Source organism: Micromonospora sp. NPDC005291, from assembly GCF_040607415.1.
In the GTDB taxonomy this organism is placed as follows: domain Bacteria; phylum Actinomycetota; class Actinomycetes; order Mycobacteriales; family Micromonosporaceae; genus Micromonospora.
Genome location: NZ_JBEXGR010000014.1, coordinates 54,762 through 108,806 on the forward strand (window position 1 = coordinate 54,762; position 54,045 = coordinate 108,806).

Genomic DNA, 54,045 nt, shown 5'->3' on the forward strand with positions numbered 1-54,045 from the left:
GGATGTTGCGGTAGATGGTCATGGGGAGTGACGCCGCGTGGCCCAACCGCACCAAGAAACGAACAGCCGCGGATGTGCCGTTCGCGCCAGCAGGCTTGCTCGACCCTCCTGTAGGTGATTATCGGTTTTCCGGTAACACTAATCCGATAATCACCACCGACAAATGGTGCATACCGGCACTGCATCATAATGACAGTTATGGTGTGTAATGAATGAGGATGGCGTAGCCGTCCAGGGTGGGCCGGAGCCAGGGCCTGCCCTGGAGGCTCAAACAACCTCTCGGGGCGGCGCGGATGGCGGCTCCGACTTCAGGTAGTCCATTGCGCGGCGAGTTCATCCGGCACTTCACGTTGACCCAGTGCGGACGAGGGATTGGTGCGGAAGTTCCGGACTGTGCGCAACGTGCTTGGCGTTCCGGTTCAGTTGTGCACGTTGACGTGGCTGGGGTTCGTGCCGGACGGCGTGACGGCGGCGGCGGTGATCGCGCTGGGCCGGTTGTCGCAGCGGGTGCCGGCGCGTCGGAGCTGGAGAACAGCGACCGAGGACAGCACCAGGGCGCCGCCGGCGAGCTGCACCGGGGTCAGGGACTCGCCGAGGACGAGCGTGGCCAGTGCCGAGGTGACGACGGGCTCGAAGGTGGACAAGATGGCGGCGGTCGACGGGCCGGTGCGCTTGAGCCCGGCGAAGAAGCTCAGCATCGCCACGACGGTGGAGACCACGGCGATGCAGGCCAGCCAGAACCACCCCCGCCAACCGAAATCGAGGTCGACGCCGCCGGTGAGCAGAGCGCGGGCGCCGAGGGTGCCGGCCGCGCCGGTCATCACCAGCGCGGACAGCACCACGGGTGCCAGCCGGTGCACGACGGTGTCCGCGACCAGGATGTAGACGGTGTAGGTGATCGCGGAGGCAATGGCCAGCAGCGCCCCGACCGGGTGGAAACTCACGCCGCCGGCGCCGAGCAGGACCAGCAACGTGCCGCCCGAGGCAGCTGCCAGGGCGGCTGCGCGCGCGGGGGTGAGCCGGTCACGGCCAAGCAGCACCGCCACCACGGTGACCATGACCGGATAGGTGTAAAGGATCAACGCCAGCAGAGACGCGTCCATCAGCTGCAGCGCGGAGAAGAACAGACTCGCCTGCGTGGCGTACCCGACAGCACCCAGTCCGACGGCGATGGCCAGCACCCGGCCTCGGGTCATCGCCGTCCGACCGGGGGCCTCATCCCGCGGCGGACCGGATACGGGGCGGCGTAGTCCCGGCCGCATCAACAAGACGACCCCGAGCAGGACAGCGGCCAGGGTGAAACGTACGAGCAGCAGCGCCCCGGGCGAGACGCCGGCGTCGTAGGCGAGCTTGCCGAAGATCGCCATCGCGCCGAAGCAAGCCGCGGACACCAGACACAGTGCTGCACCCATGCACCCAAGGATCAGACAACCGACGCATCGGGTCCAGCGATGATTCCAGAGGGTGAATCGTTAGGATTCCCGCATGATCGAGCTGGACCTGCGGCGGTTGCGCTTCCTGCGCGAGTTCGAGGAACGCGGCACCCTGGCCGCGGTCGCCGCGGCTCTGGGCTACAGCCCGTCCACCGTCTCCCAACAGCTCGCCCTGCTGGAGAAGGACGTCGGCGCACGGCTGCTCGACAAAGCCGGCCGCGGCGTGCGGCTCACCGACGCCGGACACCTGCTCGCCCAGCACGCCCGGATTCTGCTGTCAGCCGCTGAAGCGGCAGAAGCCGACCTCGCCGCCCTCAGCGGCGACATCCGGGGCACCGTCCGCGCCGGCGGTCTGCAGTCGGCCGCCCGCCGCCTGCTCATCCCGGCCGTGGCCCGCATGAAAGCTGACCACCCGCAGGTCCGGGTGGAAATCTTCGAGCTGGAACTCGAACAGTCCCTGCCGGGCCTACGCCTCGGCACGGTCGACCTCGTCATCGGCGACGAGTACGACAGCCATCCCCGCCCCCGCCCGACCGGTCTGCGCTTCACGCTCCTGCTCGAAGAGCCCCTCAAGATCGTGCTTCCCGCCGCGCACCCACTCGCCCAGCCCGGCGGGCCCGTCGCGGTCACCGACCTGCGATCCGAGATCTGGACCGCCTCCGCCGAAGGCACCGGCCACCACGCCATGGTCGTCGGCACCTGCCGCGCCCTCGGCGGCTACGAACCTGACCTACGACACCGCTCCAGCGACGCCGACGTCCAACTCGAACTCGTCCGCGCCGCGACCGCCGTCGCCCTGATGCCGGCCCTGACCTTGCCCTGCAACGACCCCGCGCTGGCAATCCGAGACATTGCCGAAGCCACCCTCAAACGTCGCCTGGTCGTCGCTACCCGGGACACCCCACCCGCTCCCTCACTCACCGCCCTTCTGACAGCCGTGACGGACCAGGTGCACAAGCTCGATCCGAAGAAGCTCTCGTCAACCGCCTAGCGTTGGTGCTTGGCTGAAAGCTACGAGCGGCCGTACGTGGCGCGGGCCTGGGCTACCTCGGCGGCCTCGCGTTCACGCCACCGGCGCTGAGCCTCTCGGTTGCACGCCCGACAGACCCGGCGGTACCGGCCGGTCGCCGGGTCGAGCTCGCGGTCGTGGCCGTTGCGACACCGTGGCGGCTGTAATCGGCTGCGGCAGGCCTCGGCACGGCTGACCTGACGCAGATGTGTCGGCTCGATACAGTCGGCGGCGCCGCAGCTCTGGCCGACGTCGAGGGCGGGGTCGTACCCGCCGACGAGGACGACGTACGCGGCGATGTGCGCCCATGCGCGACCGGCAACCTTCTGGTGTACCCGGCGACGCGGCCCGTAGCCGTGGATGACCAGGCAGCCGTTCTCGGTGCGGTGCGAGCGCTCCAGCAGGTACGCACGCAGCGACTCCTCGGTGTGGACCGGGACAGACCCTTCACGGCCGAGATCACGGTGTCACCGTACCCGCGCGGTACCTGGTGGTCGGTCAGGCCGACCCGTGGGCGGTCAGGTCGAGCAGGTCACGGGCGCCCTGCCGGAGCAGGGCCGCGGCGACGGAGGTCCCGAGTGTGATCGGGTCCGCGGCCCATTCGTGCACGTCGAGCACGGTCTTGCCGTCAAGGCTGATCACCCGCGCCCGCAGGCCGAGACGCCCGTCAGGCTCGGCGCGCGCCAGCGCGGCAATGGGGGAGTGGCAGTTGCCCTGCAGGATGTGCAGCATGGTCCGCTCGGCCACGGTCTCCTGCCAGGCCTGCGGGTCGCTGAGGCTGACTGCCAGGTCACGGGTGCTGGTGTCGTCTTCCCGGCATTGCAGGACCAGGGTGCCGGAGCCGACGGCCGGGACCATCGTGTCGACGTCGATCGGCTGAGTGATGCGGGCAGCCTGCCCGATCCGCTTCAGTCCGGAGACCGCGAGCAGCAGGGCGTCGTACGTGTCGCCGGCGTCGAGCTTGGCAAGCCGGCTGTTCGCGTTGCCCCGGATGGCCACCGGCACCAGGTGCGGCCAGTGCAGGGCCAGCTGCGCGACCCGCCGGACCGCGGAGGTGCCGATGCGGGTACCGGCGGGCAGCTGCTCGATCCGTAGCCCGGCCGGGTGCACGAGGCAGTCCCGGACGTCGTCGCGGGTGAGATAGGCGGCCAGCACCGTCCCGGCTGGTGCCGGCCGGTCCCCGGGGACGTCCTTGACGCAGTGCACCACCAGGTCGACGTCCCCGGCGACCAGTGCGGCGTCCACCTCCTTGGTGAACGCCCCCTTGCCGCCCAACGCGGCCAGGTCGCCGTGCCACCGGTCCCCGCTGGTCGACATCGACATCACTTCCACGGTGACGTCGGGGTGCCGGTCGGCGAGCATCACGCGGACCCGATCGACCTGGGCCAGCGCCATCGGGGAGTTGCGGGTACCGATGCGCAGCAGGCGGGAGTCGGACATACCGGCGAGGGTAGTCCGCTAAATACGGGCGCCGACGACCAGGCCGGAGGCCCAATGCTCGCTGCTCTGCCTTACGCAGTGCCCGTGGTGACGGCGACCGTGCCGGAACCCACCCCTGGCATCTCCCTGATGGTCAGTTGCTGATGGCGGGTGCCGCGTTGTGGAACCGCTCGTCGGTGAGCTGCGCGACGGTGAAAGCGGCGATATCGGCGCGGGTCACGGTGCAGCATGGTGCGGCCCATGAACCCGACGAGTTTCTGCTGCAGGTTCGGGTTGTCGCGCTTGTCGATGATGCTGTGCGTGCCGTTGCCGATGAAACGTTCGACGCCGTGGCGCTTCATCGCCTCGATGATCAGCCGGGTGCCCTGGACGAGCGGCAGGCCGGTGGCCTTGCGGTCCATGCTGGGGCCGAGAGCGGAGATGATCGCGTCCGCGCCGGTCACGGCCTGGTCGATCGCGGTGGCGTCGGCGATGTCACCGACGATCGGGCGCAGGTCCTGCGGCCAGGTCGAGGGGAACCTTGCCGGGGTCGCGTACGTAGGCGGTGACGGTGTGCCCGGCGGTGAGTAGGTCGGCGACGACGAGCTGGCCGATAACGCCGGTGGTGCCGAAGACGGTGACGGTCACTGGCTCAGGCCTTCGACCAGGGACATGCTGGGGTGTCCGATGAGGCGGGTGCGGTCGTCGCCCACGTGAGCCATGATCCCGGCGCCCATGGGGGGCCGGTAGTCCTGGCGGAAAAACCAACGGATATGGCTGACCTGAGTAGGCCCGCCCGTAGCTTCCAGCGAAAACCAACGCCAAGCGCCGTATTTCAGAGGCACACCCGTGCTGTTCTGCCAGCGGCGAACGCCGGCCCGATCGGGCTTGACGATCACTACGCTCAGTCTCATGACGGCGATTACAACGCGCACGGTCGAGTACCCGGCCGACGGCCTAACGATGATCGGGCACCTCGCGCTCCCTGCCGGTGTCGACCGCCGGCCCGCGGTGCTGCTCGGGCCCGAGGGGCCGGGGCTCAGCGACGTCGAGCGCCGCCGGGCCGACACCCTGGCTGAGCTGGGGTACGTGGCGCTGGCCTTTGACGTCCACGGCGGGCGCTATTTGGGCGACCCCGAGGAGATGCTGGCCCGTTGCATGCCGCTACTCGCCGACCCCGACCGGATGCGGGGCATCGGCCACGCGGCGCTTGACGTGTTGCGCGCCGAGCCGCGGACCGATCCCGAGCGGATCGCCGCCGTTGGCTACGGCACCGGGGGTGCCATCGGGCTGGAACTCGGGCGTGACGGCGCCGACCTGCGCGCGATCGGGACAGTCAACGCACTGACGACGGGCCGACCTGGCGAGGCGGCGCGCATTCGCTGCCCGGTGTGGGCCGGGGTCGGGTCGGAAGACCCGATCATGCCGCCCGCGCAACGGGACGCGTTCGCCGCCGAGATGCAGGCCGCGGGCGTCGACTGGCGCCTCGTGGTCTACGGCGGCGCCTTACACGCCTTCCACCACCCGCCGGTCGACCAGCCCGTGGTCCCCGGCGTTGGCTACCACCCACGGCACGCGCAGCGAGCCTGGCGCGACGTCGTCGCTCTGCTTGCCGAGTGCCTGCCCGTGACGGAGTGATCTGGTCGGCAACTGCGATCCCGGGCCGCGAGCCAGGCCGGTCGACCGCCACCGGCTCCGGTTTGTGGGACCTCACCGCAGCTCAGAGAAACTGTGACGAGGTGCTCTGCGAGGGCGTTCCCACCGAAACCACCAGGTGCTGCCGACGCATCGTCGCCGGAATGTTCTGCACCAACTGGTCGTACTCTCTAGGATCGCCTGATGTTCCAACCGACCTACCCGATCCGCACCGCGCGGCTCACCTTGCGACCGTTTACTGTGGACGACCTCGACGACGTGCACGCGTATCAACGCCGGCCGGACGTCGTCCGCTGGATGCTCGGTGCCGAGCCGCGTACCCGGGAGCAGTCGCGGGCGTCGGTGCTGGCCATGGCTGGCGAGGACGCCCTACGCGCGGAGGGTGACTGCCTGACTTTGGCCGTGACCGGCGACACGGGGGTGATCGGGACCGTGGAGTTGGTGTGGCACAGCCAGGTAGGCCGTACTGCTGAGCTGGGGTATGTCTTCCACCCCGACCACGGCGGTCGCGGCTTGGCTACGGAAGCCGCCACGGCCTTGTTGGACTGGGGGTTCACCGAGTTCGGGCTGCACCGAATCTACGGTCGGTGCCACGCTCGAAATGAGGCGTCCGCCCGCCTGATGGCCCGACTCGGCATGCGCCAGGAGGCGCGCCATGTCGAGAGTTACCTGTTCAAGGGGGAGTGGGCTGACCAGCTCGTCTTCGCGACCCTGGCCAGGGAATGGCGGTCCCGGGCCGCGATGGCGAAAGGCCTTGACCCTCAGGCCTGACGGTCGAGCCACTCCCGGTACGCGGTGGGCGCGAGGATGGCGTCTTCCTTGGCGATGAGGACGTCACCGGGGGCGGCGGCGAACATGCCGGCGCTGTCGGCGGTGGTGACCGTGCGCTGGTCACCGCGAGCGGCGAAAGTGAACTCCGGCCCCGAGGCACTGCCCGCGGTACGCACCTGGCTCACCGGCGAGAAAGCCAGCTAGCCCGTGTGGCGTACCTCGGTGTCCCAGATCTGCGCCCACGGACGCCGCAGCCCCCGGCACACGTAGATCGGGCCACCGTTCTCGTCGTTGTCCACCTCGACCCGCTGGTCCACCCGCCCGGCGAGCGTGCACTCGTTGAACCAGGCGTTCAGCGGGTCAGGGCGTTCCCAGCCGACGACGATCACCACGTCCGCGTTGGCGGGTGGCCGGCCGAAGTCGACCATGCTGTTGTGCCCGGAGTACGCGCGGGGAAGACCACGGGCCGGGCCGTAGCGAGCCACGGCGCCGGCCTCGCCATAGTTACCGGTGAGGATGACCGCCCGTGAGCGCTCCTCGGGCGGCAGGCCACGATGGACGGCGGCGACCGAGTCGGCGAACGCCGGCCAGCCGATGGTCTCGCCGGCGTCGTAGTTGACGTCGACCACGAACCCGGGCAACCGGTCGGCCGGCAGCACCGGCAGCAGCAGCACGACGGTGGGCAGCAGGAACGGCACCGCGCCCAGCGCGAGCAGCCCCCGTCGCAACCGGACAGACCCGCGCGAGGCCCACGCGACGGTGACCACCGCGCCGGCAGCGGTGAGGACCAGCAGCAGCGGCGCGTCGTAGTAACCCTTGCCGCCGGCGATCAGCACGATGCCGACCACCACCAACCAGGCCCAAACCACCGCCCGGTACGCCCGCCACGCCGGTCGGCGCAGCAGCGCGACGAGGCCGGCGATCCAGATCGGTACGGCGTACGGGCTGATGATGACGAACTGGAGGATCAACGCGTCGAGGCGTCCACTGTAGGAGCTGTCGCCGTCGGCGATGGAGGCTGCCACGCCGAGCTGCGGGAACCCGTGCACGGCCTGCCAGATCAGGTTCGGTGCGGCCAGCAGCGCGGCGATCCCGGCGGCGGCGAGCACCCACCGGTCAGGCAGCAGCCGACGCGGCCCTGCGATGAGCACCCCGGCGATCAGGCCGACGGCCAGCAGCGCGGGCAGCACCTTGCTGAACATCCCCACGCCGAGCGCCAGCCCGATGCCGAGCGCCCAGCGGCTGTCACCGGTGCGCAGCAACCGCACCGCACACCACGCCGCGGCCAGCCAGACCAGCAGGTCGACGGTGGTGGTGCTGAGCAGGTGCCCGCCGGCGAGCACGATGCCGGACAGCGCGGCGAGCACCGCCGCGAAGGTCTGCCCACCCCGACCGGCGCCCCACTCCCGGGCGATGGCGGCGACCAGCAGCACCGCGCCGCCGGCCAGCAGTGCCGACGGCGTCCGCAGCACCACCAGGTTGCCCGGCGCGATCGTGTCCAGTAGCCGGGCCAGCGCCGGGACCAGCGGGCCCTGATCGACGTAGCCCCAGTCCAGATGTCGGCCGGCGAGCAGGAAGTACAGCTCGTCGCGGTGGTAGCCGTAACGACTGGCGAGCAGCAGCAGCGTCACGCTGGTCGCCGCGGCCACCAACCACGGCCCGCGTGTGCGCGGACCGGGCTCCGGCGGCCGTGCCGGTGGTGACGACTGGTCCGGCCGGTGAGGTCGGTCGATGGCGGTCCCGGGCTCGCTCACCCGCTCATCATGACCCTCGAAGCCGCCGCGTGGGTGCCCGTAGGCCTCCACGTGCAGGGGCTCTGACCAGGTGCGAAGATCAGCTCGTCACTCGGGACGGAAGGACAACCATGCGCTATCGCACTCTGGGTGCCACCGGAACGGTGGTCTCGACCCTGTGTCTGGGCACGATGACCTTCGGCGCGGAGACCGACGAGGCCGGCAGCTTCGCCCAACTGGACCGGTTCGTCGAGGCCGGCGGCACCTTCATCGACACGGCCGACGTCTACTCCGCCGGCGTCTCGGAGGACATCGTCGGGCGCTGGCTGCGGACGCGGCCCGACCTGCGAGACCGCCTGGTGATCGCCACCAAGGGGCGGTTCCCGATGGGCCCGGGGGCGAACGACGCCGGCCTGTCCCGGGTGCACCTCACCCGCGCACTGGACGCCAGCCTGCGGCGCCTCGGCGTCGAGGCCGTCGACCTGTACCAGGCGCACGCCTGGGACCCGCTGACCCCACTGCCGGAGACGCTGCGGTTCTTCGACGACGCGGTGAGCGCCGGCAAGATCCGCTATGCGGGGGTCAGCAACTTCACCGGTTGGCAGTTGCAGAAGGCGGCCCTGCTCACCCAGCACCTCAGCCTCACCCCGATCGTGACCCTGCAACCGCAGTACAACCTGTTGGCCCGGGAGATCGAGTTCGAGCTGGTGCCGGTCTGCGAGAACGAGGGCGTCGGCATCCTGCCGTGGTCACCACTGGGTGGCGGCTGGTTGACCGGTAAGTATCAGCGCGACAGCATGCCCACCGGCGCGACCCGGCTCGGCGAGAACCCGCAGCGGGGCGTCGAAGCGTACGCGGGTCGCAACGCCGAAGAGCGCACCTGGCGGGTGCTCGACGCGGTCCGCCGGGTCGCCGGGGAACACGGTGTGTCCATGTCGGCGGTTTCGCTGGCCTGGCTGGCGGCCCGACCGGCGGTCACCTCGGTGATCCTCGGTGCGCGTACCACCGCGCAGCTCGACGACAACCTGACCGCCGCCGACCTGGTCCTCGACGCCGAGCAGATGCGGCTGCTGGACGAGGCGAGCGCCCCACTCGTGGGTGATTACCCGTACGGCGCGGCGGGTGTGCGGCAGCGGGCCCGCGACCTGCCAGCCCCCGCTTCCGGACAATGACCGTCTTCCCGGAGCCCACCGCTCCCGCCGGCAGCCGCACCGAGGTCTTCCTGCGCTACCTGGACTATTTCCGGGAGTCCGTGGTGGCCAAGGTGTCGGCGTTGGCCGAGCCGGAGCTGCGGCGCAGCCGGCTGCCGTCGGGGTGGACTCCGCTGGAGTTGCTCAAGCACCTACGCCACGTCGAGCTGCGTTGGATCGAGTGGGGTTTCCAGGGGCGGAATGTCGCCGAGCCGTGGGGCGACCGCCACCAGGACCGTTGGTACGTCGCCCCCGACGAGACCCGCGCGGACCTAATGGTGGCGCTGCGGGGGCAGGGCGCGCACACCACCGAGGTGGTGACGGCGCACGACCTGGCGGAGGTCGGTGCGCCGGGCCCGCGCTGGAATGGCGCGGACCCGGCGTCGCTGGAGCGGGTGCTGTTCCACCTGGTCCAGGAGTACGCCCGCCACCTCGGCCATCTCGACGTGGTCACCGAACTCGCTGGCGGCCCGACCGGCGAGTGAGGCCGTCGCCCCGATAATGGGTGCATGCCGCTGCTCGTCGCGCCCGCCCTGCCCGCCGGGAGCCTCGGCACCCAAGAGCAACCCCACCTTCCGGTACGTCCCGGTCTGGCGCTGCGGCCGTGGCACGACGACGACGCCCCGGCCGTCCGGGCCGCCTTCGCCTGTCCGGCGATCCAGCGGTGGCACGTCCGCCGCTTCGACAGCGACGACGAGGCGCGGGCGTGGGCGGCACAGTGGGCGGGACGCTGGCACCACGAGACGGCCGCCAGTTGGGCCATCGTCGACGCCGACGACCGGCCGGTCGGTCAGGTGGGGTTGCGGGGCGTGCTGCTGGACGAGGCGTCGGCGCAGCTGTCGTACTGGGTGCTGCCTGCCGCCCGTGGTCGCGGGATCGCCACCGAGGCGGTGCGGGCGCTGACCCGGTGGAGCTTCACGCGGGCCGGGTTGCATCGTCTCGGCCTGGAGCACTCCACCGCCAACACGGCGTCGTGCCGGGTGGCGACGCGGGCCGGCTTCACGGCCGAGGGTGTGCTCCGCGGGTCGGTTCGCCACGCCGACGGCTGGCACGACATGCATTTGCACGCTCGGCTGGCGACGGACTCCGTGTCGCCCAGGTAGGCGCGGTCGGCGTTCGCCGCGCTCCTCAGCGCCAAGCGGGCGGCGTGGCCGTTCGTCCCCGGCATCCGGACGGACATCACTCCGACGCTCCGCGTCGCGCCGGTTGAGCTCAATGGGGAACCTACAGAATCGGGTGGCTCAGCGGGCTTCAGCCCAGCCGACGAAACGCGGGGTCAGGTCGGGAAGCGCAACGTCCGGGTTGAGCTTGGCGAGATCGGCTTCGGCTGCCTCCTGAGCCTTCGCCAGGTGAATCAACAGGCCCGGCCGATCCTCGCGGTACTCGCCGAGGAGGCGCAGCTTCGCGGCCGAGCAGGGCCACAGGATGCCGCATACCGGGCAGCGCCATGACGGCCGCACAGGGGAGTGCCTGGGTCGCTCGGGCATCAGACGACTCCCACTGGATCGGATCGCTGGATCGATGAGGGCAAGCGGGTCTCATTGGCGCGGCGAGGGGACTGAACCCGCATCTGCACGCCCGCACGCATGACGAACAACTCACGCCGTGCGATCGCGTCGCCCTTCGGGCCCAGCTCGTAGGCGTCGAGCCAGAGCCAACCGTCGTAGGTGTATCGGTCGGGCAATTCGCGGATGACCCTGACGAAGATCGGTTTCATGAATTGAACGCTCGCGGCGGTGGTCAGGAGGACCACATCACCTGCCCTGAGGGCACCGCCGGTCATCTACGCAGCTCCGGCTTGTCTTCTCCGTCTGGCACCGTTCCCCCTGGCTGGTTGAGAAGCGTCTACAGAGCACCTTGCCGGGGGTTGCCGGACAATCACACAGCGTTGTCTAATCTCCTTCGGGCAGTTGGTTTGTTCCAGGGGAGGGACGGCATGAATCACGCCTTTGTCGCGGCGCTCGCCGCTGCGGGTCACACCGCCGAAAGCCTGGCAGGTCAGATCGGTGTGCACCCGAAGACCGTCGCCAGGTGGGCAAACCCAGGGCACATTCCGCAGAGCCGCCACCGTTCGACCGTCGCAGAGCTGTTGGCAAAAGACACGGACGCTCTTTGGCCGGACGTCGTCCGTCGCCGCGAACCTGTGTGGTTCCGACCGTGGGTCGACATCGAACGCGAGGCGGTGACACTGCGCTCGTTCGAGCTGGCGTGGGTACCCGGGCTGCTGCAGACGGAGGCGTACGCGCGGGCGACCCTGGCCGGTGGCGTGCTGAAGCCAGAGGCGGTCACCGAGTTCGCCGAGGCGCGCATCAGCCGGCAGGCGATTCTCAGCCGTGAGAACGGACCCTTGCTGATCGCCGTCCTGGACGAGGGGGTGCTCAGGCGGCGCGTCGGCGACGACCGCGCCTTGATGTCGGTGCAACTCGCGGGTCTGCTGAGGTACGCCGAGATGGGCAGCGCCCAGCTCCACATCGTCCCGGCGGACGCACCCAGCTATCCCGGGCTCGACGGGCCGTTCACCATCGCCGACATGCCGGACGGCTCGCGGGTCGCCTACGTCGACGGCCCGGCACAAGCTCAGATCCTCGACCAGGCTTCGGACCTTGTTAGCCTGGAACGACGGTGGGAGCGTATTCGCGGAGAGGCACTGCCCCGAGGGCGTTCCTTGGAACTTCTCAGAGAAGCGGCAGCATCATGGACATGACCGGTGCGCGATGGCGTAAGAGCACGAAGAGCGGCGGCAACGGCGGCAACTGTGTCGAGGTTGCCGACAACCTCCCGGGCGTGGTCCTCGTTCGTGACACGAAAGATCGCGACGGCGGAACGCTCACCTTCACCCCGGAGTCGTGGCGTGGCTTCGTCGCGATGACGCGTGACGCCGGCTGACCGGTCCACATCGCACGGAGGCTCTCGGCGTGGGTCGGGAGCCTCTTGCCTGGGCTGGGCTTTGCCGTCTGGGGCGCTGCCACCGAAGCCTCCTGGTCGCCGCGCGGCTGCGCACCGACGACGCGAACTGATCAGCGGACGCCAGCGGGCTCGGCCGGTTGCGGTTGTGGGGCCGCCGGCCAGGTGAGCCGGCGTACGCCGGGGACGAGCGCGGTGCCGGCGCAGGCGGCCAGAACCAGCACGCCGGCGATCGCCAGCGGTACGGGAGCACCGAACGCCTCGGCGGCCAGCGGCGCCAGCGCGTAGCCCAGCGGCATCGCGCCCAGCGACACCAGCCAGTCGTACGAGGTGACGCGGGCGAGGACCTCCGGCGGGAAATGGTGCTGCACGACGGTCTCCCAGACCGGGTTGAGATAACCGAGGGCGGTCAGCGCTACCCCGTAGGCGACGATCACCGCCGGCGCGGGCGCGGCGACGGCGAGCAGCAGGAGTGGCGCGGCGTAGCTGGCCAGCCCGAGGTTGGCCAGCAGCACCGGCCGGTGGAGCCGGACCCGACCGGCCAGCAACGAGCCGGTGAGCATGCCGATCGCGCCGGCCTGCAGCAGCAGCACCCAGGTGGCCTCGCCGCCGAGGCGGTCGATGGCGATGGCCGGCCCGAGGGTCATCAGGACGGCGGCGGCGCCGTTCCACACGCCGTGCCCGATCAGGCTGGTCCAGAACCAGTCGCGAGCGCGTACCTCGCCGAAGCCGTGCCGTAGGTCGGCGAGGACGGAACGGCGGGGTACCGGCACGTGTCGGACCTGGACGAGCGCGAGCAGCGCGGCGCTGAGCGCGAACGACGCGCTGTCGATGATGAACGCCCAACCGGGGCCGGCAGCCCAGATCAGCAGGCCGGCCAGTGCCGGGCCGGCGAGCCGGCTGGTGTTGGCGGTGATCCCCATCAGGGCGTTCGCCCGCTGCCGGGCGGCCGGTTCGACGGTGCCGGCGACCAGCGGGGAGGCGGTCGGCATGGCGAACGCCGAGGCGGTGCCGCCGAGCGCCGAGGCCACCACGATGGTGGTCAGCGACGGGTCGCCGCCGAGCAGTTCCACGCCGACCGCGAGCTGGGTCGCGCAGCGGACCAGGTCGGCCACCAGGGCGACCCGCCGGGCGTCGAACCGGTCGGCGACGACGCCACCGAGGGGCAGCAGGAGCAGCCGGGGAACCATGGCCGCGGCGAGGACGACCGCGAGCGCGCTGGTGGAACCGGTGGCCCGCAGCACGGCCAGGGCCAGCGCGGCGGGCACCACGGCGTCACCGATCGAGGAGACGGTACGGCCCAGGAACAGCAGCCGGAAGGAGCTGACGCGCAGGGGGTTGGTCACCACCGCAAGGTACTTCGACGTCGAATATTTCGTCAACGAATATTTCGCCCGCGATAGGCTCTGCCGGTGACCACCGCCCACGACTCCGTCGACCAGCACGTCGAGCGCTGGCTGCCCGTCCTGCCCGACCTCGACGCCGACGTCGAAGGCGCCGTGACCCGGATGGGCGTGGTGACCCGGCACCTGCGCACCGTGAAGGAACGGGTCCTCGCGGACTTCGACCTGCCGGCGCACGAATACGACACGCTGCACGCGCTCGCCGGCAGGCAGGGCCGGGCCGCGCCCTCGGAACTCGCCGCGGATCTGGCGATGGCACCGGCCTCGATCACCGCGCGGGTCGACAACCTGGTCGAGCGCGGCTTCGTGCGACGGACCCCGTCCACTGTCGACCGGCGTCGGGTGGACGTGGAGCTCACCGACGCGGGCCGGGCCGCGTGGCACGGGGCGATGGACATCCGGGGCGCCGAGGAGCACCGGCTGCTCGGCGCGCTCACCCCGTCGGAGCGCCGACTGCTCTCCGACCTGCTGCGTCGGGTCCTGCTCGTCGCCGAGCAACCGGCCAAGGCAGCAGCCAGGCCGGATTCCGACTGAGGGCCGACCACCGCACAGCGGTCCACCCACGCCCATCGGCCACGCGCCCCGAAAATCGCCTGGCGGTCCGCGTACCGCCGATGGAAGGGTGACCGGCGTGACAGCGGATGCCCTGGCCGACGACGCCGAACCGGTCGTCAACCCGGTGCTGCGAACCTTCCTGCGCGCGGGTGTCCTGGTGGGCCTGCCCGCGCAGCAGGGCCGGCGGCGGGTGCTGCTGGCACACATCGCGGAACGGTCGTTCGAACCGGGAACCCGTTATCCCGAGCGGGCCGTCGATGATGCGCTCAAGCCGTGGTGCGCCTCGGGCGGGTCGGACCACGCGACGCTGCGCCGCTACCTGATCGACGAGCGGTTGCTCACCCGCGAGCACGGCATCTATCAGCGGCCCTGATCGTCCGCTCCGCCAACCGTCTGGGCGCAGACGATCTTGCTAGCCTCGGCGCATGACCTCCTGCACGCCCGCCGACGGCCCACCGGACCTGTTGTTCCTGCTCTCCTGGGCGAGTCACGCGCTCCAGACCGAGCACTCTGCGGGGCTGGCCGAGCTGGGCATCTCGCCGCGGGCGCACTACGTGCTGGCGCAGGCCCGCACCGGGGACCTGACGCAGCGGGAGATCGGCGAACGGTGCGGCGTGGACAAGACCACGATGGTCGTCACGCTCGACCAGTTGGAGCGGGCCGGGTTGGCCGAGCGTCGCCCCGCGCCGACGGATCGGCGGGCTCGCCTGGTGGCGGTGACGCCAGCGGGGGAGCAGGTTCTGGAGCGGGCGCAGGATGTCGTGCGCCGCATCCAGGCCGATCTGCTCGCAACGCTGCCTGAGCAGGACCGGGAGGTGTTCCTGCGCGCCCTCCTCGCACTGGTGGGCGGCCCGTTGGCCAACACCTCCCCGTACGCGCCCGGCGGCCGTTCCGGATGTTAGTTCCGTAGAAGATAGTCTTGATCGGGACTATCTGTTACGGTCGCACTTGTTCGTTCCCCCGACCGAGGAGCCGTCATGAGTGCGACCGTCGAGCCAACCGTCACCCCCACCACCGCCACCTCGTCCCTGCGCCGCCGCGCCCTCGGCGTCGCCGCCGCCGTCCTGGCCTGCCTGGCCATCTGGGGGATCGGCGAGGTCGCCGGAGTCGACTACACCATCGAGAGTCCGGGGCAACCCGCGGTGGTCGTCGGGCCAGGCGAGATCATCGGGATCACCCTCGGTGCCGCCCTCCTGGGCTGGGCGGCGCTGGCGCTGCTGGAACGGTTCGTGCCGCGGGTCGCCCGCCTTGTCTGGATCTCGCTGGCCGTCCTGGTGACAGTGCTCTCCTTCGGCCCGCTGTTCGGCATCGAGGCCACCGCCGGCGCACGAGTCGCACTCGGCGCCATGCACGTGGCCGTGGCGGTCGCGCTGATCGCCCTGCTGCCGACCCGCCGCCGGTAGCGTCCCCTGGCCGCCGGCACCCGCCCGGGGACGGCGGCCTGCGGACGGCGGATAAAGCCGTTGACCCGGCGCTGATGATCGACAGATGACCACGACCCTCCGACCCGACTGGGTAACCACCGCCGTCCGGCCCGACCAGCCCGACGCGGTGCAGCTGCTGCGCGAGTACATGACCGAGATGGTGGTCCGCTACCACCGTCGCCCGGCCCTGCCCGGTGAGGTCGACGAGGCGCTGGCCGAGTTGCCCAGCGACGACCTGACGCACCCGAGCGGCCTGCTGCTGCTCGCCCACCACGGCACCGACCTGGCCGGCTGCGCCGGGCTGCGGTGGCACCCGGACTGGGCCGAGCTGACCAGGGTGTTCATCCGCCCCGCGCATCGCGGCGCCGGTGGAGGCGCCACGATGCTCGCCGCCGTCGAGCAGCAGGCCCGGACGGCCGGGGCGGACCGGATCCGGCTGGACACCCGCGCCGACCTGGTCGAGGCCCGCGCCCTGTACGCCCGACACGGCTACGTCGAGATCCCGGCGTACTCGCAGGGCCCGTACGCCGAGCACTGGTTCGAGAAACGGCTGCGTTGAGGGGTTGACGTCCACCGCCAGCCGCGTTAAAACAGAAGAGGAAGTTGAGTCGCCCCGGCTCAACTCATCACCTTCGGCCAGGAGAACCGAGGAGGCACACCCATGTTGATGCGTACCGACCCGTTCCGCGAGATCGACCGGCTCGCCGAGCAGTTCTTCGGTACGGCGGCCCGTCCCGCGATGATGCACCTGGACGCCTACCGCGACGGGGACCACTTCTACGCGGCGTTCGATCTGCCCGGCGTCGACCCGGACACCATCGACTGCACCGTCGAGCGCAACGTGCTCACTGTCCGGGCCGAGCGGCGCAGGCTCGCGGGCGAGGGCGTCGAACTGGTCGCCGCCGAACGCCCGATGGGCACGTTCACCCGGCGACTGTTCCTGGGCGACACCCTGGACACCGACAAGCTGGAGGCGGGCTACGAGAACGGGGTGCTGACGCTGCGCATCCCGGTGGCCGAGCGCGCCAAGCCCCGCCGGGTGGCCATCAACGCCAACGGCGACGGCCGCCGGCAGATCAACGCCTGACCGATGCTCGGGGCGGGCCAGCCGCGCCCGGCCCGCCCCGAGCATCGGAGGTTGCCCTCGGCTCTTCCGCGCGGCCGGCGCTGTCCGGTGGATAGAGCGCGGCGAGCGCGTGGGCGGTTTCGGCGAGACGTTCCCGCAGCTCAGTGGGGGCGAGCACCTGCACCTGCGCGCCGAGTTTGAGTAGCTCGACGTGACCGTGCCGGATGGACTCGATCGGCACGGTGGTGAGCAGCCAGCCGTCGGCGTCGGGTGCACCGGCGGCCTCGCGTGCCGCCCGGCTCATCGCCGGTGGGAAGAGGTGCACGGTCTGGGCCAGCGCCGCTGCGGTCATCCGTACCCGGGCCTCAGCGCGGTAGACGCTGTTCTCGTAGCGCTCGGCGTGCTCCCGCCAGCAGGCCGCCAGGTCGAACCCGGCCGGCCGTTCGACGTGCTCGGCCAGCACCGCCATCTCCAGGATGGCGCCCACCCGGTAGGTGCGTACCTGCCCGTCCGCGGCGGCGACCAGATACCACCGGCCGGCCTTGAGGACCACGCCGAGCGGGTCGAGGATGCGGGTCACCTCCCGGGGTGCCTGCCACCGCCGGTAGTGCACCCGAACCCGGCGGTCCTCCCACACCGCGTCGGCCAGAGCCGCCAGGTGCGGTGTGGGCTCAGGCTCACGGAACCAGCTCGGCGCGTCCAGGTGGAACCGCTGCCGGATCCGCCCGCCCCGGCCGGTGAGGTCCGCCGGCAGCGCGGCCTGCAACTTCAGCTCGGCGGTGGCCAGCACCGACCCCAGGCCCAACTCGGCGGCCGGGCCCGGCACCCCGGCCAGGAACAGCGCCTCTGCCTCGCCGGCGGTCAGCCCCGTCAGCCGGGTGCGGTAGCCGTCGAGCAGTCGGTACCCGCCTGCGGGGCCGCGCTCGGCGTACACCGGCACCCCGGCGGCGCCCAGCGACTCGACGTCCCGGTACACCGTCCGGACCGACACCTCCAGGGCCTCGGCCAACTCTGGCGCGGTCATCCGCCCCCGGGTCTGCAGAAGCAGCAGCAGGGAGACCAACCGACTGGCGCGCACCCGCCCGACGGTAGCTGGCACGGCACACCCCGACACCGGCCGCATCCCTCGGCGCGCCTTCAGGATCTTCCCATCCGGAGCTGAGAACCTTTTTCACATGTCCTCCGACGCTCCGGCGCTCGCCCGCCCCACCGCCCGGCCGGCCCTGCCGGGTGGGCCGGTCGACGTCACCGAGGCCTGGCTACGCAACCGGCGACTGTCCGAGCACACCCGCGACGCGTACCGGCGTGACATCACCGGCTGGCTCACCTGGTGCGCCGGCCGCGAGCAGGACCCGCTGCGCGCCACCTTCCTGCACGTCAACGAGTACGCCCGAGCGCTGGAGTCCACCCTCGGTGCCCGCAGCGGCCGACCGTTGACCCCGGCGACCGTGGCACGGCGGCTCTCCGCGCTGTCCAGTTGGTACGACTTCCTCGTCAAGCTCGGCGCGGTGCCGGCCAACCCGGTCGCCGGCGCGGACCGGCCCCGCGTCGACCGGGACCACTCCGCCACGGTCGGCCTCACCCCGGAGGAGGTGGACGCGTTGCTGAGCGCCGCCGACGCGGACACCGGCCCGACGGCTGTCCGCAACCGGGCCGCGATCGCACTCCTGGCAGACCTGGGCCTGCGGGTCGGCGAGCTGGTCTCACTGGACCTGGCCGACCTGGGCACCGAACGAGGGCACCGCAGCGTGCGCTTCATCGGCAAGGGCGGCAAGCCACGTCGGCGTGCCCTCACCCCGGGCACCGGGTACGCCGTGGACGCCTACCTGGCCCAGCGGGCCGCCGCCACCGGCGTGCCGGTGCCGCAGCTGACCGGGCCGCTGCTGGTCACCGCCAGCGGCGCTCGGCTGGACCGGCACTCGGTGTTCCGGCTGGTCCGCCGCCTGGCCCGGGCGGCCGGCATCCCGGCCTGGGCGAGGCTGTCCCCGCACTCGCTGCGGCACGCCTTCGCCACCACCGCCCGATCGGAGGGCGTCCCGCTCGAGGACGTGCAGGATGCGATGGGGCACGCCGACCCGCGGACCACCCGCCGCTACGACCGGGACCGGCACAACCTCGACCGCGACCCGGCGTACGCGGTGTGGGCGGCCCGGTCCCGCCGCCGCGGCTGAGCGTCGTACCCCCGCCATACGGTCGATGGATGAGACACGGTCTGGAGCTTCCCTGCGGCGGCGCCTCCGTCGCGGTGTCCACCCTTGTCGAGCTGGGTGAGCTGGCCGAGCGCGCCGGATGGGACGGTGTGTTCCTGGAGGATTACCTCATTCACCACTCCGGGAACGACCCGTCCACCTACGACCCGTGGCTGGTGCTCACGGCGATCGCCGGCCGCACCAGCCGGGTGCGGTTGGGCACCACCGTCACCGCGCTGCCCCGGCGGCGCCCGGCGAAGCTGGCCCGCGAGGTGCTCACCCTCGACCACCTGAGCGCGGGCCGGGCCACCGTGGCGGTCGGCGTCGGCGACCCCGGCGACCGGGGCCTGGTCGCGTTCGGCGAGCCGACCGAGGTGGCCGTCCGGGCCACCATGCTCGACGAGGGTCTCGACCTGCTGACCGGCCTGCTCAGCGGTGAACCGGTCAACCACCAGGGCACCCACTACCGCGCTGACGGGGTGGCGATGCGACCGGCGCCGGTGCAGTCGCCCCGGGTGCCGGTGTGGGTCGGCGGCAGCACCCAGGCACGGGCGGTCCGCCGCCGGGCCGCCCGTGCCGACGGCATCGTCCCGTACAAGCTCACCGACACCGACGGGTGGTCCGACTTCACCCCCGATGAGGTACGCGAGCTGGTGACCGCCCTGCCACCCACTCGCGCCGACGGCCAGCCGTTCGATGTGGCGATCGGCGGCCGGCGACGCCGACCGGACGAACGCGCCGAGCGGGCCTACCTCGGTGAGCTTGCCGCAGCCGGCGCCACCTGGTGGCTTGAGTACGTCCCGGTCGACGACCCGGCGACGATGCGCGCCGCCGTCGCCCGTGGCCCGCTGCGCTGACCCGCCGCCCAGTCGGCGCGTGGCGGGGGAGCCTCAGCCCTCGGCGCGGGGGAGCCTCAGCCCTGTGGACGGGGGCAGATGCAGAACGGCTGCCCGATCGGGTCGATGAGCACCACCCACCCTTCGCCACCGGGCTGGAACTCCGGCTTCGAGGCACCGGCCTCGACGAACTCCTTCTCCGCGCCGGCCAGGTCATCGACGTAGAGGTCGAGGTGGTAACGCTTACCGCCGGCCGGGTCCGGCCAGGACGGCGGCTGGTACCCCTCCACCAGCCCGAAGCCGATCGACACGCCACCGCCGCTGATCATGGCGTACTCGGCGGCACTGTGGGTGATCTCCCAGCCCAACACCCGGTGGTAGAACGCGGCGTGCGCGGCCGGGTCGGAGCTGTCCAGATTGACCATGGCGAGGTCAGCGGTTGTCGTCATGCTGGCAGTCTGCCCCCACGTACCTGCCAACCACTGTCAGGTACGTCGGTGTTTCTCGCTCGGTCAGCAGAGCAGGTCCAGGTGGTGGTGGGCGTCCTCGGCGATCTCCTCGTGCCGCAACCAGCGCCGCGCCCACAGCCGGGCGGCCAGCTCCGCCTGCTCGTCACCCCACGCGGCGTGCTCGACGAGCAACGCGGTGGTCAGCGCGTACGCCAGGCGCAGCGCCAGGCCACGGGCGCCTGCGAGCACCGTCGGCGCCCCCGGGTCGACAGTCACCGAGCTGATGGTGTCGCCCAACTGCGCCGCGGCGGCGGCCAGGGTGTCGGCGAGCACCGGCGACAGCGGCCGAGCCAGGTCGACGGCGGCGGCGAGGCGGCTCAGCAGCGGGACACCGGCGTCCTCCCGGGTCAGCGCGCGCAGCACGTCCAGGGCCAGCACGTTGGTGGTGCCCTCCCAGATCGGCAGCACCTGGGCGTCGCGCAGCAGCCGGGGCACGCCGGTGTCCTCCACGTAGCCGGCCCCGCCGAAGCTCTCCACGTACTCGCTGGCTGAGCTGACGGCGAGCCGGCCGGTGGCCAGCTTCGCCAGCGGCGCCACGATGCGCAGCTCCGCCGCGGCCTCCGGGTCGGCGCCGACCTCGACCCGGCCGAGCAGGGCGAACGCGTGCCCGGCCAGGGCGAACGCGCCCGCGGCGTCGACCGCGAGGGTGCCCAGGGTGGCCCGGTGCAGCGGTGAGGACGCCAGCGCGCCGCCGGCGACGTGCCGCACGTCGGCGTACGCCCGGGCGTAGGCGAGACCGCGTCGCATCCCGCCGGCTGCCGCAGCGGCGTTGTGCACCCGGGTCACCACGACCAGGGTCATCGCCCGCACCAGGCCGGGCACCGCCGGGTCACCCAGCGGTACGGCGTACGCGTCGTGCAGGCCGATCTCGGCGGTGGGCAGGGCCCGGGTGCCGAGCTTGTCCTTGAGCCGGTGCACGGTGACGCCCGGAGCCGGCGCGTCTGCCGCCGCTCCGATGGCCAACGGCGAGTCGGCCGCGTACCGGGGGACCAGGAACGGTGCGAGCACCCGACTGCCGCGCCCGGCGCCCTCCGGTCGGGCCAGCGCCACCGCCATCGCCGCGTCCGCGGCCGAGCAGAACCACTTCTCCCCGGTCAGCCGCCACGAACCATCCGCCGCGGGTCGGCCGACCGTGCTCGATCGGCCCAGGTCGGAGCCGCCCTGCGACTCGGTCATCCACTGCCCGCTGGTGATCGCCGTGGCCGGATCCGTGGAGATGAGCCGGGGCAGCCACGCGTCGCGGACGCCGGCGTCGGCGTCGGCATCGGGCGAGCTGAGCAGCGCCGCCGCCCCGTCGGCCATCGCCACCGGGCAGGAGAACGTCGCCGACTCCGGGCCGTACAGGTGTAGCAGGGCGTGCTGCACGACCCGCGCGGCGGCGCCCCAGGTGCCGCGGGCGTCCGGCAGGTAGGGCAGCGCGACCACGGCGTGTCGGGCGGCGGCGGCGCGCTGCGCCTGCCAGCCGGCGGACGTGTCGATCCGGTCGATCCGGGCACCCCACGCGTCGTAGCGGACCAGCGTCGGCGGGTGGGCCTCGGCGTCGGCGTGCGCCGCGCGCAGCGGCCCGGTGACGTCGGCGGCCAGGTCGGCGAGGCGGCCCTTCGCGGCGGCGTGCCCGGCCGGGCCGAGGTGACGCTCCAGCCAGGACCGCAGCAGAGCGTCACCGGCGTACGGGTCGGCGGGGGGTGGTATCGGCTGCACGAAGCGGTTCATCGATGGACTCCTGGCACTGCTCGGGGGTGTGCGCCGACGGTAGACGATCCGTGGCCGGTCCGAACAGGGCACACTCGCCCACCGGGCGCACCCAGTTTCCGACTTGTCGTGCTCCGGTGCGATCGCGTTCTCTACGGTCGGTAGTCGTGGGTGCCGGCCAGCCATGGAGCCGACCGGCCCGGCGCAACCGCCCGATGCGCACCGGGCTGGCCTTCGTCGGGTTCGGTGTGGTGCTGTGCTGCATCGGGGCGGCCGGGCTGGGCGCCTGGAATCTGCAGACCGTCCGTCAGGCCGCCGGCCCGATCCGGGAGACCGCTGACGGGTTCCTGAACGAGGTGGCCCTCGGCGACAGCGACAAGGCGTACGAGCGGCTCTGCGAGGACGCGCGCAGCCGGTGGAGCGCGATCGGCTTCACGAGTTGGGTGCGTACTCCGCCGATGGTGACCGACTACGAGATCACCGACGTGTCGGTGGCCACCCGTGGCGGACGCCCGCAGGGCACGGTGACCGTGAAGGTGACCCGCGACGGCGGGCTCAGCGAGGAACGTCGCCTACCGGTGGTCCGCGAGGACGGGGACTGGCGGGTCTGCGGTGACCCCTTCTGAGGTGCCGGTCATCGAGCCGGTGCGTCCCTCGCTGCTGCGCGAGCGTCGATCGGTGGAGCCGACCACGGCGACCGAACTCTTCTTCGACCTGGTCTTCATCTTCAGCATCATCCAGTTGGCGCACTACCTGATCGCGCATCCGGACTGGCGAGGTGTGGTGCGTACCGCGCTGTTGCTGGCGCTGGTTTGGTTCGTCTGGGTCTACACCGCCTGGGTGACGAACTGGCTGAGTCCGGACCAGGGCCCGGTGCGGGCGATGCTGATCGCGGTGATGCTGGGCAGTCTGCTGCTGTCCGCGGCGATCCCGGAGGCCTTCGCCACAAGCGGCCTGCTGTTCGCCGTGGTCTACGTGGCGGTACAGATGGGCCGCACCGTGTTCTCGCTGTGGGCGGTGCGGGGTGTCGCGTCGTTGACCGACGGCTTCCAGAAGACGCTGCCGTGGTTCACCGGGGCCTCGGTGCTCGTGGTGCTCGGCGGCCTGGCCGGCGACGGTACGCGCGAGGTGCTGTGGGCGGCGGCGATCGTTATCGACGTGATCGGCCTGTCCACGGGGTATCCGGTGCCCGGGCTGGGCCGCACCCGCCCCGAGCGGTGGGGTGTGGAGGGCGGCCACCTGGCCATGCGGTGCCAGGGATTCATCCTGATCGCCCTGGGTGAGTCGATCCTGGTCACCGGGACCACCCTCGCGCAGCGGCTGGACACGGTGACGTCGGGGGCGTTCCTGCTGGCCTTCGCCGGTTCGGTGGCGTTGTGGTGGGTGTACTTCGCCCGGTCTGCGCCGGCAGCGACGGACGTCATCGCCCGCGCCGGTGAGCGCACCGGGGCGTTGAGTCGGGTGGCCTTCAACTACCTGCACCCGGTCATGGTCGCCGGGATCATCGTCACCGCGGCTGGCGACGAGCGGCTGCTGCGTGAGCCCGGTGCGCAGGCCAGCACGGTCACCGCGCTGTTCACGCTGGGCGGCCCGGCACTGTTCCTCGCCGGGCACGCCGCCTACAAGGCGGTGCTGTGGCGGGTCCGGCCGAGCAGCCGGATCACCGCGGTGGTGGTGCTGCTGGCGCTGATACCGGCCTGTGTCGGGCTTGGGGTACCCGCCGCGGCCTGCGCCGCGATGGCGGTGGCGGTGACCGTTGGCGTGATCATGACCGATCGGTTCCGGGTCGCGCGGCCGTCCTGACCGTCCGTGGGGGCGGTCGGCCGCCGCGTTGGCGCTCAGCGGTCGGTGGTCACCGGGCCGAGGTCGCCGCTGCGGTAGTGCCGGCGGCAGAGCACCTGGTAGCGCACGTCGGCGGTGTCGACCGTGTCGCCGATGACGACCTGCGCGCCCTCGCGGACCACCCGCCCGTCGACGACGCGGGCGTTGAGCAGCCCTTCCCGGCCGCACCAGCAGAGCACCTCGACCTGGATGCGGGCCACCTCGTCGGCCAGCTCGAACAGCCGCTGGGTGGCGGGGAACAGGCAGGACCGGAAGTCGGTGGCCAGGCCGAACGCGAACACGTCCACGTCGTAGCTGTCGACCAGCTCGGCCATCTGCTCGACGTGGTCGACGGTGTAGAAGCACGCCTCGTCGCAGATCAGGTAGTCGACGCGTACCCCGTCGGCCCATCGGCCGCGGACCAGGGCCCGCAGGTCCAGGTCGTCGGTGACCTCGATGGCCTCGTGCGCGAGCCCGATGCGGGTGGTGACCTGCGGGCCCAGCGACCGGTCGATGCGGGTGGTGACCAGTCCACGACGGCCCTGCCGGGCGTGGTTGTAGTTCATCTGGAGCGCCATCGTGGACTTGCCGCAGTCCATCGGCCCCCAGAAGAACTTCAACGCCGCCGCGTGCAGCGGACGCCCGTCGAGCCCGCGCGCAGCCGCGCACCCGGCCTCGCCGTGGTGCGGGTGGGCCAGGCAGGTCGGGGAGATGGCGGCGTCGTCAGTCACGGTCGGGCAGCCTATCCCATCGACCACCCTTGATCTTCTGGGTACGGGATGCGTGCTCAGAGCACCCGGGGCGGCGTGTTGCCCGCGGCGACGATGGCACGGCGGATCGGCACGGCGGCGAGGAGCAGGAAACCGACCACGAAGAAGATCAACAGTGAGACCAGGCCCACCCGGTAGGAGGAGGTGAGCTGGAACACCAGGCCGAAGGCGAGCGGGCCGAGCCAACTGGTGCCCTTGTCGCTGATCTCGTAGAAGCCGTAGTACTCGCCTTCCTTCCCGGCGGGGATGAGCTGGCTGAACAGCGACCGGCTCAGCGCCTGGCTGCCGCCGAGGACCAGGCCGATGGCGGCGCCGAGGACCATGAACGGCACCGGCGCCTCGGCGGGCAGCCGGAACGCGGCGATGATCACAAAGGTCCAGAGCACCAGGCTGAGCAGCACGGTCTTCCAGGCGCCGATGCGCTTGGCCAGCGCGCCCAGGCTCAACGCGCCGCCGAAGGCGAGGAACTGCACGAGCAGGATCGTGACGATCAGGGTGCTCTGCTCCAGGCGCAGCTCCTCGGTGCCGTACTGGCTGGCCAGGGTGATGACGGTCTGGATGCCATCGTTGTAGACCAGGAAGGCGAGCAGGAAGTACAGCGTCAGCGGGTACGCCTTGATCTCCCGCATGGTGCGCCCGAGCTGTCGGAACCCGTCGATGAGCACGTTGCCGCCGCCGGTCAGGGCCGCGACGCTGGGGCGCTCACGCAACCAGCGCAACGGCACCAGCGTGAACGCCGCCCACCACACCCCGGCGGACACGATCGACCAGCGGGCCAGGTCCAGGGTGCGTTGCGGGTTGTCTCCGTCGTCGAACAGGGTGATCGCGACGAGGTTGAGCGCCAGCAGCAGGCCGCCACCGAGGTAGCCCAGCGCCCAACCGCGGCTGGAGATGCCGTCGCGTTCGTCGGGACCGCCGAGCTGCGGCAGGAACGAGTTGTAGACCACGATGGCCGCGCCGAAGGAGATGTTGGCGACCAGGAACAGCGCCCCGCCGAGCAGGTAGCGGTCGCCGGTGACGAAGGCCATCAGGATGGTCGCGCCGGCGCCGGTGAACGCGGCGCCGCCGAGCAGCCGCTTCTTGTGCGCCGACCGGTCGGCGATCGCCCCGATGACCGGCAGCACGAACACGGTGAGGAACACCGACAGCGAGATCAAATACGGGTAGTACGACCCGGCGGCGACCTTGATGCCCAGCGGGTACACGAAACCGTCGCAGGTGTCCGCGCCCAGTTCGCAGCCGGCGGCCAACTCGGCGACGGTGGTCAGGAACGGGCCGAGGAACACGGTGATCACCGTGGTCTGGAACGCGGAGTTGGCCCAGTCGTAGATGTACCAGCCGCGGCGCTCGCGGCGAGTGCTCGCCGGGGGCGGGGTGTCGTCCACCGTGGGGGTCACGGTCTCGGCCATCGGGGGTCCTTCGATGGTCAGGCGGCCCAGTGGCCGCGGCTGCGGTAGACGTCGCGCAGCACGCCGACGTGATCGGTCATGATGCCATCCACACCGCGATCCAGTAAGTCGTGCATCTGGGCGGGTTCGTCGATCGTCCAGACGTGCACCTGCAGGCCGATCCGGTGGCAGTAGTCGAGGAACCGGCGGTCCACCACCGGCACCCGCCCGTAGTGCGGCGGCACCTGCGCGGCGACCACCGACGGGGGCAGCCGCAGCGGGCGCCCGTGCAGGGAGGCGAGCCGCAGCCGGGCGACCCCGCGCATGCCGAGGCTGGTGGCGACCCGCCCCTCGGTGAGGGCGCGCAACCGGGTCAGGCGGGCGTCGCTGAACGAGGCGAGCAACACCCGGTCGACGGCGCCTGCCCGGGTCACGGCCCCGACCGTCGGCTCGACGCCGCCGTCGGCCTTCACGTCGATGTTGAAGCGAACCTGCGGCCAGGCGCCCAGCACCTCGTCGAGCCGGGGTACGACGGCAGCGCCGCCGACGCGTACCGAGGCGAGGTCGGCCCAGCTCAGGTCAGCGATGCGCCCCGCGGAACCGGTGACCCGGCGCAACGTCGGGTCGTGGAAGATCACCGCCACGCCGTCCGCGGTGGCGTGCACGTCGGTCTCCACGTACCGGTAGCCCAGCCCGATGGCGCGGGCGAACGCCTCGGTGGTGTTCTCGTCGCCCTCGGCGGCGCCGCCACGGTGGGCGAACGCCAGCGGCGCGGGCGCGTCGAGGTAGCCGGGTCGGGTCAGCACGCGACGCAGTATGCCCGCCGCCGGTGGACCGCGGATGACCTACCGGCGACGATCGCCGCAACGATGCGCGAGTGGGCCGGCTGCACCTCGATCGTTCACACCCATGTCATCAACCTTTTCGACCGCGCAAGCCGGCATCAGCTGTGGATGGGGTCCGAGCCGTCCGCAGCGCCCTCCGGTTCAATCCGTCAACGTGGTCGACGAGCAGGCGTACGGCTGCGTCGTCGCCCGCGTCCAGGGCCGCGACGCGGTCGAGCAGCTCGGAATAGTCCGAGGTCAGTGCCTGGTAATCCCTGCCGAACGCCCTCTCGACGGCGCTGACGCGGCCTCGGCGTCGGGTCGCCGCGTACCGCTGGTCGAGGTCGATGATCTGCTGGGCCAGCACGGCGGTGGCGGCGCTCAGCGCGCTGCGGCCGTCGGCGTTCTCGTCGCGGCGGCTCCGCCGGGCGTCCGCGAGCCGGCCCGCCCGGCGACCTCCGATGTAGAGCGTGGCCGAGCCGACGACGACGGCCAGGAGGGCCGCCGCCGCGAGCAGGTAGCGGGGCAGCGACGGGCTGATCGTGCGCGCGCCGTCGGGAACGGTGCCGGCCTTCACCAGCAGGTCGTAGTTGACGGTGACAACCTTCAGCGCCTCCAGCGGGCGGTCGGTGAAGGTGTCGATGCCCCGGCTGATGATCGTCTCTGCCACGGCGGCTCGGCCGAAGTTCTCGTCGTCGCGCCCGGGCAGCAGCGCGCATCCCCACGTGTCGTAGTCATCGGCGTCGCGGCTCATCACCAGCACGACGTTCCCGTCTGCGGCGCGCGTGACCTGACGGCACCCCTTTCTGAGGTCGGCACCCGGCTCCAGCATCAGCACGACCAGCCTGCGGTTGCCGATGATCCGTTCGGCCGCGGCCCGGTCCAGGTCGACACCCGGCGCCGCGTAGACGGAGGAGGTGCGGACCTGGCGGGCGGCCGGGCCGTCGAGCACCCCGCCGGTCCACAGCGCCCAGCCGGCCAGCACGAGGCAGGCCAGGACGGCGACACCGAAGGGCGTGCCGATCAGGGCACCGAGCCATCGTCGGACGGACTGTTTCACGACAACCTGCCCTGCAGATAAAGGTCCGGGCGGTAACTGGCGAGGCCCAACGTCCGGGCGCCGTCGTCCAGTTCGTCGGCCGCCTCGTTCAGCAACGAACGCACGTGGTGGTCCGGCAGGTCCTCGTCCAACGCGGCGCGGGCCGCCTGGAGCTTCACGATGCCCCGGGTCAGCGCCGGGTTGCTGCGGGCGTCGGTCAGCAGGGACATCTCGACGGCGAGCGCGGTGAGACCGGCCAGCCGTGCCGGCGCGCCGCCGCCCCACCGGATCCCCACGCCGTCCGGCCGGCGCAGCGACCGGACCGACAGGGCCAGAAACATCGCCACGCAACCCGCGAACAGCCACGGCAGCGCGGGCAGAGCCACGCGCAGCGGGTCTACCGGCTGGTACGGCAGCGGACGGTCGAACAGCCCCGAGTAGCGGATATCGGTGACCCGGTTCAGGTAGACCGACAGCACCTGGTCCTGGGAATAGTCGTACTCGCTGACCCGGTCGGCGAACTGGCCGTAGAAGCTCGCCCCGGCCACCTCCGCGAAGTCCGCCGCCGGGCCGTGGTATTCGATCCAGAGGCCGTACATCACGATGATCGGGGTGCCCGGAAACAGCTCGGTCAGGGCTGGCCCGTACCGGGGCAGGGGTTCGCCGAACGGCTGCGCGGGCAGCGCCACGTACAGGGCGCCGTCCGGGAACGCGGTCTTCGCGGCCTTGCCGGGTACACCGGCGAGGCTCGCCCCGGCCGCGGCGTGCAGGCCTCTGGTCCGCAGGTCGGCGGCGGCGACGGCCAGCTCCCGATCGCTCGGCTCGCGCCACCGCAGTTCCTCGTGGTCGGCCGGGGCGGGCACCTCCCGCAGCGCGGCGATCAGTGTCACCAGCGGGCCCGTCACGTCGGCGGTGGCGAACCGCGCGCGCCAGCCGGGCAGGTCATCGGGTACGGCCCGGTAGAAGCCGCCGGACACGTCGGTGCCGCTCACCACGACGGTGGCGTTCTTCACCTCCCGTAGCCGGCGCCTTTCGTCCTCGTCGAGCCAGGGCGGCGCGACCAGGATGCGGAGGGGGTGGTCGCCGGCTGCCTCGCGGACCCGCTGCTCGTTCCAATGCGCGATCGAACCGGGCAGCCGCACCACCGGACTGCCGGCCACCAGCGCGGTCATCTCGTCCACCGACGGCACGGTCGGGTCGCCCGCCCTGGGGGCCGGGCCCTTCGCGATCGTCGCCGAGTCTGCCGGGGACCGCCCGTAGCTGACGTCGGCGCCGTGTTGCTGCTGGGCGTGCAGGAAGACCACCAGGACGACGGCGGCGACGCCGAGGAGCGCCCAGCGCAGCAACCCGTAGCGGTGCGATCGGCGGGCCGTCACCGGTGCGCCCGCCACAACCGGTCGGCCTGCTGGGCGTGTTCCGCCGCCGTCCGCGCGGCGGTCGCCCCGCCCTGTGCGGCGGCGATCAACTCGGCGCGGGCCAGCAACTGCTCGGCCGCCGGCACCGGGCTCGTCGCCGCGTCCCGGCTGACGGTCGCGGTGTCGATGGCCGAGCGGGCGGCGGACCAGGCGGTCCGCCGCTCCCGATCCCGTGCCCGCCGCGCGGGGACCAGGCTCGTCGCGAGTCCCGCGCCCACGAGCAGGACGCCGCCGACCAACCAGACGAGGAGGGTGTGGGACATGCGCTCCAACCATCGGACGAGGGGTACGGGGTTGCTCGATCGCCGTCGGGCAGCCGCAGGGTACGACCGAGTCTGACTGATGCTGTCGAATGAGCGCCGCTCGCTGGGCGGGGGGTCAGCGCGTGGGGCGGTGGATCAGTCGGAGGCTCCGGCAGATCCGATCGCGAAACTGGTCCCTGGTGGACGAGGTCGACTTCCAGGTCAGTGCGGCGGAGAGGAGCAGCTCCATCACGTCGTCCGCGGTCAGGTCAGCCTCGAGCAGGCCGGGTGGGGCGAACGCGGCGATGTGGGCGCTCAGCGTCGCCCGGGCCCGCTCCTGGTAGTCGTGGAGCATCGAACCCAGCTGGGACCCGCTGTTTTCCAGCAGTTCGTTGAGGTCGCGGGCCGCCGGGCTGTCGATGTACGGGCCCATCAGCGCATCAAGCCCCGCCACGATACGCTCGTCGAAGCTCAGCGACTGGTCGGCGAGGCGCGCCTCCATGGCCCGCTGGGCGCGCTCCAGGATGCTCTGCATGGTGGCGCGGTACAACTGCTCCTTGTTGGGGAACATGAGGTACAGGCCAGGTCGGGAAATGCCGGCCACCTTGGCGACCGCCTCCATCGACGTCTTCTGGAATCCGTAACGTCCGAACACGCCGACCGCCCCCGCGAGGACGGCGGCGCGCTTCGGGTTCTCGTGCAGCATGTCCGTACTGTTCACAGTAGACATCCTAGACAATTTTCCGACAAACGCCCAATTAGTCAGGCGCTGGAGCATGGGTTGCGACGACGACGTCCGGCTCAGCCCGGCCGGCGGCGATGGGCGCGGCTCGGGTCGCTCGGGCGGCCGGGGTCGACGTGCCGGGGCGCGTCGGGTTCGTCGGGGCGCAGCGGGCCGAGAGTGTCGGTGAGCGCGTCGATGATCCGGTCGGTGGCCCGGCGGGCAGCGCCAGGGCTGGCGGCGCTCACCTCACCCAGGTCGACGGGTTCGCCGAAGTGCACGCGGATCACCGGCCGGCGCCACATCGCCCGGACGACGCCGCGCAGCATTCCCCGGGGCGCCCGGTAGGGCAGCACCTCGTGGGCTCCCCAATGGGCGACCGGGATGACCGGTGCGCCGCAGGCCAGGGCCAGTCGGGCGGCGCCGGTCTTGCCGCGCTCGGGCCACATGCCGGCGTCCAGGCCGATGCGCCCCTCGGGGTAGATGAGGATCACCGACCCTCGGGCGACAGCGCTGGCGGCATCGTCGAGTGCCCGGTGTACGGCGCTGGTGCCCCGGTCGACACGGATGTGTCCGGCGTGGCGCATCGCGGCGCCGACCACCGGGGCGCGAAACAGCCCCGCGGTCGCCATGATCCGAGGGGCCATGCCGCGGGTCTGGCAGGCGGCGACCATCACCACCGGGTCGAACGGGCTGATGTGGTTGGCGGCCAGCACCAGCGGTCCGCGGCGCAGGTGCGCCGGGACGTCGCCGGTGACCTCAAGGCGGGCCAGCAGGCCGACCAGGGCCCGGGCCAGCAGTAGGGCGGCACGCCAGATCAGCGGCGGCTGCCAGGGGGAGTGCGCGGTGTCCATCAGCGCGCCATCGTCGCACGTGGCGGCGGGACCGCGGGGGCGGGTCGCCTGGTTGCCCGCGAACGGCGCCGGGCCGGGCCGGGCGGCCGGGGTGATCAGGGTCATTGGTCCCGGGCAGGTTCGGGCCACCCGGCCCTCCCCATCCCTCTACGACGAGCAGTAGTATTTACTACGTCTCGTAGTATGAACAGCTGGGGGTTTCAGGTGGACGCGTTGGACGTTGCCCGGTGGCAATTCGGTGTCACCACCGTCTACCACTTTCTCTTCGTGCCGCTGACCATCGGCCTGTCCGTGCTGGTGGCCATCCTGCAGACGTTGTGGCACCGCACCGGCAACGAGCGCTACCTCAAGCTCACCAAGTTCTACGGCAAGCTGTTCCTGATCAACTTCGCGATGGGCGTCGTCACGGGCATCGTGCAGGAGTTCCAGTTCGGCATGAACTGGAGCGACTACTCCCGCTTCGTCGGCGACATCTTCGGCGCCCCCCTCGCCATCGAGGCGCTGGTCGCGTTCTTCCTCGAATCCACCTTCATCGGCCTGTGGATCTTCGGTTGGGACCGGCTGCCGAAGCGGGCGCACCTGGCCAGCATCTGGGCCGCCGCGATCGGCACCAACCTCAGCGCGTACTTCATCCTCGCGGCGAACTCGTTCATGCAGAACCCGGTCGGCTTCCGGATCAACCCGGACAGCGGGCGCGCCGAGCTGACCGACTTTCCGGCCGTCCTGACCAACAAGGTCGCCCTGATCACCTTCCCGCACACCCTGGCCGGCTCGTTCCTGGTCGCCGGCGCGCTGGTCGTCGCCGTCGGCCTGTGGCACGTAATCCGCAACCGCGACTCCGCCGACACTGGCGCCTACCGCTTCGCCACGAAGTTCGGCTCCTGGGTGGTCCTGGTCGCCTCCGCCGCCGTGGTGTTCACCGGTGACATCCAGGGCAAGATCATGACGGACGTGCAGCCGATGAAGATGGCCGCCGCCGAGGGCCTCTACACCACCGAGAGCCCCGCCTCGTTCTCCGTGCTCACCATCGGCAGCCTCGACGGCAGCCGCGAGGTGTTCGCCCTCAAGATCCCGTACCTGCTGTCGTACCTGGGCACCGGCGACCCCAACGGCACCGTCCACGGCATCAACGACCTGCAGGCCCAGTACGCCACCCAGTACGGCGCGGGCAACTACACCCCGATCATCCCGGTCACCTACTGGAGCTTCCGCTTCATGATCGCCTTCGGGATGGCCGCCGCCGCGATCGCCCTGCTGGTGCTCTGGAGCCAGCGCAAGGGCCGCACCCCGAGCAGCAAGTGGCTGCTGCGCGCCGGGCTGGCCATGCCGGTGCTGCCGCTGCTGGCCAACTCCTTCGGCTGGATCTTCACCGAGATGGGCCGCCAGCCGTGGATCGTCTTCGGCGAGATGCTCACCCGCAACGGTGTGTCCCGCAGCGTCTCGCTGGCCGAGGTGCTCACGTCGTTCACCGCCTTCACGTTGATCTACGCCGTCCTCGCCGTGATCGAGGTCAAGCTGCTGCTGCGCTACGCCAAGGCCGGCGTGCCTGACGTCAGCGACGAGCACCCCATCGACGACACCCACGACGACGCCGAGCGTCCGCTCGCCTTCGCCTACTGATCCCGGAGCCCATCGTGGAACTGACCACCATCTGGTTTCTCCTCGTCGCCGTGCTGTTCACCGGGTACTTCATCCTGGAGGGCTTCGACTTCGGCGTCGGCATGCTGCTGCCCGTGCTCGGCCGCGACGACCGGGAACGCCGTGTAATGATCAACACCATCGGCCCGGTCTGGGACGGCAACGAGGTCTGGCTGATCACCGCCGGCGGCGCCATGTTCGCCGCGTTCCCCGAGTGGTACGCGACCCTCTTCTCCGGCTTCTACCTGCCGCTGCTGCTGATCCTGCTGGCCCTGATCGCCCGCGGTGTGGCCTTCGAATACCGGCACAAGCGCCCCGAGGCGTCCTGGAAGCGCCGCTGGGACGCGGCGATCGTGGTCGGCTCGCTGCTGCCGGCGATCCTGTGGGGCGTCGCCTTCGCCAACATCCTGCGCGGTGTGCCGCTGGACGCCGAGCACGAGTACGTCGGCGGCCTGTTGAACCTGCTCAACCCGTACGCCCTGCTCGGTGGCGCGACCACCCTCGCGCTGTTCCTCACCCACGGCGCAGTGTTCATCGCGCTCAAGACCACCGGCGACATCCGCGAGCGCGCGGGTGCCCTCGCGGTGCGCCTGGGCGTCGGCACCGCCGTGCTCGCGGTGGGGTTCCTGACCTGGACGCTGAGCATCCGTTCCAGCGCGGCGGCCGTCGTGCTCGCCGTCGGCGCGGCCCTCGCCCTGCTCGGTGGCCTCGCCGCCGCCAAGGTACGTCGGGAGGGCTGGGCGTTCACCGGCACCGCCGTGGCGATCGGTCTGGCGGTGGCGACCCTGTTCGCGGCGCTGTTCCCGAACGTGATGCCCTCCACCCTGGACGTGGCCGGCACGTTGACCACCACCAACGCCGCCTCCACCCCCTACACCCTGAAGATCATGACCTGGGTGGCGGTGATCTTCACCCCGATCGTGCTGGCCTACCAGGGCTGGACGTACTGGGTGTTCCGCAAGCGCATCGGCGTAGCCAACATCCCGCAGCACTGACCGAGCCCAGTGCGCGGGCCAACCCGGTCGATCATGGAGTTGTGGTGCCTGACTTGAGGCGGTAAGGGCTCCTTTGTCACCCACCACAACTCCTTGATCGACGGCGACGGCGACGGCGACGGCGAGGGGGAGGGGGGGGTCGGTAGGAAATCGGCGGTCTCCGCGGATCTGTCCCGTTAGGGTTTGCCGATGTCCGACCCCGTGCACGTTCGCGAACTCACCGCCGACGACCTCGACGCTGCCTGGGAGCTGGGCCGGTTCGCGTTCGGCTCCGACCCGCAGCGACCCGCGCAGGCCACCGCCACGCCTGCCGGCCTGACCCGTTACGGCGCGTTCGACGACGCCGGTCGGCTCGTCGGCAAGGCCGTCGACCTGCACCATGACCAGTGGTGGTCCGGGCGGGCGGTGCCGGCCGCCGACGTGGCCGGGGTGGCGGTCGCTCCCGAGGCTCGTGGTCGGGGCGTGGCCCGTGCGATGCTCACCGCCCTGTTGCGGGGCGCCCGCGACCGTGGGGCAGCGGTCAGCGCGCTCTACCCGACCATCGCCGCCCCCTACCGGGCCTGCGGGTGGGAGACCGCCGGTGTGCTGCGCACCGTCGATCTGGCCACCGCCCTGCTGCCCCGGCACCGGCCCGCCTCGCGTCTGGCCGTCCGTGCCGGCACTGCCGCCGACCTGCCCGCCGTCGCCGCCATCTACGAGCGGGTCACCCGGCACCGCAACGGCATGCTGACCCGTCGGGGCGAGCTGTTCGACTCCTTCGCCGCCGACCGGGGTCTGCCCGGCGACGGGCTCACCCTCGTCGAGGACGACGGCGACCTGGTCGGCTACGCCACCTGGCAGCGGGGTCGGGGCTACGGCGCCGATTCCGTGCTCACCGTCGACGAGGCCCTGGCCGTGACCGCCGAGGCCGCCCGGGAACTGGTCGGCGTGCTCGCCAGTTGGGCCAGCGTCGCACCGACCCTGCGGCTGTGTCCCCTCGACGGCGACGCCGTCAGCCCTCATCTGCCGTTGGAGTCGGCCCGCGAGCACGAGCGGGACCTGTGGATGCACCGGCCGGTGGACGTGGCCCGGGCGGTGAGCGCGCGCGGCTGGCCCGCCCACGTCCGGGGGACCGTCGACTTCACCCTCGCCGACCCGCTCGCCGAGTGGAACACCGGCACCTGGCGGTTGGCCGTCGCCGAGGGGGCCGGCGAGCTGACCCGGATCAGCGGCGAGGCCGACCTGCGGCTGGACGTACGCGGCTTCGCCCTGCTCTACGCCGGGGCCGCGCCGGCCCGCTCGGTCGCGCAGACCGGGCTGCTGCACCACGCCGTCGGGGTCGATCCGGCCGCCCTCGACCTCCTGGGTGCCGGCGGGCCGGCGCAGTTGCTCGACTACTTCTGAGCGAACTCTATCCACGGATAGTGGGAACTCACTGGCGGCAGCGGACAGATATCTGTGTGACAGCTGAGATGCGGGCCCGGATCCGGGCCGGAGACTCCGAGGCGTTGGGTGAGCTCTTCGACGAGCACGCCGACGCGGTTCATAGACATGCGCTGTGGAGTGGAAGCGATCCGGCGCACGCCGAGGACGTGGTGTCGCTGACCTTCCTAGAAGCGTGGCGGATCCGCGAATCCCTGCACCCGGATGGGGACAGTCTGCGGCCGTGGCTGCTCGGGATAGCGACCAATGTGCTGCGCAATCGCCGGCGGGCGGCGCGCCGGCACCGGGAGGCGTTGCGGCGGCTGCCGGTACGCGACACCGTCCCGGACTTCGCCGACGAGGTGGTCGCCCGGGTGCACGACGCCGACCAGGTGGCTGCCGCTATGGCGGGGCTGCGGGCGTTGAGCCGCGCGGACCGGGAGGTGTTCCTGCTCTGTGTGTGGTCGCAACTGGACTACGCGGCGGCGGCCGAGGCATTGGGCGTACCCGTCGGGACCGTGCGCTCCCGGCTGTCGCGGGCCCGGACCCGGCTGCGAGCACTGGCGCAGCAGGAGCTGGCCGGCACCCGGATGATCCCCGTCGAGCAGGGAGAGTACCGATGAGAAAGCCCTCCGCCCCGCCCGTGCCGGCCCTGCCGGCGATGCGCCGACAGGCACTGCGGCATCATCTGCTGGCCGAGGTCCGGCGGCCGTCGCGGCGGCCGCGGCGGGCGCGGGTGCTCGCGCCGGTGGCGGGCATGCTGACCGTTGCGGTCGCGGCCGGGATGATCGCCCAGCCGTGGGCACCGGACAGCGTGCCACTGATCGTCCCGGTGGAGCAGGGGGAACGCGTCGGGGCGGCGCTGCTGCTCAACCGGATGGCCGCAGCGGCCACCGACAAGCCGGGGCCACCGTCCGGCGAGGGCGGGTACGTCTACATCAGGAGCCGGGGGGCCTTCGCCGAGTTCGGTGACGGCCCAGCGCGGTTGCAACCGGTGCGCGAGCGGGAGATCTGGATCCCGCAGGACGAGCGGGGTGACGGCCTGCTGCAGCAGCCGTTCTTCCACGCGCCGATCGTGGGTGTGATCCCGGAGCGCGAGACGCTCACGGACGTGACGCCGAACGCGGCGCTGGTCGACCTGCCCGAGGACCCGGACGCCCTGTTGGCGAAGCTGTACCGGGAACGCGAGGAGCGGGGCCGGGGCACCAGTCGCGACGGCGCGGCGTTCACCGCGATCGGCGACATCCTGCGCGAGTCGTTGGTGCCGCCGGTCACGAGCGCCGCGCTCTACCGGGCGGCGGCGAAGATCCCGGGGGTCGAGGTGGTGCGCGGGGTCACCGACGCGGCCGGGCGGCGGGGGATAGCTGTCGCGCACACCGAGCGGAGCCGCCGCGATGAGTGGATCTTCGATGAGCAGACGTTCGACTACCTCGGTGAGCGCAGCTATCTCGTTGCGGACACCGCCGACGGGCCGGCCGGGACGGTGCTGGGCACGACCGCGGTGCTGCAACGGGCCGTGGTGTCGCAGCTCGGACAGCGCCCAGCGCGGTAGGTGTCCAGGCGGCCGGCCCCAGGACCAGCGTCCTGGGTGCCGGTCGCCCGGCGGTGGCGTCCGGTCAGGTCGGGATCGCCGCCAGCTCAGCGTTCGCACGTTGGGTGATCAGGGTGAGGACCCGGGCGGCGGCGCTCGCCTCGTCGGCCGGGATGTCCCCGTACAGCCGGGCGGTGATGTCCGCGACCGCGGCGGAGACGCGGCGCTGCGTGGCGTGACCGTTGTCGGTGAGCCGCACCTGCGCTTCGGCGCTCGTCGACGGGCCCTCGTCGACCTGCACGAGATCGGCGTCGACCAGCTGGTCGATCACCTCGTGCACGGCCGATTCGTCGATCTTGAGGGTGCCGGTGATCCGGTGTACGAGCCGCGCCCGGTCGACGGCGCCGTCGGCGAGGACGTTGAGCGCGAGCACCTGCCCGAAGCTGAGCCCGAGCGGAGCCACGGCACGCTCCAGCAGGGAGCGGGTGGCGTAGTGGGCCTGGCCGATGACCTGCCCGTTGAGGGTGGGAGTGGTGGACATGACGCCTCCTTCAAAACGTTGGCTGAACCAACGTTGGTGCAGCCAACATAACACGGATCGTTGGTCGCGCCAACGGATCCTGTTAGGCTGCCGCCATGGAGTCCCCGCAGTCACCCGCCGGGCTACGCACCACCCCCAGCTGGCTGCTCAACCAGGCCGCCAGCCACGCGGCCCGCCTCATCGGCGAGGGCTTCGCCGCTCACGGCCTACGCGGCTACCACTACCGGCTGCTCGCCGCGCTGGCCGAGGACGGACCCGCCAGCCAGGCCGATCTCGGCCGACGGTGCGGCATCGACCGCAGCGACGTCGTGGCGGCCATCAACGACCTGGCCGGTCGAGGGCTCGTGGTGCGCGCCCCCGACCCGGCCGACCGTCGCCGCAACGTCATCAGCCTCACCGACGCCGGGACCGTCGAGGCCGACCGGATGGGGGAGACCGTGGACGGGGTCCAGCACGATCTGCTCGCCCCGCTGTCCGCCGACGAACGCGACCAACTGACCCGGCTGCTCACCCGGCTACTGGAACACCACGCCCGGCACTGACCAGCCTCAGCGGGCCTCGCGCAGCTCCGCCAGCCGTGCCTCGATCTCGGCCAGCTCGGCGCGCAGCTTCTGCGCCTGCTGCTCCGCCTCGGCCCGCTCGGTGCCGAGGATCTGCTCCACCGCCTCCTGCACACCCGGCACGTCGACCAGCGCCACCATCTTCAACGCCTCCGCCGGCTTCACCACGTACGGTTTCGCGAGGGCCTTACTGCCCTGCTGCGCGGCGACGGTCCACTCACCGTCGGCGTACGCCAGCGTCACCGTGAGGCCCGCGGGACCCTTCGGCTTGACGGCCTTGACCGCCCGCCGCGCCGGCGGCTTCTCCGTCTGCTCCACCTTCGGCTCCTCCTGTCGCTGCGCGGGCACCCTCGGCGTGTCCAACACGAACTCGGGCGCCGCCACCGCGGGCGACTCCTGTGGCTCCGGCTCCGGTTTCGGCTCCACCACCCGACGGGTCGCGCCCTTGGGCGCCACGGCCAGATCGGCGGGGGAGAACGGCAACTCGTCGCGGCCGAAGCGCACCACCACGAACTCGTCGGAGACCTCAGGGTCGGTCAGCTCGATCACCTGACCGACCTGACCGGCGATCTGCCCCGCCGATGCGGTGAACACCACCCGCGGCTTACGCCCGGCCGCCAACGCCTCCCGGATGCTCTGCACCTCGCTAGTGGACAAACCCTGGCCGGCATCCATCACAACCCTCTTCCGTACACCTGTTTGATTGCTGTCTTGATACCAGCCGGCTGCGACACCCGCCGCACGGGGCTCGCGCCCGCTCAGCCGCCCAGTGCCCGCAACGCCCGGTCGGCGTGGTCGTTCATGCTGACCTCACTGTGGATCACGTCGATCACCCGCCGGTCCGTGCCGATCACGAACGTCATCCGCTTCGTGCTCAGCGGACCCAACGGCAACCGCCGCCGCACCCCGAGCTGCTGCGCGACCGCCCCATCGGGATCCGACAGCAGCGGATAGTCGAAGCCGTGCTGCTTGGAGAACTCGGCCTGCTTCTCCACCGTGTCCCGGCTGATGCCCACCCGGGTCGCACCGACTGCGGCGAACTCCGCCGCCAGGTCCCGGAAGTGGCAGCTCTCCGCCGTGCAACCCCGACTCAGGGCCGCCGGGTAGAAGAACAGTACGACCGGCCCCGCCGCCAAGAGCTCCGACAGTCGCCGTGGCGTGCCCGTCTCATCCGGCAGCTCGAAATCCTCCACCACGTCGCCAACGTTCACATCCGCCACCGTGCACCTCCGCTTGTCAGTCGGGACAGGCGGTGAGCGTAAGCGATCACGCCCAGAGCGCCGCCACCTCGTCTGCCGCCGCCGCGGCCTGCGCCCGCCCGGCCCGCGCCGATCCGGCCCGCCGCGCCGGGTCCAGCACGTTGCGCCCGATCGCCGTGCGCGCCGCCGCGTCCGGCGTCAGAACCACCACCCGCGCACCGCTCCGCCGCAACTCGGCCACCTGCGTCGCGAGCCGTGGCATCGGCCCGAACGCCCCCGACGTCGGCGCGACCACCAGCACCCGCTGCGCGCCGGCCGCCAGGTCCGCGTTCACGGCGGAGCGCATCCCGCCGTCGACGTAGCGGCGCGCCCCGACCGTCACCGGCGGCCACACCCCTGGCACCGCGCAACTCGCGCCCACCGCATCCACCAGGGTCACCCCGCTGTCACGGTCGAACACCACGAACTCACCGGTGGACGCGTCCACCGCCGTGACCAGCAGTCGCCGCGCCGGCCACTCCCGGCCCGGCAGGCGAGCCTCGATCACCGCGCGCCGCGACGCCTCCGACGGGGTACGCGCCGCCAGGGCCATCGCCCCGATCCGGGCTCGTGAGCGGACCGCGTCACGGGTACGACCACCGGCCCACACCATCCGCGCCAGCGTCGCGAAGCCCAGCCGTGCCGCCAGCACGCCCGACGGTGGCGCCAACTGCTCCCCGTAGAACTGCTCCAGGGGCAACCCGGAACACACCTGCGCACCGACCAGCGAGCCCGCCGACGTGCCCACCACCAGATCCGCCTCGGTGACCGGTACGCCCCGCTCGACAAGCCCCGCCAGCAGCCCCAACTCCCAGGCCACGCCTGTCACCCCGCCACCACCGAGCACCAGCGCCCGCTGCATGTGACTCTCCTCTCGACGACCGACCCGCGCCGGTCACGGTAGCGTCGGCGCGACCCGCACGCAGCCATCGACAACTCCGGGAGGGCACCGTGGCACCCGTTACCGTGATCACCGGCGGCGGCCGAGGCATCGGCGCGGCCACCGCCCGCCGTCTCGCCGCGGCCGGGCACCACATCGCCCTGTGCTACCGCCGCGACCACGCCGCCGCCACCGCCGTCCTGGCCGACCTGCACGCCACCGGCGCACAGGCCATCGCGGTACGCGCCGACACCACCGACCCCGACCAGGTCACCGAGCTGTTCGACGCCGCCGCCCAACTCGGCCCGCTCACCGGCCTGGTCAACAACGCCGGTGTCACCAGCCCCATCGGGCCGTTCACCGAGCTGCGCGTCGACGACCTGCGCCGGGTCGTCGACGTCAACCTCGTCGGTTACGTCCTCTGCGCCCAGCAGGCCGCCCGCCGGCTGAGCGACGGCGGTGCCATCGTCAACGTCTCCTCGGCCGCGGCGACGCTCGGCAGCCCCGGGGAGTACGTGCACTACGCCGCGGTGAAGGCCGCCACCGACACCCTCACCGTCGGCCTGGCCAAGGAACTCGCCCCGCAGGGCATCCGGGTCAACGCCGTCGCACCGGGCATCGTGCGCACCGACATCCACGCCGACTCCGGCGTACCCGACCGCGCCGACACCGCCGCCGGCCGCATCCCGCTGGGCCGCGCAGGGGAGCCCGACGAGATAGCCGCCGCCATCGCGTGGCTGCTCGGCCCGGACGCCTCCTACACCACGGGCACGGTGCTGCGCGTCTCCGGCGGTCTGTGACCGCGTGCGGGACGCACCCACCGAGGCGCGGCGCCCCGCACGCACCTCAGTGGGTGAACAGTTTCGCCGCCGTGATCACCGTCTGCGCCACCCCGTAGCCGAGCAGCGCCGCAACCACCAACCAGGAAATCCACAACCGGGCCTGCTGCCCGTGTCGGCTGTCGTCACTCATCGCGTGCCACTCCTCTGCGCCGTCGTGTCCTCATCCACGTTCCGATCCGCCGGCGGTTCGTGGTACCGCTCGGGCACCGCCTTGATCAGCAGGTTGGCCACGAAGCCCACCGCCAGCACACCGACCATGGTGAACAGGGCCGGCCGGTACGCCGCCGCCGTCAACGTGCCCGGCTTGCCCTGCGCGTCGAGGAACCCGTTGACGATCAGCGGGCCCGCGATCCCCGCCGCCGACCAGGCGGTCAGCAGCCGGCCGTGGATCGCACCGACCTGGAAGGTGCCGAACAGGTCCCGCAGGTACGCCGGCGCCGTGGCGAACCCGCCGCCGTAGAACGACAGGATCACGCACGCCAGCAGCACGAACAGCGCCGTGGCCGTCTGCCCGAACAGGGCCAGCAGCGCGTACAGCACCATGCCCACACCCAGGTACACCAGGTAGATCGGCTTGCGCCCGATGACATCCGAGGTGGACGACCACACGAAGCGGCCGGCCATGTTGAACAGCGACAGCAGACCCACGAACCCGCCGGCCGCGGCGACGGTCACCGCCGAGGTGCCGTTGTCGCGGAAGAAGTCCTGGATCATCGGGCTGGCCTGTTCCAGGATGCCGATGCCCGCTGTCACATTGCAGAACAGCACCACCCACAGCAGCCAGAACGAGCGGGTCTTCACCGCGTTCGCCGCCGACACGTTCGCCGTGGTGACCAGCGGTTTCGCCGCTACGCTCGCGGGGTCGAAGCCGGCCGGCCGCCAGCCCTCCGCGGGCACCCGCACGTTCGCCACCCCGAACATCATGATCACGAAGTAGCCCAGGCCGAGCGTCACGAACAGCCACACCAGGGCGCTGCCCGACGCCGTCGACCCCGCGTTGGCCGGGTCGTAGCCAGCGTCGTAGAACGACAGCAGTTGCCGGGACAGGGGAGAGGCGACCATCGCCCCACCGCCGAACCCCATGATCGCCAGCCCGGTGGCCAGGCCGGGCCGGTCCGGGAACCACTTGATCAACGTGGAGACGGGGGAGATGTACCCGATCCCCAGACCGATGCCGCCGAGCAGCCCGTAGCCCAGGTACAACAGCCACAGTTGCTTCGTGGCGATCCCCAGCGAGCCCACCAGGAAGCCCGCCGCCCAGAAGCAGGCGGAGACGAACATCGCCTTGCGCGGCCCGTTCGCCTCCACCCAGGTCCCGGCGACCGCGGCGGACAACCCGAGCATCACGATCGCGATGCTGAAGATCACCCCGATGGCGGTCTGACTGACGTCGAAGTGGGCGATCAGCGAGTTCTTGTAGACGCTGGTCGCATAGACCTGGCCGATACAGAGGTGGATGGCCAACGCCGCCGGGGGTATGAGCCACCGGCTGTAGCCGGGCGGTGCGACGGTGTGCCGACGATCGAGTGCGGAAAGCATGCGCTGCTTCCTCTCCGAAGCGGACGAGAAACGTCCACCCCAACGTGCCCACATCAGGCGGAAGCGGCAAACCTCACCGTCGCCGGACGGTCGGTCCGATGAGCTGAGCGGTCAGTCAGCACCGACGGGATGGGTGAGGCCCACCCGGAGCATGTTGTTCAGCGACGAGTTGGACGTTCCCGTCTCGGGCCGGCCCGTCTCGGCCGTGACCCACCGGCAGCCAGCCTGCGCCGCTGCCGCCGCCCGCGCCGTCAGCAGCGCCGACTGCGCGCCCCGACCCCGGTGGCTCGGCAGGGTCGCGCCGGTGTTGAGCGCGCCCACCGCACCGTGGATGAACAGGTTGGCGGCGGCGACCATCTCGTCGCCGTCCCAGGCGGCGTACGGGTGGAAGCCCGGATCGCGGACGCTGGCCGCGAGCATCGGCCCAAGGTGCTCCTCGGGCATACCGAAACAGCGCAGCACCACCGACGCCCATTGGTCCACGAGATCGGCCGTGACCGGACCGACCCGAAGGTCGGTGCGGCCGGGTCGGAGCGTCTCGATCTCGGCGGCGAGCTTCATCCAGGTGCTGCCGGCGGTGATGTTCTCCCGCGCGCGGATCTCGTTCCAGTCCGCGGGCAACCGATCAGGGGCGATCTGGATGACAGCGGCGGGGGTCCGCTCCGCGCGGTAGAAGTCGCACACCCGGCCGATCAGATCGCCGCTGACCGGCTCGTCGAAGCCGAACCCGAGTGCTTTGCTCCAGTAGTTGGTGGGGTCGTGCCGCATGGACAGCACCACTCCGCCGCCCATCCGGGTGGCCGCCATGCCGAGCGCATCCTGGACGTCGGTTGGTGCCCCCGACTCGTACCGGAGCATGAACTCGGCCTCCGCCAGCTCAGCGAGTGCGCGCACCGTGTCCTGCGTGGTCACCGCAGGTCCGGGGTGTGCCAGCCGTTGGCGAGCGCGTCAGCGTCCGCCGGGCCCCAGGTGCCCTTGTCGTACGTCTGCACCTCAGCCGGCAGATCCAGGATCGGCCCGACGATGCGCCACTCCTGCTGGATCGTCTCCGCGCGGGCGAACCGCAGATGCTGCCCGTCCATGGCGTCGTCGAGCAGGCGTTCGTACGCCTCCTGGCGACGGCCGAGGGCCGAGCCGAAGTCCACGGACAGGTCCACGGGACGGCTGGCCACCTCGGCGCCCGGGCTCTTCGCCTGGATCGACATGGTGATTCCGTCGCCCCGACCGAGCCGGAACCGCAGCAGGTTCGGCGGCGCCACGGCACCGCCCTCGGCGGGGATGAGTGAGCGCTGCGGCTGCTTGAACTCGACCACGACCTCCGTCGCCGTGCCCGGCAGGGACTTCCCGGTCCGCAGGTGGAACGGCACCCCCGCCCAGCGAGGGGAGTTGACCGTCAAGCGGGTGGCGACGAACGTCTCCGTATTGGAGTCCGGCCGGACGCCCGGCTCGTCCCGGTAGCCGGCGTACTGACCCCGCACCGTGGACTCCGGTGACAGCGGCTCGATCTGCCGCAGCACCGCGACCTCGGCCTCGCGGAACGCGTCGGTGTCGTCGGCGACCGGCGCTTCCATCGCGATCAACGCCACGACCTGCAGGATGTGGTTCTGCAGCACGTCGCGGGTGGCGCCCACCGTGTCGTAGAAGCCCGCGCGGCCCTGGGTGCCGAAGCCCTCGGCGAGCGTGATCTGAATGTTGTCGATGTGCTCGCTGTTCCACAGCGGCTCGAACAGCCGGTTGGCGAACCGGAAGGCGTAGAGGCCCTCGACGGCTTCCTTGCCGAGGTAGTGGTCGATGCGGAAGACGCGCTGCGGGTCGAAGGCCGCGCGCAGCGTGCGGTCCAGCTCGTGGGAGGACTCCAGGTCGCGCCCGAACGGCTTCTCCACGATCACCCGACCACGGTCGGCCAGGCCGACCGCCGCCAGGCCTTCGACGACGGAGCCGAACACCGCCGGGGGGATCGCCAGGTAGAAGATCGGACGTTCGGCGCCCTGCAGGCGTTCGGCCAGGCGCTGGTACGTGGTGGGGTCCGCGTAGTCGCCGGAGATCATCGAGAGGTTGCGCGCCAACGCGTCGAAGGCCTCGTCGTCGACCTCGTCGTTGGTCTCGGCGACCGACTTGCGGGCGGTGGTGACGAGTTGCTGATCATCCCAGGGGGAGCGGGCCACGCCGATCACGGGGACGTCGAGGCGGTTGCGCCTGGTCAACTCGTACAGCGCCGGGAACAGCTTCTTCGAGACGAGGTCTCCCGTGACGCCGAACAGCACTACCGCGTCTGAGCGCACGTGCATGGTTCTTCCATCCGATTGAGTGGACCTGATCTTCCAACCGGAGAACCCCCCGGCCCACCGTCGAATTCCCGCCCGGGGAGCCGCGTGAGGACGGCGACAGCGCGGCGGCCGGACACTGGCGGCGGGTGGGTTGACCGCTCCTACCGCAGCCCCTATCGTTCCAGTACGTTGAACGGCGTACGGCTCAGTCGAACGATTTGGCGGTATCGAATGGTCGAGGCACCTCTGGGCATCATTGTCCCACCGGCCAACCCCACGGTTGAGCCCGAGCTTCGCCGCCTCCTGCCGCCGCGCGTCCGCTATCACGTCGCCCGCCTGCCGGTCGTGGACGGTTCGCTCGCGCAGCGGCTGGATCGCTACGCCGACCTGTTGCCGGGCACCGTCGCCACGCTGCGCGGCCTGGAGCTGCGGGCCAGCTACGTCGCCTGTACCGGCTGCTACTACCGGCCGGGGCAGACCGACGTGAACCGCACCGACGAGGCGGCGACCGAGCGACTCGGCGCGCCGGTGTTCGGCGCCGCGAGCGCGGTACGCCAGGTGCTCGACCGCCTCGGAGTGCGGTCACTGACCCTGGTCTCGCCGTACCCGGACTGGCTCACCGAGCAGGCGGCGGCGTTCTGGCGGGCGACCGGCCGTGGTGTCGGCACGCCGGTGCCGGTGCCCGGCACGGGCGCCATCTACGACCTCGCCTCGACCACCGTGCGGGACACCGTGCACCAGGTGCTGCGGGCGCTGGCCGACGGTTTCCCGCCCGGGCATGCGGTGCTGCTGACCGGAACGGGCGCGCCCAGCCTGGACGTACTCGATGAGGTTGTGCCGGAGGCACCCGTGCCGGTGCTCTCCTCGAACCTGGCGGGCGCCTGGAAGTTGCTGGAGATCGCCGGTATCCAGCACCTGGCGGGCGAGTCACACAGCCCGGCGCTGCGACATCTGGCCGCCACCCTTGCTCAGCCCCCCATGCCCGGAATCGTCGGCGGCCTCGCCGGCGGGAAGGAGTGAACGTGGCGTCTCCCAGTTCCGCCGTGCACGCACCGGTCGTCGTCCTCGGCGGTGGACCGGTCGGCATGGTGACGGCCCTCGCCCTGGCTCGACGCGACATTCCGGTGATCGTTCTCGAACGCGGCCACGACGAGGTGCAGTCGGAATGGCGGGGCTCGACCGTGCACCCGCCGACGACCGAGTTGCTCGACGAGCTCGACCTGGCCGCCCCACTGCTCAAGGACGCGGTCCGGGTGCACCGGCTGGACTACCGCGACCTTGAGCTGACCGAGTCCGCCTGCTTCTCCTACGAGGTCCTGGAGGGCGAGACCCGGTATCCCTTCCGACTGCAGTACGAGCAGTACAAGCTGATCCGGCTGCTGCGCCGCGCGGTCGCGGAGACGCCGAACGTGGACATGCGGTTCGGGCACGACGTGGTCGGCCTGCGCCAGAACGACACCGGCGTCGAGTTGGACGTCGCGGTCGACGGCGCCGGGGCCGTGGTGACCTGTCGTTGGGCGGTGGCCGCCGACGGCGCACACAGCACCGCCCGCAAGCTGCTCGACGTCCCGTTCCCCGGCTTCACCTACCCGTCTCTGAGCCTGGTGGTGGCCACGCCGTTCCGCTTCGAGGACGCGGTGCCCGATCTTGGCGCGGTCGGATACTGGTCCGGCCCGCAGGGCCGCTTCTCGCTGATCAAGACACCGGACATCTGGCGCGCGGCGCTGTCGACGCCGACCGGGGTCGACGACGAACCCCCGGTGGGAACCCACCCGGCCTTCCTGGACGCCGTGAAGCTCCTGCTGGGCGGTCGGCCCGACGCCCGCGAGCTGCCGCTCAGCCAGCACCAGCTGTACCGCAGCCACCAACGGCTCGCGGCCTCCTTCCGGATCGGCCGGGTGCTGCTGGCCGGCGACGCCGCCCACCTGAGCAGCACCACCGGGGGCATGGGTCTGAACTCGGGAATCCACGACGCGATGGCGGTCGCCGCCGCGTTGGCCGAGCGTGACCAGGACGCGGCCACCACCGAATACGCGCAGCGTCGCCGTTCCGTCGCCGAGCGTTTCGTCCAGCCGACCACGACGGAGAATCGCACCTCGGCAGACGGGGTCGAGGTGGCGGGGCGTCGAGAACGGCTGAGCCGCCTGCGAGCACTCGCCGAGAACCCCGAGGATGCCCGAAAGTACCTGCGGCGTGTCAGTATGCTCGGGATCCAGCATTAGGCGCCGGGCATCGACCAAAGCCAGATCGGGCCGTTCGCTGGCGTGCGGGAATCGCACGTACGAGAGGTGATCGAATGGGATCAGCGGTGCCGGTGACTGAGTCAGAGGACGGCCATCGCTACACGACGAGCGGCCTGGGTCGCGCGCTCGCCGTGATCGACCTGCTCGCCGAACGCAGCCCCGAGATGATCGGGGTGTCCACTGTCGCGCGCGAGCTGAACCTGCCCAAGGCGGTGGCCCACCGCATCCTCAAGGAGCTGACGGCCAACCAGTTCGTCACGTTCGACGAGGACACCCGACGGTATCGGCTCGGGCCGGGCGCCCTGGCGGTCGGCCTGGCCGCACTGCGCGCCATCGACGTCCAGGCGATCACGAACCGGCACATGCGGCAGCTGGTGGAGGCCACCGGGGAGACCGCGACGTTGTCGATGCGGCAGGGCTGGGTGCGGGTCTACACCGACCAGGTGCTCTCGCCGCACGAGATCCGGATGTCCGTCACGCTCGGCTCCCGGCACTCGCTGGTCGCCGGCTCGTCGTCCAAGGCGATCCTGTCGGCGCTGCCGGACGCCGAGATCGCCGAATACCTCGCCACCCACGAGCTGGTCTCGGTCACGCCGGCAACCATCACGTCGGTCGAGCAGCTCTGGACCGACCTGCGGGCAATCCGACAGCAGGGCTACGCGGTGAGCCGGGGCGAACGTCAGGCCGGTGCGGCGAGCGTGGCGGCGCCCATCCGGCTCGCCTCCGGCGAGGTCTACGGGTCGCTGTCGCTGTGTGGCCCACAGGACCGCTTCTCATCGCAGCTGCTGGCCGAGTACGGCGACCTGGTGGCCGACGCCGCCCGCCAGGTCAGCGCCGAGCTGGGCTACCAGCCCGCCCCGGCCGAGGCGGACCAGGGGCCCGCGGAGCGGAAGCGGCCGGCCCGGCGTCAGACGACCCGGGTCGCCGCGGCCCAGTCCGCGACCAGTTCGACCGAGGTCCTGGCCTCGCAGAAGTAGAACCCCAGATTGCGGATCGCCGGCTCGGCGAGGTCCGCGCGAGTCCAACCGACCAGGTCGGTCGGCATCGTGGCGGCCAGGTCCGCCATGTACGCGTCACGGATGGTGGAGTCCACGCAGACGTTGGCGGCTGTCCCGACCACCACCACGTGGTCGCGTCCGTGCGCGCGGAGCAGATTGTGCAGGGGCGTGCCGACGAAGGCGCTGTAGCGCGTCTTCTCCAGGTGGCAGTCGCCCGCCTCGGGCCGCAGCCCGTCGGCGAGCTCGGCGCCCCAGGAACCCGCGGGGCAGACGCTGAGCGGGCTACGGCCCATCGCCTCGGCGCGCGCCCGCCTGGCCGGTGACACGAGCTGTTCGTGGGCGGCCTGACGTACCCAGATGACCAGGCAACCGGCGGCCCGTGCCCGGTCGAGGAAGCTCGGCAACCGGCGGGCCAGCTCGGTGTTGACGCGGACGTCGGCGCCGAGCTTCGCCATGGCGCCGGTGGGTGCGCAGAAGTCGTTCTGCATGTCGATGACCAGCACCGCTGTCCGCTGCGGAGGGTGTTCCATGGCAGTTCCTCCGGAGTTGGGGGATTGGTAGGGAACTAGTGGTATCGAGTCGGCCCCTGCGAACCATTGACCTTGCCGCCGAACATAGCTTACGTTCCCTCCAACAGAACGGCGTACTGCACAAGCGAACAATCCCGCGTGAATCGCGGGTCGGTCGGTGACAGGGGTAGCCACATGAGTGCGATCAAAGTGGAGGGCGTCAGCAAGGTCTTCGCCGGCGCCGGCGGGCAGTCGATGCTCGCGCTGAGCGACGTCTCGCTCGACATCGCCGACGGCGAGTTCGTCGTGCTGCTCGGTCCGTCCGGGTGCGGCAAGACGACACTGCTACGGATCATCGGCCAGTTGGAGAGCCCGACCGTGGGGCGGGTCCGACTCGACCACGGCGTGCGGGACGACGACGCGGACCGGCCGTTGGGTTTCGTCTTCCAGGAGGCCACGCTGATGCCCTGGCGGTCGACGGGCGCCAACGTCGCCCTGCCGCTGGAGATGGCCGGCGTCGGCCGGCGGGAGCGCACGGCCAAGGTCCGCGAGATGCTGGCCCTCGTCGGGCTTCCCGAGGCGGAGAACAAGTTCCCGCACCAGCTGTCGGGCGGCATGCGGCAGCGAGTCTCCATCGCCAGGGCGTTGGCGCACGACCCGCAGGTGCTGCTCATGGACGAGCCCTTCGGCGCCCTGGACGCGCAGACCCGCGACATGATGAACGCGGAGTTGCAGCGCATCTGGCTGGAGAACCGCAAGACGGTCGTCTTCGTGACGCACTCCGTCTCCGAGGCCGTGTTCCTGGCCGACCGCATCGTGATGCTGGGGACCAAGCCCGGCCACATCCACTCCATCACCGAGGTGACGCTGCCCCGGCCGCGCACCATCGCCATGACCGAGTCCGCCGAGTTCCGCTCCCTCGCCGCCGAGCTGCGCCGCCAGATCGGCGAGGTGCAGGAAAGCGACGTCCAACCTGCCGTCTCGGCCTGACCAGCACTTGAGGTGTCGCACGTGACCACTACTGAACGGCGCCCCCCGGCGCCGACGTCGTCTTCTGGACAACCGCTGCGTCCCCCGCCGCCGAGCTGGTCGCAGCGACTGCGCAACAACCGCTGGCTGTCCTTCTACACCAGCCCTCTGCTGATCGCGTTGTTCCTCCTGGCCTGGAAGGTCTACGTCGAGGTCACGGACCTGTCCCGGTTCGTGTTGCCGGCGCCGGAGGCGGTGTTCAAGTCCTTCGTCGAGCAGATCACCGACCCGTTCGTGTGGCAGACCCACATCTGGACGACCTTCTACGAGGTCATGATGGGCCTGGCGCTGGCGATCGTTCTGGGCGTGGGGCTCGGCCTGATGATCGGCAAGTCGCCGCTGTTCGACCGGATCGCCCGACCGTTCATCGTCGCCACCCAGGTGGTGCCGAAGGTCGCGCTGGTGCCGCTGTTCATCCTCTGGCTCGGCTTCGGACCGTCGTCGAAGGTGGTCATGGCGGCGTTGCTGGCCTTCTTCCCCCTGCTGGTCAACACCTCGTTCGGCATCCGTTCGGTGCCAAGCTCCATGCACGACCTGATGACGACGCTGAAGGCATCGCGCTGGGAGCGTTTCTGGAGGGCCGACCTGCCGTACACGGCGCCGTTCATCCTGGCCGGCATGGAGCTGGCGGTCGTCCAGGCGACCATCGGCGCGATCGTCGGCGAGTACCTCGGCGGCGACAAGGGCCTCGGCCGGTACGCGGTCAACCTGCAGAACGGCCTCCAGGTCGACAAACTGTTCGGCGCGATCCTGATCATGGCGCTGTTCGGCTTCACCCTCTACAGCGTCGTGACCGGCGCCCGCCGGCTCCTGATCCCCTGGCACGAGTCCGTGCAGCCACGACGCACGCCCTGACGGGCCACGCCCTCACATCCCCACCCCCGAACCATGGTCGGCGCCGCGACGCGGCGCGGGCAGGCATCTCCTTGCCTCGATCCGTCGTACATCCCCCAATCACTTCCTCGGCATCGGGAGATTTTCATGAAATATGACCGTTCCACCGGCGCGCCGGTCTCGCGGCGCTCGTTCCTCCGGGCCGGCACCACCGCAGGGCTCCTGCTGCCCAGCGCCGGCGGCATGACCCTGCTGCTCGCCGGCTGCGGCGGCGACGACAACAAGGTCAACGCCGACGGCAGCATCTCCGGCTCGTACATGACCGCATCCGGCATGACGCTGAGCTTCGTGGAGACGATGGTCGCCAAGGAGCGCGGATTCTTCGCCGAGTACGGCCTGAACCTGGACATCAAGGGTGGACAGGGCACCGCCACTGCCATCCAGGCGGTGCTCGGTGGTTCGGCCGACCTGACCCGGGCCAACGGCATCAACGCGATCATCGCGGTTGCCAACGAGCAGGCGCCGTTCATCAGCATCGCCAGCGTGCGGCAGAAGTCGCAGTTCGAGGTGGTGTCCCTGCCGAACAGCCCGATCCGCAATCCGGCGGAGCTGGCGGGACGCACCTGCGGCATCGTGTCCACCGGTGGCGCCACCGAGAACCTGCTCGACGTGATGCTGATCAATGCGGGTGTCAACCCCAAGTCGGTGAAGCGTCCGGTCACCGGTGTCGGCACCGCCGCCTACGAGCTGGCCCGCAAGGGTGATGTCAATGCCTGGGTCTGCGTCAACACCGACCGGGCCACCATCCAGAAGGAGGTCGGTGAGGTGGTCTTCTTCAACACCGACGACTTCGCACCGATGCCGTCGGACTCGTACAACACCAGTTCGAAGATGGTGGAGTCGGGCAGCGACATGCCGGTGAAGTTCCTCGCCGGTGTGCTCAAGGCCATCGACTACGCCAGCAAGGAGGAGAACTGGGACCAGGTCATCAACGACCTGCGCAAGTACAACCCGGAGGCCGACCCGGCCCAGGCGCGCACCGAGTTGCCGCTGCTGGTGGAGAGCTGGCTGGCGGCCGGTCCGGACAAGGCCCTGCAGATGAACGACCAGACCTGGCTCAATGGTCAGGAGAGTCTCATCAAGGCGAAGCTGGTCAAGTCCGCGGCACCGATCGAGAAACTGATCAACCCGGACTACCTAGAGCGCGCGAGGAACCTGTGACGGCCGGGCCGGCCGCCGACAGCGCCGCCTCCGCGGTGCTGGCGGCGGCCGCCGCCAGCGGCGTGCAGCGGCTGTGGTTCAACAGCGGCTCCGAGCTGACCTCGTTCCAGGAGGCCAGCGCGCAGGCCCGACACCGGGGCGAGCCGACCCCCGAGGTCATCACCTGCCCGCACGAGCACGTGGCGCTCACCGCGGCGATGGGCGAGACCATGGTCTCCGGTCGGCCCGCCATGACAGCGGCCCACGCCGACCTCGGCCTGTTGCACCACGGCGGCGCCATCCACAACGCCATGTGGGGCGACCACCCCATCATGATCATGTCGGGCTACCCGCCCACCCGGGCGGAGTCGCGCACCTCGCCGGTCTTCTGGAAGCAGCAGCGCTGGGACCAGGGCTCGATCGTCCGGCAGTACGTCAAGTGGGACTACAAGCTGTCCGCCCTGGACGACGCCGGCCTGGTCGTGGCGCGTGGCCTGCAGGTCGCGCTCGCTCCCCGGCGAGGCCCCGTCTACCTGGCGATGCCCGAGGAGGTGGGCCGGCACCCGGTCGCGACCAGCGGCCCGGTCCCCAGCGCCCAGATGCTCGGCATTCCGGTCCTCGGCCCCGGCGACCCCGGCGTGGTCAGCGAGGTGGCCCGCCGCCTGACGACCGCCCGGCGGCCGGTCATCGTCACCGACCGGATCGGCGTGAACCCGCGGGCCGTGACGTTGCTGGCCGAGTTGGCCGACACCCTCGGCGTGGAGGTGCGCGCCTCCCGCTACCGGATGAACCTGCCCGACGACAACCCCTGGCACACGACGGCGCCGCTGGACCAGTTCGATGTCGTCGTCGTGCTGGACCACCCCGTGCCCTGGATGCCCGCGTTGGAACGGCCACGCGACGACGCGTGGATCGGCTGGGCGGGACCCGACCCGATCGAGAGTCGCGTTCCGCTGTACGAGCTGCGCGCCGACGCCCGTACCACCGCCGACCCGGCGGCGTTCCTCGCGGCCGTACTCGCCGAGGTCGGCGCGGCCGGGCCGGGCGACGCGGACACCGTCCGTCGACGCCGGCAACGGCCGGCCTCCGCTGCGGCGAGGGCCGGCTCCGGCGGTACGCCGGTCTCCGGCGTACCCACCCCCGCACTCATCGCCGCGGCGCTGGACGGGCACCTGCGTCCCGACGACCTGCTGACGTGGGAGGTGTTCGACACCTCGACGGTCAGCCGCACGAAGCCGGGCACCCTCTTCGAGAAGGGCGGCTCCAGCCTCGGCTGGTCGGTGGCGGCGGCGACCGGCGCCAGCATGGCCGCCGGCGGCGCACACGCGGTCGCGGTGACCGGGGACGGTTCGTACCTGTTCGGCTCGCCGGACTCGTGCCTGTGGTTGCAGCAGCAGCACGACGCCCCGGTGGTCACCGTGGTGGTCAACAACGGCGGCTACCGCACCGGCACGACCACGCTGGCCGCGCACTACCCGGACGGCCTGGCCGTCACCGAACCCACGGTGATCGGCGGCCACCTCACCCCGTCGCCGGACTTCGCCGGGCACGCCCGCTCGCAGGGCTGCTACGGGGAGCGGGTGGTCCGGGCGGCGGACCTGGCCGGGGCCCTGGACCGGGCCCGGACCGCGGTCGCGCGTGACCGTGTGCCGGCCGTGCTGGACGTGTGGGTGCCCGAACACCTCACCGGGTCGATGGATCCGGATCGCCGGGCGCGCCCGGTTCACGACGAAGGGAACACCGATGGCTGATGTCGTCTCGCCTATCGACGCCCGGGTCCTGACCCGCGTCGCACCCGCCTCGCCGGCCGAGGTGGACGCCGCCGTCCGGGCGGCACGCGCCGCCCAACCGGCGTGGGCCCGGCGCACCGGCAGCGACCGTGGCCGGATCCTGCACGCGGTCGCCGACCTCATCGAGGCCAGGGTCGAGGAGCTGGCCGAGACCGAGACCCGCAACACCGGCAAGATCCTCAGTGACACGCGGCGCGAGGTACGCCGAGCGGCGGGCAGCTTCCGCTACTACGCGGGCTGGGCGGACCAGGTACGCGGCGAGACCATCCCGGTCGGACCGGAGTACCACACCTACACGGTGCCCGAGCCGCACGGCGTCGTCGCCGGCGTCATCCCGTGGAACGTGCCGTTCTTCTTCGCCGCCAAGAAGATCGCGCCGGCGCTCGCCTTCGGCAACGCCTGCGTGCTCAAACCGGCCGAGGAGACGCCGTTGACCGCCCTGCGCCTGGGCGAGCTGCTGGCCGAGGCGGGCGTGCCGGACGGCCTGGTGCGGGTGCTGCCGGGCGGCCGGGAGACGGGCGCCGCCCTGGTGTCACACCCGGACGTCGACCTGATCGTGTTCACCGGGCACCACGACACCGGAAAGGCGATCGCCCGTTCGGCGGCGGCCAACCTCACCCCGGTGGCGCTGGAGTTGGGCGGCAAGTCGCCGCAGGTCCTCTTCCCCGACGCCGACCTGGATCGGGCGGTCGACGCCGTGGTGCTGGGCGTCTTCGCCTCCTGCGGCCAGATGTGCATCGCCGGTTCACGGCTGGTCCTGCACGAGTCCATCTACGACGAGGTTCTCGACCGGGTGGCCGAGCGGGTGCGGTCGCTGCGGGTGGGCGACCCGTTCGACGAGCAGACGGATCTGGGTCCGCAGATCACCGCTGCCCAGCGGGACAAGACGGTGGAGTTCATCGCCGAGTCCACCGCGGCCGGCCGACTGGTCGCGCAGGCCGCGCTGCCCGACGACGAGCGGCTGCGTAACGGCTTCTACGTACCGCCGACGGTGTTCGACCGACTCGACGACGACGCCCGCCTGCTGCGCGAGGAGGTCTTCGGGCCGGTGCTGGCGGTGTCGTCGTTCCGCGACGACGCCGAGGCCCTGCGGCTGGCCAACGACACCGAGTTCGGCCTCGCGGCGGGCGTCTGGACCGCCGACATC

Annotated in this window: 63 protein-coding genes and 1 pseudogene (1 of these 64 cut by a window edge); 34 read left to right on the plus strand and 30 right to left on the minus strand. The window is 71.4% G+C overall.

Annotation, left to right across the window (positions count from 1 at the left end):
• Positions 1–293: 293 nt before the first annotated feature.
• Positions 294–510: pseudogene (locus tag ABZT18_RS19570) on the plus strand (DUF4158 domain-containing protein); the annotation flags it as partial.
• Here the strand turns inward: ABZT18_RS19570 and ABZT18_RS19575 are convergent.
• Positions 420–1,412, minus strand: a complete 993-nt coding sequence (locus ABZT18_RS19575; protein WP_354996383.1) for a DMT family transporter — start codon at positions 1,410–1,412, stop codon at positions 420–422. The pseudogene ABZT18_RS19570 and the gene ABZT18_RS19575 sit on opposite strands and share 91 nt — an antisense overlap.
• Before the next feature lie 73 nt (positions 1,413–1,485).
• Here ABZT18_RS19575 and ABZT18_RS19580 point away from each other — a divergent pair, with 73 nt between their 5' ends.
• Positions 1,486–2,424 (plus strand): LysR family transcriptional regulator, encoded by a 939-nt coding sequence (locus ABZT18_RS19580; protein WP_354996384.1) that lies wholly within the window; start codon positions 1,486–1,488, stop codon positions 2,422–2,424.
• Positions 2,425–2,940: 516 nt separating this feature from the next.
• Here the strand turns inward: ABZT18_RS19580 and hemC are convergent.
• From hemC to ABZT18_RS19600, 4 genes are all read right to left on the minus strand, one after another.
• Positions 2,941–3,882 (minus strand): hydroxymethylbilane synthase, encoded by a 942-nt coding sequence (gene hemC, locus ABZT18_RS19585; protein ID WP_354996385.1) that lies wholly within the window; start codon positions 3,880–3,882, stop codon positions 2,941–2,943.
• Positions 3,883–3,953: 71 nt separating this feature from the next.
• Positions 3,954–4,376 (minus strand): NAD(P)H-binding protein, encoded by a 423-nt coding sequence (locus tag ABZT18_RS19590; protein WP_354996508.1) that lies wholly within the window; start codon positions 4,374–4,376, stop codon positions 3,954–3,956.
• On the minus strand, positions 4,357–4,509 hold the full coding sequence (locus ABZT18_RS19595) for an NmrA family NAD(P)-binding protein (RefSeq protein WP_354996386.1): 153 nt from the start codon (positions 4,507–4,509) through the stop codon (positions 4,357–4,359). The genes ABZT18_RS19590 and ABZT18_RS19595 overlap by 20 nt, the downstream gene beginning before the upstream one ends.
• Positions 4,506–4,775, minus strand: coding sequence for a hypothetical protein (locus ABZT18_RS19600; protein WP_354996387.1), 270 nt, complete (start codon positions 4,773–4,775; stop codon positions 4,506–4,508). The genes ABZT18_RS19595 and ABZT18_RS19600 overlap by 4 nt, the downstream gene beginning before the upstream one ends.
• Between ABZT18_RS19600 and ABZT18_RS19605 the strand changes: the two genes are divergently transcribed.
• Entirely contained in the window at positions 4,774–5,499 is a 726-nt protein-coding gene (locus tag ABZT18_RS19605; RefSeq protein ID WP_354996388.1) for a dienelactone hydrolase family protein, read from the plus strand. The genes ABZT18_RS19600 and ABZT18_RS19605 overlap by 2 nt on opposite strands.
• A gap of 201 nt (positions 5,500–5,700) precedes the next feature.
• Positions 5,701–6,288 (plus strand): GNAT family N-acetyltransferase, encoded by a 588-nt coding sequence (locus tag ABZT18_RS19610; RefSeq protein WP_354996389.1) that lies wholly within the window; start codon positions 5,701–5,703, stop codon positions 6,286–6,288.
• Here the strand turns inward: ABZT18_RS19610 and ABZT18_RS19615 are convergent.
• Both ABZT18_RS19615 and ABZT18_RS19620 read right to left on the minus strand, forming a co-directional pair.
• Positions 6,279–6,473 carry an NmrA family transcriptional regulator gene (locus tag ABZT18_RS19615; protein WP_354996390.1) on the minus strand — a complete coding sequence of 65 codons (195 nt, stop codon included), beginning with the start codon at positions 6,471–6,473 and terminating at the stop codon, positions 6,279–6,281. The genes ABZT18_RS19610 and ABZT18_RS19615 overlap by 10 nt on opposite strands.
• A 15-nt stretch (positions 6,474–6,488) precedes the next feature.
• Entirely contained in the window at positions 6,489–8,042 is a 1,554-nt protein-coding gene (locus tag ABZT18_RS19620) for a glycosyltransferase family 39 protein (protein WP_355252073.1), read from the minus strand.
• A gap of 110 nt (positions 8,043–8,152) precedes the next feature.
• On the opposite strand from ABZT18_RS19620, the gene ABZT18_RS19625 reads away from it, so the two are divergent.
• The 3 genes from ABZT18_RS19625 to ABZT18_RS19635 are packed head-to-tail and all read left to right on the plus strand — an operon-like array spanning position 8,153 to position 10,314.
• Complete coding sequence (locus ABZT18_RS19625; protein ID WP_355252076.1) at positions 8,153–9,193, plus strand: aldo/keto reductase; 1,041 nt, start codon at positions 8,153–8,155, stop codon at positions 9,191–9,193.
• Positions 9,190–9,696: a DUF664 domain-containing protein gene (locus tag ABZT18_RS19630; protein ID WP_355252079.1), complete on the plus strand. Its 507-nt coding sequence runs from the start codon at positions 9,190–9,192 to the stop codon at positions 9,694–9,696. Before ABZT18_RS19625 ends, ABZT18_RS19630 begins: the two co-directional genes overlap by 4 nt.
• Positions 9,697–9,720: 24 nt before the next feature.
• Positions 9,721–10,314: a GNAT family N-acetyltransferase gene (locus ABZT18_RS19635; protein ID WP_355252082.1), complete on the plus strand. Its 594-nt coding sequence runs from the start codon at positions 9,721–9,723 to the stop codon at positions 10,312–10,314.
• A 138-nt stretch (positions 10,315–10,452) separates the two neighbouring features.
• On the opposite strand, the gene ABZT18_RS19640 is transcribed toward ABZT18_RS19635, so the two are convergent.
• On the minus strand, positions 10,453–10,698 hold the full coding sequence (locus ABZT18_RS19640) for a flavin reductase (protein WP_354996395.1): 246 nt from the start codon (positions 10,696–10,698) through the stop codon (positions 10,453–10,455).
• The gene (locus ABZT18_RS19645; RefSeq protein WP_354996396.1) at positions 10,698–10,994 is read right to left on the minus strand and encodes a hypothetical protein; all 297 of its coding nucleotides are present in this window, start codon (positions 10,992–10,994) and stop codon (positions 10,698–10,700) included. The genes ABZT18_RS19640 and ABZT18_RS19645 overlap by 1 nt, the downstream gene beginning before the upstream one ends.
• A 153-nt stretch (positions 10,995–11,147) precedes the next feature.
• Between ABZT18_RS19645 and ABZT18_RS19650 the strand changes: the two genes are divergently transcribed.
• Together ABZT18_RS19650 and ABZT18_RS19655 are read left to right on the plus strand one after the other, a co-directional pair.
• Positions 11,148–11,915: a DUF5753 domain-containing protein gene (locus ABZT18_RS19650; RefSeq protein WP_355252085.1), complete on the plus strand. Its 768-nt coding sequence runs from the start codon at positions 11,148–11,150 to the stop codon at positions 11,913–11,915.
• The gene (locus tag ABZT18_RS19655; RefSeq protein WP_354996398.1) at positions 11,906–12,097 is read left to right on the plus strand and encodes a DUF397 domain-containing protein; all 192 of its coding nucleotides are present in this window, start codon (positions 11,906–11,908) and stop codon (positions 12,095–12,097) included. The genes ABZT18_RS19650 and ABZT18_RS19655 overlap by 10 nt, the downstream gene beginning before the upstream one ends.
• A gap of 131 nt (positions 12,098–12,228) precedes the next feature.
• Here the strand turns inward: ABZT18_RS19655 and ABZT18_RS19660 are convergent, their stop codons facing one another.
• Positions 12,229–13,461: an MFS transporter gene (locus ABZT18_RS19660; protein ID WP_355252088.1), complete on the minus strand. Its 1,233-nt coding sequence runs from the start codon at positions 13,459–13,461 to the stop codon at positions 12,229–12,231.
• A gap of 66 nt (positions 13,462–13,527) precedes the next feature.
• Between ABZT18_RS19660 and ABZT18_RS19665 the strand changes: the two genes are divergently transcribed.
• The 6 genes from ABZT18_RS19665 (at position 13,528) to ABZT18_RS19690 (ending at position 16,584) form a co-directional block, all read left to right on the plus strand.
• Positions 13,528–14,052 carry a MarR family transcriptional regulator gene (locus ABZT18_RS19665; RefSeq protein ID WP_354996400.1) on the plus strand — a complete coding sequence of 175 codons (525 nt, stop codon included), beginning with the start codon at positions 13,528–13,530 and terminating at the stop codon, positions 14,050–14,052.
• 97 nt (positions 14,053–14,149) lie between these two features.
• Entirely contained in the window at positions 14,150–14,446 is a 297-nt protein-coding gene (locus ABZT18_RS19670) for a DUF2087 domain-containing protein (RefSeq protein ID WP_354996401.1), read from the plus strand.
• Positions 14,447–14,498: 52 nt separating this feature from the next.
• Positions 14,499–14,975 carry a MarR family winged helix-turn-helix transcriptional regulator gene (locus ABZT18_RS19675; protein ID WP_354996402.1) on the plus strand — a complete coding sequence of 159 codons (477 nt, stop codon included), beginning with the start codon at positions 14,499–14,501 and terminating at the stop codon, positions 14,973–14,975.
• A gap of 75 nt (positions 14,976–15,050) precedes the next feature.
• Positions 15,051–15,476, plus strand: coding sequence for a DUF6069 family protein (locus ABZT18_RS19680; RefSeq protein WP_355252091.1), 426 nt, complete (start codon positions 15,051–15,053; stop codon positions 15,474–15,476).
• Positions 15,477–15,561: 85 nt separating this feature from the next.
• Positions 15,562–16,056: a GNAT family N-acetyltransferase gene (locus tag ABZT18_RS19685; RefSeq protein ID WP_355252094.1), complete on the plus strand. Its 495-nt coding sequence runs from the start codon at positions 15,562–15,564 to the stop codon at positions 16,054–16,056.
• 102 nt (positions 16,057–16,158) lie between these two features.
• Positions 16,159–16,584 carry an Hsp20/alpha crystallin family protein gene (locus ABZT18_RS19690; RefSeq protein ID WP_354996405.1) on the plus strand — a complete coding sequence of 142 codons (426 nt, stop codon included), beginning with the start codon at positions 16,159–16,161 and terminating at the stop codon, positions 16,582–16,584.
• On the opposite strand, the gene ABZT18_RS19695 is transcribed toward ABZT18_RS19690, so the two are convergent.
• Complete coding sequence (locus ABZT18_RS19695) at positions 16,574–17,641, minus strand: YafY family protein (RefSeq protein ID WP_355252097.1); 1,068 nt, start codon at positions 17,639–17,641, stop codon at positions 16,574–16,576. The genes ABZT18_RS19690 and ABZT18_RS19695 overlap by 11 nt on opposite strands.
• 97 nt (positions 17,642–17,738) lie before the next feature.
• On the opposite strand from ABZT18_RS19695, the gene ABZT18_RS19700 reads away from it, so the two are divergent.
• Complete coding sequence (locus ABZT18_RS19700; RefSeq protein WP_354996407.1) at positions 17,739–18,734, plus strand: tyrosine-type recombinase/integrase; 996 nt, start codon at positions 17,739–17,741, stop codon at positions 18,732–18,734.
• A gap of 29 nt (positions 18,735–18,763) precedes the next feature.
• Complete coding sequence (locus tag ABZT18_RS19705; protein WP_354996408.1) at positions 18,764–19,609, plus strand: LLM class flavin-dependent oxidoreductase; 846 nt, start codon at positions 18,764–18,766, stop codon at positions 19,607–19,609.
• A 56-nt stretch (positions 19,610–19,665) separates the two neighbouring features.
• On the opposite strand, the gene ABZT18_RS19710 is transcribed toward ABZT18_RS19705, so the two are convergent.
• Together ABZT18_RS19710 and ABZT18_RS19715 are read right to left on the minus strand one after the other, a co-directional pair.
• Entirely contained in the window at positions 19,666–20,037 is a 372-nt protein-coding gene (locus ABZT18_RS19710) for a VOC family protein (RefSeq protein ID WP_354996409.1), read from the minus strand.
• A gap of 63 nt (positions 20,038–20,100) precedes the next feature.
• On the minus strand, positions 20,101–21,810 hold the full coding sequence (locus ABZT18_RS19715; RefSeq protein ID WP_355252100.1) for an acyl-CoA dehydrogenase family protein: 1,710 nt from the start codon (positions 21,808–21,810) through the stop codon (positions 20,101–20,103).
• Between the two features lie 146 nt (positions 21,811–21,956).
• Here ABZT18_RS19715 and ABZT18_RS19720 point away from each other — a divergent pair, with 146 nt between their 5' ends.
• Entirely contained in the window at positions 21,957–22,415 is a 459-nt protein-coding gene (locus ABZT18_RS19720; RefSeq protein ID WP_354996411.1) for a hypothetical protein, read from the plus strand.
• Entirely contained in the window at positions 22,402–23,592 is a 1,191-nt protein-coding gene (locus ABZT18_RS19725; RefSeq protein ID WP_355252103.1) for a low temperature requirement protein A, read from the plus strand. The genes ABZT18_RS19720 and ABZT18_RS19725 overlap by 14 nt, the downstream gene beginning before the upstream one ends.
• A gap of 35 nt (positions 23,593–23,627) precedes the next feature.
• Here the strand turns inward: ABZT18_RS19725 and ABZT18_RS19730 are convergent, their stop codons facing one another.
• The 8 genes from ABZT18_RS19730 to ABZT18_RS19765 form a co-directional block, all read right to left on the minus strand.
• Positions 23,628–24,308, minus strand: a complete 681-nt coding sequence (locus ABZT18_RS19730; protein WP_355169945.1) for a thymidine kinase — start codon at positions 24,306–24,308, stop codon at positions 23,628–23,630.
• Between the two features lie 89 nt (positions 24,309–24,397).
• Positions 24,398–25,789, minus strand: coding sequence for an MFS transporter (locus ABZT18_RS19735; protein WP_354996413.1), 1,392 nt, complete (start codon positions 25,787–25,789; stop codon positions 24,398–24,400).
• Positions 25,790–25,806: 17 nt separating this feature from the next.
• Positions 25,807–26,574 (minus strand): glycerophosphodiester phosphodiesterase, encoded by a 768-nt coding sequence (locus ABZT18_RS19740; protein WP_354996414.1) that lies wholly within the window; start codon positions 26,572–26,574, stop codon positions 25,807–25,809.
• A 109-nt stretch (positions 26,575–26,683) separates the two neighbouring features.
• Positions 26,684–27,652 (minus strand): hypothetical protein, encoded by a 969-nt coding sequence (locus ABZT18_RS19745; RefSeq protein WP_354996415.1) that lies wholly within the window; start codon positions 27,650–27,652, stop codon positions 26,684–26,686.
• The gene (locus ABZT18_RS19750) at positions 27,649–29,007 is read right to left on the minus strand and encodes a hypothetical protein (protein ID WP_354996416.1); all 1,359 of its coding nucleotides are present in this window, start codon (positions 29,005–29,007) and stop codon (positions 27,649–27,651) included. Before ABZT18_RS19750 ends, ABZT18_RS19745 begins: the two co-directional genes overlap by 4 nt.
• A complete protein-coding gene (locus ABZT18_RS19755) occupies positions 29,004–29,309 on the minus strand; it encodes a DUF6403 family protein (protein ID WP_354996417.1) in 306 nt (101 codons plus the stop codon). Before ABZT18_RS19755 ends, ABZT18_RS19750 begins: the two co-directional genes overlap by 4 nt.
• A gap of 115 nt (positions 29,310–29,424) precedes the next feature.
• On the minus strand, positions 29,425–30,009 hold the full coding sequence (locus ABZT18_RS19760; protein ID WP_354996418.1) for a TetR/AcrR family transcriptional regulator: 585 nt from the start codon (positions 30,007–30,009) through the stop codon (positions 29,425–29,427).
• A gap of 80 nt (positions 30,010–30,089) precedes the next feature.
• Positions 30,090–30,863, minus strand: coding sequence for a lysophospholipid acyltransferase family protein (locus ABZT18_RS19765; protein WP_354996510.1), 774 nt, complete (start codon positions 30,861–30,863; stop codon positions 30,090–30,092).
• A gap of 204 nt (positions 30,864–31,067) precedes the next feature.
• Between ABZT18_RS19765 and ABZT18_RS19770 the strand changes: the two genes are divergently transcribed.
• From ABZT18_RS19770 to ABZT18_RS19790, 5 genes are all read left to right on the plus strand, one after another.
• Positions 31,068–32,483, plus strand: a complete 1,416-nt coding sequence (locus ABZT18_RS19770; protein ID WP_354996511.1) for a cytochrome ubiquinol oxidase subunit I — start codon at positions 31,068–31,070, stop codon at positions 32,481–32,483.
• A 14-nt stretch (positions 32,484–32,497) separates the two neighbouring features.
• Positions 32,498–33,496, plus strand: coding sequence for a cytochrome d ubiquinol oxidase subunit II (gene cydB, locus ABZT18_RS19775; protein ID WP_354996419.1), 999 nt, complete (start codon positions 32,498–32,500; stop codon positions 33,494–33,496).
• A gap of 189 nt (positions 33,497–33,685) precedes the next feature.
• Positions 33,686–34,879: a GNAT family N-acetyltransferase gene (locus ABZT18_RS19780; protein WP_354996420.1), complete on the plus strand. Its 1,194-nt coding sequence runs from the start codon at positions 33,686–33,688 to the stop codon at positions 34,877–34,879.
• Positions 34,880–34,935: 56 nt separating this feature from the next.
• Entirely contained in the window at positions 34,936–35,520 is a 585-nt protein-coding gene (locus ABZT18_RS19785) for an RNA polymerase sigma factor (RefSeq protein ID WP_354996421.1), read from the plus strand.
• Complete coding sequence (locus tag ABZT18_RS19790) at positions 35,517–36,449, plus strand: CU044_5270 family protein (RefSeq protein ID WP_354996422.1); 933 nt, start codon at positions 35,517–35,519, stop codon at positions 36,447–36,449. The genes ABZT18_RS19785 and ABZT18_RS19790 overlap by 4 nt, the downstream gene beginning before the upstream one ends.
• Before the next feature lie 64 nt (positions 36,450–36,513).
• On the opposite strand, the gene ABZT18_RS19795 is transcribed toward ABZT18_RS19790, so the two are convergent.
• The gene (locus ABZT18_RS19795; RefSeq protein WP_355252106.1) at positions 36,514–36,969 is read right to left on the minus strand and encodes a MarR family winged helix-turn-helix transcriptional regulator; all 456 of its coding nucleotides are present in this window, start codon (positions 36,967–36,969) and stop codon (positions 36,514–36,516) included.
• Between the two features lie 95 nt (positions 36,970–37,064).
• Between ABZT18_RS19795 and ABZT18_RS19800 the strand changes: the two genes are divergently transcribed.
• A complete protein-coding gene (locus ABZT18_RS19800; protein ID WP_355252109.1) occupies positions 37,065–37,511 on the plus strand; it encodes a MarR family transcriptional regulator in 447 nt (148 codons plus the stop codon).
• A gap of 6 nt (positions 37,512–37,517) precedes the next feature.
• Here ABZT18_RS19800 and ABZT18_RS19805 read toward each other — a convergent pair whose 3' ends face one another.
• From ABZT18_RS19805 to ABZT18_RS19815, 3 genes are all read right to left on the minus strand, one after another.
• The gene (locus ABZT18_RS19805) at positions 37,518–38,204 is read right to left on the minus strand and encodes a hypothetical protein (RefSeq protein WP_354996425.1); all 687 of its coding nucleotides are present in this window, start codon (positions 38,202–38,204) and stop codon (positions 37,518–37,520) included.
• Between the two features lie 83 nt (positions 38,205–38,287).
• Complete coding sequence (locus ABZT18_RS19810) at positions 38,288–38,749, minus strand: peroxiredoxin (RefSeq protein ID WP_354996426.1); 462 nt, start codon at positions 38,747–38,749, stop codon at positions 38,288–38,290.
• 46 nt (positions 38,750–38,795) lie between these two features.
• A complete protein-coding gene (locus ABZT18_RS19815; RefSeq protein WP_355252112.1) occupies positions 38,796–39,629 on the minus strand; it encodes a patatin-like phospholipase family protein in 834 nt (277 codons plus the stop codon).
• Between the two features lie 89 nt (positions 39,630–39,718).
• Between ABZT18_RS19815 and ABZT18_RS19820 the strand changes: the two genes are divergently transcribed.
• The gene (locus ABZT18_RS19820; protein WP_355252115.1) at positions 39,719–40,447 is read left to right on the plus strand and encodes an SDR family oxidoreductase; all 729 of its coding nucleotides are present in this window, start codon (positions 39,719–39,721) and stop codon (positions 40,445–40,447) included.
• Positions 40,448–40,493: 46 nt separating this feature from the next.
• Here the strand turns inward: ABZT18_RS19820 and ABZT18_RS19825 are convergent, their stop codons facing one another.
• The 4 genes from ABZT18_RS19825 to zwf all read right to left on the minus strand — a co-directional run bounded on the left by ABZT18_RS19825 (position 40,494) and on the right by zwf (position 44,316).
• Entirely contained in the window at positions 40,494–40,619 is a 126-nt protein-coding gene (locus tag ABZT18_RS19825; protein ID WP_260321921.1) for a hypothetical protein, read from the minus strand.
• Positions 40,616–42,028, minus strand: coding sequence for an OFA family MFS transporter (locus ABZT18_RS19830; RefSeq protein WP_354996430.1), 1,413 nt, complete (start codon positions 42,026–42,028; stop codon positions 40,616–40,618). Before ABZT18_RS19830 ends, ABZT18_RS19825 begins: the two co-directional genes overlap by 4 nt.
• A 111-nt stretch (positions 42,029–42,139) precedes the next feature.
• Positions 42,140–42,940 (minus strand): GNAT family N-acetyltransferase, encoded by an 801-nt coding sequence (locus tag ABZT18_RS19835; protein WP_354996431.1) that lies wholly within the window; start codon positions 42,938–42,940, stop codon positions 42,140–42,142.
• Positions 42,937–44,316 carry a glucose-6-phosphate dehydrogenase gene (gene zwf, locus ABZT18_RS19840; RefSeq protein WP_354996432.1) on the minus strand — a complete coding sequence of 460 codons (1,380 nt, stop codon included), beginning with the start codon at positions 44,314–44,316 and terminating at the stop codon, positions 42,937–42,939. Before zwf ends, ABZT18_RS19835 begins: the two co-directional genes overlap by 4 nt.
• Positions 44,317–44,526: 210 nt before the next feature.
• Here zwf and ABZT18_RS19845 point away from each other — a divergent pair, with 210 nt between their 5' ends.
• The 3 genes from ABZT18_RS19845 (at position 44,527) to ABZT18_RS19855 (ending at position 47,515) form a co-directional block, all read left to right on the plus strand.
• Positions 44,527–45,315 carry a hypothetical protein gene (locus ABZT18_RS19845; protein ID WP_354996433.1) on the plus strand — a complete coding sequence of 263 codons (789 nt, stop codon included), beginning with the start codon at positions 44,527–44,529 and terminating at the stop codon, positions 45,313–45,315.
• Positions 45,316–45,317: 2 nt separating this feature from the next.
• The gene (locus tag ABZT18_RS19850; RefSeq protein WP_354996434.1) at positions 45,318–46,517 is read left to right on the plus strand and encodes an NAD(P)/FAD-dependent oxidoreductase; all 1,200 of its coding nucleotides are present in this window, start codon (positions 45,318–45,320) and stop codon (positions 46,515–46,517) included.
• Positions 46,518–46,609: 92 nt separating this feature from the next.
• Positions 46,610–47,515: an IclR family transcriptional regulator gene (locus ABZT18_RS19855; protein WP_354996435.1), complete on the plus strand. Its 906-nt coding sequence runs from the start codon at positions 46,610–46,612 to the stop codon at positions 47,513–47,515.
• Here the strand turns inward: ABZT18_RS19855 and ABZT18_RS19860 are convergent.
• A complete protein-coding gene (locus ABZT18_RS19860) occupies positions 47,446–48,066 on the minus strand; it encodes an isochorismatase family cysteine hydrolase (protein ID WP_354996436.1) in 621 nt (206 codons plus the stop codon). The two genes, ABZT18_RS19855 and ABZT18_RS19860, sit on opposite strands and share 70 nt — an antisense overlap.
• Positions 48,067–48,240: 174 nt before the next feature.
• On the opposite strand from ABZT18_RS19860, the gene ABZT18_RS19865 reads away from it, so the two are divergent.
• From ABZT18_RS19865 to ABZT18_RS19885, 5 genes are all read left to right on the plus strand, one after another.
• Positions 48,241–49,035 carry an ABC transporter ATP-binding protein gene (locus ABZT18_RS19865; RefSeq protein WP_354996437.1) on the plus strand — a complete coding sequence of 265 codons (795 nt, stop codon included), beginning with the start codon at positions 48,241–48,243 and terminating at the stop codon, positions 49,033–49,035.
• A gap of 21 nt (positions 49,036–49,056) precedes the next feature.
• Positions 49,057–49,929 (plus strand): ABC transporter permease, encoded by an 873-nt coding sequence (locus tag ABZT18_RS19870; protein WP_354996438.1) that lies wholly within the window; start codon positions 49,057–49,059, stop codon positions 49,927–49,929.
• Between the two features lie 126 nt (positions 49,930–50,055).
• Complete coding sequence (locus ABZT18_RS19875; RefSeq protein ID WP_354996439.1) at positions 50,056–51,129, plus strand: ABC transporter substrate-binding protein; 1,074 nt, start codon at positions 50,056–50,058, stop codon at positions 51,127–51,129.
• On the plus strand, positions 51,126–52,859 hold the full coding sequence (locus ABZT18_RS19880; RefSeq protein ID WP_354996440.1) for a thiamine pyrophosphate-dependent enzyme: 1,734 nt from the start codon (positions 51,126–51,128) through the stop codon (positions 52,857–52,859). The genes ABZT18_RS19875 and ABZT18_RS19880 overlap by 4 nt, the downstream gene beginning before the upstream one ends.
• A protein-coding gene (locus tag ABZT18_RS19885) for an aldehyde dehydrogenase family protein (protein ID WP_354996441.1) crosses the window boundary here: on the plus strand, positions 52,852–54,045 show its 5' portion. It continues 231 nt past the right edge of the window; 1,194 of the gene's 1,425 nt are visible here — the first part of the coding sequence; it begins with the start codon at positions 52,852–52,854; its stop codon lies beyond the right edge, outside the window. Before ABZT18_RS19880 ends, ABZT18_RS19885 begins: the two co-directional genes overlap by 8 nt.

What these genes read in the sequence shown, in the direction of transcription:
- ABZT18_RS19575 (WP_354996383.1), bottom strand. Translation starts at nt 1,412, where the DNA reads ATGGGTGCAGCACTGTGTCTGGTGTCCGCGGCTTGCTTCGGCGCGATG.
- ABZT18_RS19580 (WP_354996384.1), top strand. Translation starts at nt 1,486, where the DNA reads ATGATCGAGCTGGACCTGCGGCGGTTGCGCTTCCTGCGCGAGTTCGAG.
- hemC (WP_354996385.1), bottom strand. Translation starts at nt 3,882, where the DNA reads ATGTCCGACTCCCGCCTGCTGCGCATCGGTACCCGCAACTCCCCGATG.
- ABZT18_RS19605 (WP_354996388.1), top strand. Translation starts at nt 4,774, where the DNA reads ATGACGGCGATTACAACGCGCACGGTCGAGTACCCGGCCGACGGCCTA.
- ABZT18_RS19600 (WP_354996387.1), bottom strand. Translation starts at nt 4,775, where the DNA reads ATGAGACTGAGCGTAGTGATCGTCAAGCCCGATCGGGCCGGCGTTCGC.
- ABZT18_RS19610 (WP_354996389.1), top strand. Translation starts at nt 5,701, where the DNA reads ATGTTCCAACCGACCTACCCGATCCGCACCGCGCGGCTCACCTTGCGA.
- ABZT18_RS19625 (WP_355252076.1), top strand. Translation starts at nt 8,153, where the DNA reads ATGCGCTATCGCACTCTGGGTGCCACCGGAACGGTGGTCTCGACCCTG.
- ABZT18_RS19630 (WP_355252079.1), top strand. Translation starts at nt 9,190, where the DNA reads ATGACCGTCTTCCCGGAGCCCACCGCTCCCGCCGGCAGCCGCACCGAG.
- ABZT18_RS19635 (WP_355252082.1), top strand. Translation starts at nt 9,721, where the DNA reads ATGCCGCTGCTCGTCGCGCCCGCCCTGCCCGCCGGGAGCCTCGGCACC.
- ABZT18_RS19640 (WP_354996395.1), bottom strand. Translation starts at nt 10,698, where the DNA reads ATGCCCGAGCGACCCAGGCACTCCCCTGTGCGGCCGTCATGGCGCTGC.
- ABZT18_RS19645 (WP_354996396.1), bottom strand. Translation starts at nt 10,994, where the DNA reads ATGACCGGCGGTGCCCTCAGGGCAGGTGATGTGGTCCTCCTGACCACC.
- ABZT18_RS19650 (WP_355252085.1), top strand. Translation starts at nt 11,148, where the DNA reads ATGAATCACGCCTTTGTCGCGGCGCTCGCCGCTGCGGGTCACACCGCC.
- ABZT18_RS19655 (WP_354996398.1), top strand. Translation starts at nt 11,906, where the DNA reads ATGGACATGACCGGTGCGCGATGGCGTAAGAGCACGAAGAGCGGCGGC.
- ABZT18_RS19675 (WP_354996402.1), top strand. Translation starts at nt 14,499, where the DNA reads ATGACCTCCTGCACGCCCGCCGACGGCCCACCGGACCTGTTGTTCCTG.
- ABZT18_RS19680 (WP_355252091.1), top strand. Translation starts at nt 15,051, where the DNA reads ATGAGTGCGACCGTCGAGCCAACCGTCACCCCCACCACCGCCACCTCG.
- ABZT18_RS19685 (WP_355252094.1), top strand. Translation starts at nt 15,562, where the DNA reads ATGACCACGACCCTCCGACCCGACTGGGTAACCACCGCCGTCCGGCCC.
- ABZT18_RS19690 (WP_354996405.1), top strand. Translation starts at nt 16,159, where the DNA reads ATGTTGATGCGTACCGACCCGTTCCGCGAGATCGACCGGCTCGCCGAG.
- ABZT18_RS19700 (WP_354996407.1), top strand. Translation starts at nt 17,739, where the DNA reads ATGTCCTCCGACGCTCCGGCGCTCGCCCGCCCCACCGCCCGGCCGGCC.
- ABZT18_RS19705 (WP_354996408.1), top strand. Translation starts at nt 18,764, where the DNA reads ATGAGACACGGTCTGGAGCTTCCCTGCGGCGGCGCCTCCGTCGCGGTG.
- ABZT18_RS19710 (WP_354996409.1), bottom strand. Translation starts at nt 20,037, where the DNA reads ATGACGACAACCGCTGACCTCGCCATGGTCAATCTGGACAGCTCCGAC.
- ABZT18_RS19715 (WP_355252100.1), bottom strand. Translation starts at nt 21,810, where the DNA reads ATGAACCGCTTCGTGCAGCCGATACCACCCCCCGCCGACCCGTACGCC.
- ABZT18_RS19735 (WP_354996413.1), bottom strand. Translation starts at nt 25,789, where the DNA reads ATGGCCGAGACCGTGACCCCCACGGTGGACGACACCCCGCCCCCGGCG.
- ABZT18_RS19755 (WP_354996417.1), bottom strand. Translation starts at nt 29,309, where the DNA reads ATGTCCCACACCCTCCTCGTCTGGTTGGTCGGCGGCGTCCTGCTCGTG.
- ABZT18_RS19765 (WP_354996510.1), bottom strand. Translation starts at nt 30,863, where the DNA reads ATGGACACCGCGCACTCCCCCTGGCAGCCGCCGCTGATCTGGCGTGCC.
- ABZT18_RS19780 (WP_354996420.1), top strand. Translation starts at nt 33,686, where the DNA reads ATGTCCGACCCCGTGCACGTTCGCGAACTCACCGCCGACGACCTCGAC.
- ABZT18_RS19790 (WP_354996422.1), top strand. Translation starts at nt 35,517, where the DNA reads ATGAGAAAGCCCTCCGCCCCGCCCGTGCCGGCCCTGCCGGCGATGCGC.
- ABZT18_RS19795 (WP_355252106.1), bottom strand. Translation starts at nt 36,969, where the DNA reads ATGTCCACCACTCCCACCCTCAACGGGCAGGTCATCGGCCAGGCCCAC.
- ABZT18_RS19800 (WP_355252109.1), top strand. Translation starts at nt 37,065, where the DNA reads ATGGAGTCCCCGCAGTCACCCGCCGGGCTACGCACCACCCCCAGCTGG.
- ABZT18_RS19805 (WP_354996425.1), bottom strand. Translation starts at nt 38,204, where the DNA reads ATGGATGCCGGCCAGGGTTTGTCCACTAGCGAGGTGCAGAGCATCCGG.
- ABZT18_RS19815 (WP_355252112.1), bottom strand. Translation starts at nt 39,629, where the DNA reads ATGCAGCGGGCGCTGGTGCTCGGTGGTGGCGGGGTGACAGGCGTGGCC.
- ABZT18_RS19825 (WP_260321921.1), bottom strand. Translation starts at nt 40,619, where the DNA reads ATGAGTGACGACAGCCGACACGGGCAGCAGGCCCGGTTGTGGATTTCC.
- ABZT18_RS19830 (WP_354996430.1), bottom strand. Translation starts at nt 42,028, where the DNA reads ATGCTTTCCGCACTCGATCGTCGGCACACCGTCGCACCGCCCGGCTAC.
- zwf (WP_354996432.1), bottom strand. Translation starts at nt 44,316, where the DNA reads ATGCACGTGCGCTCAGACGCGGTAGTGCTGTTCGGCGTCACGGGAGAC.
- ABZT18_RS19845 (WP_354996433.1), top strand. Translation starts at nt 44,527, where the DNA reads ATGGTCGAGGCACCTCTGGGCATCATTGTCCCACCGGCCAACCCCACG.
- ABZT18_RS19860 (WP_354996436.1), bottom strand. Translation starts at nt 48,066, where the DNA reads ATGGAACACCCTCCGCAGCGGACAGCGGTGCTGGTCATCGACATGCAG.
- ABZT18_RS19865 (WP_354996437.1), top strand. Translation starts at nt 48,241, where the DNA reads ATGAGTGCGATCAAAGTGGAGGGCGTCAGCAAGGTCTTCGCCGGCGCC.
- ABZT18_RS19875 (WP_354996439.1), top strand. Translation starts at nt 50,056, where the DNA reads ATGAAATATGACCGTTCCACCGGCGCGCCGGTCTCGCGGCGCTCGTTC.